Source organism: Streptomyces sp. NBC_01520 (genome assembly GCF_045040375.1).
Taxonomy (GTDB): Bacteria; Actinomycetota; Actinomycetes; order Streptomycetales; family Streptomycetaceae; genus Streptomyces.
This window is the reverse complement of the sequence record NZ_CP109404.1, coordinates 1,143,907-1,201,577: the sequence shown is the minus strand read 5'-3', so window position 1 is coordinate 1,201,577 and position 57,671 is coordinate 1,143,907. Positions and strand designations below refer to the sequence as shown.

Annotated in this window: 38 protein-coding genes, 3 rRNA genes and 1 riboswitch (1 of these 42 running past the window's edge); of the genes, 32 read left to right on the top strand and 9 right to left on the bottom strand. The window is 69.9% G+C overall.

All coding sequences use genetic code 11. From position 1 onward, the window contains the following. The 7 genes from OG524_RS05505 to OG524_RS05475 form a co-directional block, all read left to right on the top strand. Positions 1 to 612, top strand: the 3' portion of a protein-coding gene (locus OG524_RS05505; RefSeq protein ID WP_405392065.1) for a glycosyltransferase family 4 protein. Its footprint begins 552 nt before the window's first position; 612 of the gene's 1,164 nt are visible here — the last part of the coding sequence; the start codon falls outside the window, past its left edge; the stop codon is at positions 610 to 612. After that, positions 609 to 1,799 (top strand): glycosyltransferase, encoded by a 1,191-nt coding sequence (locus OG524_RS05500; protein WP_405392066.1) that lies wholly within the window; start codon positions 609 to 611, stop codon positions 1,797 to 1,799. The genes OG524_RS05505 and OG524_RS05500 overlap by 4 nt, the downstream gene beginning before the upstream one ends. A gap of 71 nt (positions 1,800 to 1,870) precedes the next feature. After that, positions 1,871 to 2,740, top strand: coding sequence for an SGNH/GDSL hydrolase family protein (locus OG524_RS05495; RefSeq protein WP_405812429.1), 870 nt, complete (start codon positions 1,871 to 1,873; stop codon positions 2,738 to 2,740). After that, a complete protein-coding gene (locus tag OG524_RS05490) occupies positions 2,737 to 6,348 on the top strand; it encodes a hydantoinase B/oxoprolinase family protein (protein ID WP_405809312.1) in 3,612 nt (1,203 codons plus the stop codon). Before OG524_RS05495 ends, OG524_RS05490 begins: the two co-directional genes overlap by 4 nt. A gap of 57 nt (positions 6,349 to 6,405) precedes the next feature. Then, complete coding sequence (locus OG524_RS05485; protein ID WP_405392068.1) at positions 6,406 to 7,932, top strand: hypothetical protein; 1,527 nt, start codon at positions 6,406 to 6,408, stop codon at positions 7,930 to 7,932. Positions 7,933 to 8,065: 133 nt separating this feature from the next. Then, on the top strand, positions 8,066 to 8,968 hold the full coding sequence (locus tag OG524_RS05480) for a hypothetical protein (RefSeq protein ID WP_405809310.1): 903 nt from the start codon (positions 8,066 to 8,068) through the stop codon (positions 8,966 to 8,968). Between the two features lie 63 nt (positions 8,969 to 9,031). After that, positions 9,032 to 13,741 (top strand): hypothetical protein, encoded by a 4,710-nt coding sequence (locus OG524_RS05475; protein ID WP_405809308.1) that lies wholly within the window; start codon positions 9,032 to 9,034, stop codon positions 13,739 to 13,741. Between the two features lie 153 nt (positions 13,742 to 13,894). Here OG524_RS05475 and OG524_RS05470 read toward each other — a convergent pair whose 3' ends face one another. Then, entirely contained in the window at positions 13,895 to 14,326 is a 432-nt protein-coding gene (locus OG524_RS05470; RefSeq protein WP_405393313.1) for a hypothetical protein, read from the bottom strand. Between the two features lie 501 nt (positions 14,327 to 14,827). Between OG524_RS05470 and OG524_RS05465 the strand changes: the two genes are divergently transcribed. From OG524_RS05465 to OG524_RS05450, 4 genes are read left to right on the top strand one after another with little or no spacing between them, the layout of a single operon-like run. Further along, positions 14,828 to 17,653: a nitrate- and nitrite sensing domain-containing protein gene (locus OG524_RS05465; protein WP_405392071.1), complete on the top strand. Its 2,826-nt coding sequence runs from the start codon at positions 14,828 to 14,830 to the stop codon at positions 17,651 to 17,653. Then, positions 17,650 to 18,093 carry a roadblock/LC7 domain-containing protein gene (locus tag OG524_RS05460; protein WP_405392072.1) on the top strand — a complete coding sequence of 148 codons (444 nt, stop codon included), beginning with the start codon at positions 17,650 to 17,652 and terminating at the stop codon, positions 18,091 to 18,093. The genes OG524_RS05465 and OG524_RS05460 overlap by 4 nt, the downstream gene beginning before the upstream one ends. Before the next feature lie 9 nt (positions 18,094 to 18,102). Further along, positions 18,103 to 18,540: a DUF742 domain-containing protein gene (locus OG524_RS05455; RefSeq protein WP_405392073.1), complete on the top strand. Its 438-nt coding sequence runs from the start codon at positions 18,103 to 18,105 to the stop codon at positions 18,538 to 18,540. Then, positions 18,521 to 19,126 carry a GTP-binding protein gene (locus OG524_RS05450; RefSeq protein ID WP_405392074.1) on the top strand — a complete coding sequence of 202 codons (606 nt, stop codon included), beginning with the start codon at positions 18,521 to 18,523 and terminating at the stop codon, positions 19,124 to 19,126. Before OG524_RS05455 ends, OG524_RS05450 begins: the two co-directional genes overlap by 20 nt. Positions 19,127 to 19,264: 138 nt before the next feature. Here OG524_RS05450 and OG524_RS05445 read toward each other — a convergent pair whose 3' ends face one another. Continuing rightward, positions 19,265 to 19,615, bottom strand: a complete 351-nt coding sequence (locus OG524_RS05445) for an Mpo1-like protein (protein ID WP_405392075.1) — start codon at positions 19,613 to 19,615, stop codon at positions 19,265 to 19,267. Positions 19,616 to 19,736: 121 nt separating this feature from the next. Next, entirely contained in the window at positions 19,737 to 20,543 is an 807-nt protein-coding gene (locus OG524_RS05440; protein ID WP_405392076.1) for a M15 family metallopeptidase, read from the bottom strand. A gap of 60 nt (positions 20,544 to 20,603) precedes the next feature. Between OG524_RS05440 and OG524_RS05435 the strand changes: the two genes are divergently transcribed. Continuing rightward, complete coding sequence (locus OG524_RS05435) at positions 20,604 to 21,116, top strand: NUDIX domain-containing protein (RefSeq protein WP_405392077.1); 513 nt, start codon at positions 20,604 to 20,606, stop codon at positions 21,114 to 21,116. On the opposite strand, the gene OG524_RS05430 is transcribed toward OG524_RS05435, so the two are convergent. Beyond that, on the bottom strand, positions 21,107 to 23,470 hold the full coding sequence (locus tag OG524_RS05430) for a glycoside hydrolase family 31 protein (RefSeq protein WP_405809304.1): 2,364 nt from the start codon (positions 23,468 to 23,470) through the stop codon (positions 21,107 to 21,109). The two genes, OG524_RS05435 and OG524_RS05430, sit on opposite strands and share 10 nt — an antisense overlap. A gap of 218 nt (positions 23,471 to 23,688) precedes the next feature. On the opposite strand from OG524_RS05430, the gene OG524_RS05425 reads away from it, so the two are divergent. Both OG524_RS05425 and OG524_RS05420 read left to right on the top strand, forming a co-directional pair. Beyond that, positions 23,689 to 25,665 carry an acetoacetate--CoA ligase gene (locus OG524_RS05425; protein ID WP_405392079.1) on the top strand — a complete coding sequence of 659 codons (1,977 nt, stop codon included), beginning with the start codon at positions 23,689 to 23,691 and terminating at the stop codon, positions 25,663 to 25,665. 91 nt (positions 25,666 to 25,756) lie between these two features. Continuing rightward, positions 25,757 to 26,671, top strand: coding sequence for a hypothetical protein (locus OG524_RS05420; RefSeq protein ID WP_405392080.1), 915 nt, complete (start codon positions 25,757 to 25,759; stop codon positions 26,669 to 26,671). 104 nt (positions 26,672 to 26,775) lie between these two features. On the opposite strand, the gene ptsP is transcribed toward OG524_RS05420, so the two are convergent. Both ptsP and OG524_RS05410 read right to left on the bottom strand, forming a co-directional pair. After that, positions 26,776 to 28,446 (bottom strand): phosphoenolpyruvate--protein phosphotransferase, encoded by a 1,671-nt coding sequence (gene ptsP / locus OG524_RS05415; protein WP_405392081.1) that lies wholly within the window; start codon positions 28,444 to 28,446, stop codon positions 26,776 to 26,778. Between the two features lie 84 nt (positions 28,447 to 28,530). Further along, positions 28,531 to 28,980: a PTS glucose transporter subunit IIA gene (locus tag OG524_RS05410; RefSeq protein ID WP_405809302.1), complete on the bottom strand. Its 450-nt coding sequence runs from the start codon at positions 28,978 to 28,980 to the stop codon at positions 28,531 to 28,533. 701 nt (positions 28,981 to 29,681) lie between these two features. Here OG524_RS05410 and OG524_RS05405 point away from each other — a divergent pair. From OG524_RS05405 to OG524_RS05345, 13 genes are all read left to right on the top strand, one after another. Next, positions 29,682 to 31,207, top strand: a 16S ribosomal RNA gene (locus OG524_RS05405). Between the two features lie 299 nt (positions 31,208 to 31,506). Then, a 23S ribosomal RNA gene (locus tag OG524_RS05400) occupies positions 31,507 to 34,632 on the top strand. Between the two features lie 79 nt (positions 34,633 to 34,711). Further along, positions 34,712 to 34,828, top strand: a 5S ribosomal RNA gene (gene rrf, locus OG524_RS05395). Together the 16S, 23S and 5S rRNA genes form the textbook arrangement of a ribosomal RNA operon. 147 nt (positions 34,829 to 34,975) lie before the next feature. Beyond that, positions 34,976 to 35,578: a CDP-alcohol phosphatidyltransferase family protein gene (locus tag OG524_RS05390; RefSeq protein WP_384495865.1), complete on the top strand. Its 603-nt coding sequence runs from the start codon at positions 34,976 to 34,978 to the stop codon at positions 35,576 to 35,578. Positions 35,579 to 35,698: 120 nt separating this feature from the next. After that, positions 35,699 to 38,194 carry a sugar phosphate nucleotidyltransferase gene (locus tag OG524_RS05385; RefSeq protein ID WP_405392083.1) on the top strand — a complete coding sequence of 832 codons (2,496 nt, stop codon included), beginning with the start codon at positions 35,699 to 35,701 and terminating at the stop codon, positions 38,192 to 38,194. 156 nt (positions 38,195 to 38,350) lie between these two features. Beyond that, complete coding sequence (locus OG524_RS05380) at positions 38,351 to 39,211, top strand: DUF881 domain-containing protein (protein WP_405392084.1); 861 nt, start codon at positions 38,351 to 38,353, stop codon at positions 39,209 to 39,211. Beyond that, complete coding sequence (locus OG524_RS05375; RefSeq protein WP_003970459.1) at positions 39,208 to 39,540, top strand: small basic family protein; 333 nt, start codon at positions 39,208 to 39,210, stop codon at positions 39,538 to 39,540. The genes OG524_RS05380 and OG524_RS05375 overlap by 4 nt, the downstream gene beginning before the upstream one ends. Positions 39,541 to 39,545: 5 nt before the next feature. Then, positions 39,546 to 40,352: a DUF881 domain-containing protein gene (locus OG524_RS05370; RefSeq protein WP_405392085.1), complete on the top strand. Its 807-nt coding sequence runs from the start codon at positions 39,546 to 39,548 to the stop codon at positions 40,350 to 40,352. 190 nt (positions 40,353 to 40,542) lie between these two features. Beyond that, complete coding sequence (locus OG524_RS05365; RefSeq protein ID WP_405392086.1) at positions 40,543 to 41,334, top strand: FHA domain-containing protein; 792 nt, start codon at positions 40,543 to 40,545, stop codon at positions 41,332 to 41,334. A 41-nt stretch (positions 41,335 to 41,375) separates the two neighbouring features. After that, positions 41,376 to 42,119, top strand: a complete 744-nt coding sequence (locus tag OG524_RS05360; RefSeq protein WP_405392087.1) for a MerR family transcriptional regulator — start codon at positions 41,376 to 41,378, stop codon at positions 42,117 to 42,119. Positions 42,120 to 42,172: 53 nt separating this feature from the next. Further along, positions 42,173 to 42,646, top strand: a complete 474-nt coding sequence (locus OG524_RS05355; RefSeq protein ID WP_405392088.1) for a bifunctional nuclease family protein — start codon at positions 42,173 to 42,175, stop codon at positions 42,644 to 42,646. A 168-nt stretch (positions 42,647 to 42,814) separates the two neighbouring features. Next, complete coding sequence (locus OG524_RS05350; RefSeq protein WP_405392089.1) at positions 42,815 to 43,432, top strand: MerR family transcriptional regulator; 618 nt, start codon at positions 42,815 to 42,817, stop codon at positions 43,430 to 43,432. 73 nt (positions 43,433 to 43,505) lie between these two features. Then, positions 43,506 to 45,002 (top strand): DNA polymerase IV, encoded by a 1,497-nt coding sequence (locus OG524_RS05345; RefSeq protein ID WP_405809297.1) that lies wholly within the window; start codon positions 43,506 to 43,508, stop codon positions 45,000 to 45,002. Here the strand turns inward: OG524_RS05345 and OG524_RS05340 are convergent. Then, positions 44,921 to 45,295: a PRC-barrel domain-containing protein gene (locus OG524_RS05340; RefSeq protein ID WP_405809295.1), complete on the bottom strand. Its 375-nt coding sequence runs from the start codon at positions 45,293 to 45,295 to the stop codon at positions 44,921 to 44,923. The two genes, OG524_RS05345 and OG524_RS05340, sit on opposite strands and share 82 nt — an antisense overlap. A 133-nt stretch (positions 45,296 to 45,428) precedes the next feature. Further along, positions 45,429 to 45,525, top strand: a riboswitch (glycine riboswitch). A gap of 195 nt (positions 45,526 to 45,720) precedes the next feature. Here OG524_RS05340 and gcvP point away from each other — a divergent pair. Further along, positions 45,721 to 48,606 carry an aminomethyl-transferring glycine dehydrogenase gene (gene gcvP, locus OG524_RS05335; RefSeq protein WP_405392094.1) on the top strand — a complete coding sequence of 962 codons (2,886 nt, stop codon included), beginning with the start codon at positions 45,721 to 45,723 and terminating at the stop codon, positions 48,604 to 48,606. A gap of 70 nt (positions 48,607 to 48,676) precedes the next feature. Here gcvP and OG524_RS05330 read toward each other — a convergent pair whose 3' ends face one another. Then, the gene (locus OG524_RS05330) at positions 48,677 to 48,883 is read right to left on the bottom strand and encodes a DUF5999 family protein (RefSeq protein ID WP_384495849.1); all 207 of its coding nucleotides are present in this window, start codon (positions 48,881 to 48,883) and stop codon (positions 48,677 to 48,679) included. Between the two features lie 290 nt (positions 48,884 to 49,173). Then, positions 49,174 to 49,779, bottom strand: a complete 606-nt coding sequence (locus OG524_RS05325; protein ID WP_405392095.1) for a hypothetical protein — start codon at positions 49,777 to 49,779, stop codon at positions 49,174 to 49,176. A 489-nt stretch (positions 49,780 to 50,268) separates the two neighbouring features. On the opposite strand from OG524_RS05325, the gene OG524_RS05320 reads away from it, so the two are divergent. The 4 genes from OG524_RS05320 to OG524_RS05305 all read left to right on the top strand — a co-directional run bounded on the left by OG524_RS05320 (position 50,269) and on the right by OG524_RS05305 (position 57,539). After that, positions 50,269 to 51,774, top strand: coding sequence for a glutamate-cysteine ligase family protein (locus OG524_RS05320; RefSeq protein ID WP_405392096.1), 1,506 nt, complete (start codon positions 50,269 to 50,271; stop codon positions 51,772 to 51,774). A 173-nt stretch (positions 51,775 to 51,947) separates the two neighbouring features. Further along, a complete protein-coding gene (locus OG524_RS05315; protein ID WP_405392097.1) occupies positions 51,948 to 52,727 on the top strand; it encodes a CPBP family intramembrane glutamic endopeptidase in 780 nt (259 codons plus the stop codon). A 162-nt stretch (positions 52,728 to 52,889) separates the two neighbouring features. Further along, positions 52,890 to 53,918, top strand: a complete 1,029-nt coding sequence (locus tag OG524_RS05310; protein ID WP_405809292.1) for a helix-turn-helix domain-containing protein — start codon at positions 52,890 to 52,892, stop codon at positions 53,916 to 53,918. A 231-nt stretch (positions 53,919 to 54,149) separates the two neighbouring features. Beyond that, the gene (locus tag OG524_RS05305; protein ID WP_405809290.1) at positions 54,150 to 57,539 is read left to right on the top strand and encodes a S8 family peptidase; all 3,390 of its coding nucleotides are present in this window, start codon (positions 54,150 to 54,152) and stop codon (positions 57,537 to 57,539) included. The last annotated feature ends 132 nt before the right edge of the window (positions 57,540 to 57,671 follow it).

Genomic DNA, 57,671 nt, shown 5'->3' with positions numbered 1-57,671 from the left:
CTGTGGCCGCGGGGTGTCGACACCGTGCGGTTCCGTCCCGGGCTGCGCGACGAGGCCCTGCGCCGTGAGCTCGCGCCCGGCGGGGAGAGGCTCGTCGGATACGTGGGACGGCTGGCGCCGGAGAAGCACGTCGAACTCCTCGCCGGTGCCTGCGCGTTGCCCGGCGTGAAGGTCGTGGTCGTCGGCGACGGGCCCAGCGAGGCCACGCTGCGCACCGCCCTGCCGGGCGCCGTCTTCCTCGGACGGCGGACGGGGGACGAACTCGCCCGGTTCTTCGCCTCCCTGGACGTGTTCGTGCACACCGGCCCGTACGAGACCTTCTGCCAGACCGTGCAGGAGGCCATGGCCTCCGGCATCCCGGTGGTCGCCCCCGCGGCGGGCGGTCCGCTCGACCTCGTCGACCACGGGCGCACGGGGGTGCTGGTACCGCCGCACGACGCGGCGGCCGTACGGGACGCCGTCGGCGCGCTCGTCGCCGACCCGGCCAGGGCCGAGGGCTACGGCAGGACCGCCCGCGCGATGGTCGAGGGGCGCACCTGGGAAGCCGTCGGGGACCAGCTCCTCGGCCACTACGACGAGGTCCTGGGCGGCCGGACGGCGGTGGCCGCGTGAACGCGCCCGTGAACGGCCGGGCGGACGGCCTCAGGATCGTGCGGCTGGCGAACTTCGTCACCCCGGCCTCCGGCGGCCTGCGCACCGCACTGGACGAGCTCGGCCGCGGCTACGCGGCGGCCGGGCACGAGCCCGTGCTCGTCGTCCCCGGGGCCGCCGCGAGCGACGTCCGCACCCCGCAGGGCCGCGTGCTCACGCTGCCCGGTCCGGTGCTGCCGGGCAGCGGCGGCTACCGCGTCCTGACCGACCGGCGGCGACTGCGCCGCCTCCTGGAGTCGCTGCGCCCCGACCGGCTCGAGGTGTCCGACCGGACCACACTGCGATGGACGGGGGAGTGGGCGCGCCGCGCCCGGGTGCCCGCCGTCATGGTGTCCCACGAGACGGCCGACGGCGTCCTGCGTACCTGGGGAGTGCCCCCGGCGGCGGCCGGACGGGCCGCCGACCGGCTCAACGCCCGCAGTGCCCATGCCTACGCCCGGATCGTGTGCACCACGGAATGGGCGGAGCGCGAATTCGTACGCATCGGCGTGCGCAACGTGGTGCGCGCCCCGCTCGGCGTGGATCTGCGGCAGTGCCGGCCGCGGTGCCGGAGTACGGAGCTGCGCGCCCGGCACCTGCGCGGCCAGGACGTGCTGCTGCTGCTCGGCTCACGGCTCTCCGTGGAGAAGCGGCCCGGGCGCGCGCTGGACGCACTGGCGGCGCTGCGGCGGCAAGGGGTGCGTGCGGCGCTGGTCGTGGCGGGCGACGGACCGCTGAGGGCGGGGCTGGAGGCCAGGGCGAGGGCGGAACGGCTGCCCGTCGCGTTCCTGGGCCATGTGCGCGACCGTGCGCACATGGCGGCCCTCCAGGCCACGGCCGACCTCTGCCTGGCACCGGGCCCCGCGGAGACCTTCGGGCTGTCGGCGCTGGAGGCCCTCGCCTGCGGCACCCCGGTCGTGGCGAGCGGGAGCTCCGCGCTGCCGGAGGTGATCGGCGGCGCCGGACTGGCCGCCGCGGACACGGGTGAGGCGTTCGCCGCCGCGGCACGGGAGCTGCTGGCGCGACCGGAGCCGGAACGCCGGGCGGCGGCGCGGGCCCGGGCCGAACTCTTCGGCTGGGACCGCTCGGTGGCCGCCTTCCTGGCGGCCCACGACGCCCCCGGACGGCGTGGCGCCCCGGCGGCGCGGCCCCGGGCGGGGCGGTCGTGAGCGGCGCGGCGGGGGCCCGCGCGACGGCCGGCCCCACGGCGCCGGGAACCCGCCCACCGGCTCGTACTCATGTGCGGTTCGCCGCGCTCGGGGACTCGCTGACCGAGGGCATCGGAGATCCGGTCCCCGGCGGCTGGCGGGGCTGGGCAGCCCTGCTCGCCCCGGGCCTCGGCGCAGGGGAACAACAGGTGGACTTCCGCAACTTCGCCGTCGCCGGAGCGCTGTCCGGGGACGTCCGCGAGCACCAGGCGGCCGAGGCGGCGGCGTTCCGGCCCGACATCGCCTCCGTCGTCGTCGGCGTCAACGACACCCTGCGCCGGTCCTTCGACATACGGAGCCTCGCCGCGCGGCTCGACGAGGTCTGCGCACTCCTGGCCGGGGGCGGATCCGTGCTTCTGACCGCATGCCTCCCGGACCCCGGCACTGCACTGGGCCTCCCGGGTCCGCTGCGCCGGCCCCTCGCCCGGCGGCAGCGGGCGGTGAACGCCGTGGTCCACGCCCTGTCCCACCGCTACGACGCCGTCCACCTGCACGCCTCGGACCGGTCCTGGGTCGAGGACCGCTCGCTCTGGAGCGTGGACCGCCTCCATCCGGCGGAGCGGGGGCACCGGAGACTGGCCGCCGGCTTCCACCGGCTCCTCGCCGAGCGGGGACTGGCCCCGGGCTCGCCGCCCGGCCACGATCCGCAGCAGCCACCGCCGACCCGCGCCACCACCGTCCTGTGGCTGGCCACCCAGGGCACCGGCTGGCTGGCCCGCCGCAGCACCGACCTGCTGCCCCAGCTCCTGGGCCTCGCGGCGGAGGAGGTCTCCCACCGGGCACGCGGAACCACCGGCCGGCTGGATGCACGGGCCGAGCAGGGGCTCGTCGAGGCACTGGCCGACCTCACGCACACGCCCTTTCTGCGCGGGTTCGTCCCCCACGCCAGAATGGAGGGATGACCGGACGCTGGGAGTTCTGGATCGACCGCGGCGGCACCTTCACGGACGTGGTGGGACGCGACCCCGGCGGGCACCTGGTCACCCGCAAACTCCTCTCGCACGACCCGGACCGCTACCGCGACGCCGCCGTCGCCGGCATCCGGATGCTGCTCGGCCTAGGCCCCCACGACCCGGTCCCCGCCGACCGGGTCGCGGGTGTCAAGATGGGCACCACCGTCGCCACCAACGCCCTCCTGGAACGACGCGGCGAGCCGACCGTCCTCGTCATCACCGAAGGCTTCCGGGACGCCCTGCGGATCGCGTACCAGAACCGTCCGCGCCTCTTCGACCGCCGCATCCTGCTCCCCGAGGCCGTCTACGACCGGGTGATCGAGGTTCCGGAACGGATCGACGCGCAGGGCAGGACCGTGAAACCCCTCGACCGCACCGCCGTCGCACGACGGCTCGGCGAGGCCGGGGCGGAGGGGATCCGCAGCGCCGCGGTCGTCCTCATGCACGGCTACCGCCACCCCGGCCACGAGAGGACCGTCGCCGACGCGGCCCGGGAAGCGGGCTTCACCCAGGTCAGCTGCTCGCACGAGGTCAGCCCGCTGATCAAGCTCGTTCCGCGCGGCGACACCACCGTCGTCGACGCCTACCTCTCACCCATCCTGCGCCGGTACGTCGAGGAGGTGGCCGCCGAACTGAGCGGCATCCGCCTGATGTTCATGCAGTCCAACGGAGGACTCCGGGAGGCCGCACACTTCCGCGGCAAGGACGCGGTGCTCTCCGGACCCGCCGGGGGCGTCGTCGGCATGGTGCGCACGTCCGAACAGGCGGGCCACCACCGGGTCATCGGCTTCGACATGGGCGGCACCTCCACCGACGTGTCCCACTACGCGGGCGAGTTCGAGAGGGAGCTCGGCACCCAGGTGGCCGGCGTACGGATGCGCGCGCCCATGATGAGCATCCACACCGTCGCCGCCGGAGGCGGATCGGTCCTGCACTTCGACGGCCGGCGCTACCGGGTGGGCCCCGACTCGGCCGGCGCCGACCCCGGCCCCGCCTGCTACCGCCGGGGCGGCCCGCTCACCGTCACCGACGCCAACGTGATGCTGGGCCGGATCCGCCCCACCCACTTCCCGGCCGTCTTCGGGCCGGACGGCGACCTGCCGCTCGACGAGGACACCGTCCGCGCACGCTTCGAGGCACTGGCCCACGAGGTGGCCACCGCCACCGGACAGCCCCGCACCGCCGCGGAGACCGCCGCGGGCTTCCTGGAGATCGCCGTGCTCAACATGGCGAACGCCGTCAAGAAGATCTCCGTCCAGCGCGGCCACGACATCACCCGCTACGCGCTCACGAGCTTCGGCGGGGCGGGCGGCCAGCACGCCTGCGCCGTCGCCGACGCCCTGGGCATCGACACCGTCCTCGTACCACCGCTCGCCGGCGTCCTCTCCGCGTACGGCATCGGTCTCGCCGACGCCACCGCGATGCGTGAGCAGTCCGTCGAGGCCGAACTGCACGAGGAGACCAGGACCCGGGTGGGCGAGCTCTGTGACGGCCTCGCGGCGCGCACCCGGGCCGAACTCCGCGCCGACCGGATCCCCGACCCGGCCATCGGCACCCGGGCCCGCGTCCTCCTGCGCTACGCGGGCACGGACGCGAGCCTGCCCGTCGGCCTCGGCACGGTCGCCGCCATGACCGAAGCGTTCACGGCCGCCCACCGGGCCCGCTACGGATTCACCATGGACAAGCCCCTCGTGGTCGAGGCGGTCACCGTGGAGGCGACCGGGCGGGCAGGACCGCACGCGCCCCACCCGGCCGGCGAGGCGTCCGGCGACGGCACACCGCCCGAACCCCTCGGAACCGTCCGGACGTTCACCGGGGGCCGCTGGCAGGACACCGGGCTGTACCGGCGCGGGGAACTGAGCCCGGCGGACACCGTGACCGGTCCGGCCGTCGTCGCCGAGGACGACGCCACCACCGTCGTCGACCCCGGCTGGCAGGCCACCGCGGGGCCCGCCGGACACCTCGTACTGCACCGGGTGAGCCCGCGGCCCGGGAGGACCGCCGTCGGCACCCGGGTCGACCCCGTCATGCTGGAGGTGTTCAACAACCTCTTCATGTCGATCGCCGAACAGATGGGCGTACGGCTGGAGAGCACCGCCCACTCCGTCAACATCAAGGAGCGGCTGGACTTCTCCTGCGCACTGTTCGACGCGGACGGCAACCTCGTGGCCAACGCCCCGCACATCCCCGTGCACCTCGGGTCGATGGGGGAGTCCATCAAGGAGGTGCTGCGGCGCAACGCGGACTCGCTGCGCCCCGGAGACGTCTACGCCGTCAACGACCCGTACCACGGCGGCACCCACCTGCCCGACGTCACCGTCGTGACACCCGTGTTCGACGAACCGGAGGACGGGCAGGAGCCCCGGCTGCGCTTCCTGGTGGCGTCCCGCGGCCACCACGCCGAGATCGGCGGGATCACCCCCGGGTCCATGCCCGCCTTCAGCCGCACCATCCACGAGGAGGGCGTGCTGTTCGACAACTGGCCGCTGGTGCGCGACGGGGAACTCCGCGAGGCCGAGACCCGGGAACTGCTCACCACCGCCGCGTACCCCTCGCGCGACCCCGACACCAACCTGGCCGACCTGCGCGCCCAGATCGCCGCGAACGAGAAGGGCATCGCGGAACTGCGGCGCATGACCGGCCAGTTCGGGCAGGACGTCGTCGAGGCGTACATGGGCCACGTCCAGGACAACGCGGAGGAGTCCGTACGCCGGATCGTGGCCGGGCTCGACGACGGCACCTGCCGCTACGAGACCGACAACGGCGCGGTCATCGAGGTGACGGTGACCGTGGACCGCACCACGCGGAGCGCCGTCCTCGACTTCACCGGAACCTCACCGCAGCAGCCCGGCAACTTCAACGCCCCGAAGTCCGTGGTCATGGCAGCCGTCCTGTACGTCTTCAGGACACTCGTCGCCGAGGACATCCCGCTCAACAGCGGCTGCCTGAAGCCCCTGGACATCCGCGTCCCGGAAGGATCCATGCTGGCACCCGTCCACCCGGCGGCCACCGTCGCCGGCAACGTGGAGACCTCCCAGGCCGTCACCGGCGCCCTCTACGCGGCGCTCGGCGTACAGGCCGAGGGGTCGGGCACGATGAACAACCTCACCTTCGGCAACGACCGCGTCCAGTACTACGAGACGGTCGCGAGCGGATCCGGCGCCGGTGACGGGTTCGACGGCACGGACGCCGTACAGACCCATATGACCAACTCCCGGCTCACCGACCCCGAGATCCTGGAATGGCGCTACCCGGTGCTGCTGGAGAGCTTCCGCGTACGCGCGGACAGCGGCGGCACCGGCCGGTGGCACGGCGGGCGAGGGACCGAGCGCAGGATCCGCTTCCTCGAACCCGTCACCGTCGCCCTGCTCTCCGGACACCGCCGCGTGCCCCCGTACGGCATGGCGGGCGGCGGACCCGGCGCGCTGGGCGGCCAGCACGTCGAGCGGGCCGACGGGACCGTCACCCCGCTGAACGGCTGCGACACCGCCGACCTGGACACCGGGGACGTGCTGGTGCTGCGCACCCCGGGCGGGGGAGGCTACGGGGCGCCGTAGACGGTCGCTTCTGCGCCGTTTCGACCGTTGTCGGTGTGAGGACCTAATCTGTTCAGCGTGACTTCCCCTGCCGACACCGACACCGCTGCGCCCCAGCTCAGCGCGGGGCCGCGGCTCGCCCCGGGCCCCGCCGCCGACGAGGGGCTCTCGCGTCGGCTGCGCGCGCTCGCCTGCACCGCCCCGCTGCACGACCTCGACGTCCGCAAGGCGAACCTGGCCGGCGAGTACACGGTCTACGCGATGGCCGAGGTCGCCCTCGCCGCGATCGACCTGGTCACGCTCAACATGGACTTCGACACCGGCGCCGACCACGACCAGATAGTGGCCAGACTCCTCCCGCGGGTCGGCGCCCAGGCCCCCCGTCGCCCCGTCACCGAGCACGAGCGCGTCGCCCGCTGGGTGCTGGAGAACCTGATCAACGTCGGCAGCGTGGACCGCGGCTTCCGCGCCGTCTACGGCACCTTCGGCCCCGACGGCGTGTACGTCCGCAGGGACTACGACTTCAAGCTCGTCGAAGAGGTCCCCGGCCACGGCGGCACCGTCTACCTCCGCGCCACCGACGAAGCGGTCAACGTCCTCGTCGGCGCGCTGGACACGGACGTCACCAGCGCGCAGATCGCCGCCGAGGTGAAGCTGGAGGTCCTCATCAGCCGGGGCCGCCTCGCCGACGCCCAGCTCGCCGCCGAGCAGGCCCGCTACCGGACCGTGCAGTACGCGGAGACGCTCCGCAGGACGCTGGAGGCCACCCGGCGCAACGTCCGCGCCGTCGACTGGCTCAACGCCGTACCCGACATGATCACCGAGGCGCTGGACCACGTCGCCGACCGCTACCGCCACGAGAACGCCATCCTCACCAACATCCGCAAGGCCAGGGACGAGGCGGAGGACCCGGAGCACAAGCGGCGCGCCGCCGAGCTCGTCGACATCGTGAAGGACTGCATCCGCCGCCACACCCAGCTGCAGTCCAGGCTGCTGGAGGCCGGACCCCTCTTCCGCGCCGAACAGGACCGGCAGGCGTTCGCAGCCCCTGCCGCACGGGTGGGACTCGACCTGTACGGACAGCTCGTGGTGCCCGTGCTGCCGCTCCCCGTCGAGCAGGCCACCCGGGTCACCGACGCCTTCTTCGCGCACGGCACCGGGCTGCGCACCCCCACCTCGGTCCGGGTCGGCGACCTCGTCGAGATGCTGCTGACGCCGCCGGTGGAGCGAGAACACCTCGGCGCCGAGATGCCCGAACCCGACCTCATCGCCACCCCGGACGACAGCAGATTCAGCGAGGAGCAGCTCGCGAGCGCCATGGAGCTGCTCGACCTGGAGCACGACGCGCCCCGCCGGCTCTCCGGACTCCTCGCCGAGGCCCGGCTCCGCGACACCGAGCTGCCCTACCTGGTCGCACTGCTCGCGGTCCACGCGGCGAGCCCGCCGGTCGGCACCGCCTACCGGCAGGGCGAGCGCAGGCTGCTGTTCGCGGTCGACGACGGAACCACCCTGGAGGACCCCGAATTCGGCGGGGCCGACCTGATAGTGGGCACGGCCCTGCTGGACGCGGCGGGCATGGCGGCGGACCGGAAGGACGCGTCGTGAACCCCTGCGGGCCGGCACGCGAAGAACCGTCGTCGACGTCCCGGGCACCGGCCCCGCACACGTCCCCGGGCCCGTCGACCGGACACCCCCAGCCGCACCGAGAGCGCGGCACCCGCACCGAGGAGCCACCGAGTTGAGCGAGCAGCACGCCGAGCAAACCGACGCGTGGGGCGATCCGTACCCCGTCCACGTGGCCGACACCGCGCCGCCGGCCGCTCCCGCCGCCGTCACCCCGGCCGACGCGGCCCGGCTGGTCTCCTTCGGGCTGCAGCCCAAGCTGCTGCCCGCACGCGACGCCGAATACGCGGAACTGCTCCGCCGATACCGGGAGGAGCCCGCCTTCGCCCGGCTCGCCGACGCAGTCGCCACCGGGCTCGGACTCATCGTCCTGGAGGTCTCCACCCGCGCCGGCATGGCCGTGACCGCGGGCGAGGACTCGGTCTTCGCCGTGCGCATGGGCGACTACGCCCGGCGCGCCTCGTCCGACGCGGCCGACCGCTTCCTGCACGGCCTCGCCCACCTCGCCGTGGCCGCCATGGCCTTCCCCCGCCCCGAAGACCTCGCCGACGACGCCTACATCGGCCGCATCACCGTCAACGGGGTCGACGCCTTCGTACGCCACGCCTGCCACCGCCTGGAGGAGCGCGCCGAGGAACAGGGCGACAACACCGACCCCGCCACCGACGCCCCGGGACTGGAGTCCGGCTGGCGGATCTACGCCCGGCGCAGTGCCACCGGAGCGACCAAGGACGCCCGCCGGCTCGCCGGATCCACCACCGGCATCATCGGCAAGGCCGTCGCCTTCCTCACCGAATCGGGCTTCCTCCAGCGCACCGGGGACGAGGCGGGCGGCACCTACCGCACCACCGCCCGCTACCAGCTCCAGGTGCGCGACATGGCGGGCAGCGCGGCCATGGCCGAGCTGCTGGAGCTCGGCGTCGTCCCGGTCACGGACGGCTCGGCCACCCTGCTGCCCCCGCCCGACCCCGACAGCCTGGAGCTGGCCGCCGACGCGGGCCTGCCCTTCCACTCCTGACCCGCCGGGCCCACGCCCGCATCGCTGCCCCACCCGCTGCCTGAACGACGAGAGTCCGCCGCCATGTACGAGTTGTCCCGGGTCCGCCTCTACTCCATCGGGCCCGCCGGTGCGCGCTACGCCGACACCGTGCTCGACCTGCGCGGGGTCGGGGCACCCGTACCCCATCCCGCACCTGCCCAGGCGGAGTTCTTCGAGGACGAGCCGGTCGGCCCGCCACGCCGCCCGGCGCCCGCGGGCGTGCTCTTCCTGGAGAACGGCGGCGGCAAGTCCGTCCTGCTCAAGCTGATCTTCTCGGTGATGCTGCCGGGGCACCGCAACACACTGGGCGGCGCCAGCTCCGGTGTGCTGCGCAAATTCCTCCTCGCCGACGACTGCGGGCACGTCGCCCTGGAGTGGCAGCACACGCTCACCGGCGAATGCGTGGTCGTCGGCAAGGTCAGCGAATGGCGCGGTCGCCAGGTCTCCAGCGACCCCCGCAAGTTCGCCGAGGCCTGGTACTCCTTCCGTCCCGGTCCCGGGCTCGGCCTCGACAGCCTTCCGGTCGCCGAGGCCACCTCGGTGGGCCGCCCCGCGGAAGGCGTCTCGGGAGCCCGGGGCAGGCGCCGCACCATGAAGGGCTTCCGCGACGCCCTCATGGACGCGGGCAAGTTCTACCAGCACCTCGACGTGCACTGGGAAGAGATCCACGACCGGTGGAACGAACACCTCGGTGACCTCGGACTCGACCCCGAACTCTTCCGCTACCAGCGCGAGATGAACGCCGACGAGGGCGAGGCGGCCGGCCTCTTCGCGGTCAAGAAGGACTCCGACTTCACCGACCTGCTGCTGCGGGCCGTCACGGACACCCGGGACACCGACGGCCTGGCCGACCTCGTCAGCGGATTCGGCAACAAGCTGGGCCGCCGCGCCGAACTCACCGCCGAACGCGAATTCACCGCCGGATCCGTCGACCTGCTGGGCCGGATCGTCGAGGCCACCGCCACCCGGTCCCGCAGCCGCGACGTCCACGCCGGTGCCGAGCGCCGCACCCGCACCCTCGCCCGCCGGCTCTCGGCCCGCGCCGCCGAGGAACGCGGCCGCACCGCCGAGCTCGCCCAGCAGGTCACGGTGACCGCCCACACCGTCACGGAGGCCGAGGCCGCGCGCGGCCGGCGCGCCCTGATCGCGGCGGAGCTGGCCTACCGGCACGCATCGCTGGCGCTGACCGCGGCGGAGAAGGGCGCGGCGGCCCAGCGCCGCGAACTGGGCGACGCCCGGACCCTGTACGCCGCCTGGCAGGCGGCCGAAGCGGTCCTGCGCCACCGCGCCGCCGCCGACCGCTCCGCCCGGGTCGCCGTGGCGATCCGGGAGGCCGAGCGCGACGCCGCCCCCGCCCTCGCCGCCCGCGCCACGGCCGCCGCCGATCTCGTACGCGCCCTGCACACCGCCGCCGAGGCGGGCGAGCGGGTGGCCGACGAGGAGGAGGAGCGCTCCGCGACGCTCCAGTCCACCGGTGAGACCGCGCACCGTGACGCCACCATCGCCGCCACCGAGGCCCAGCGCGCCCGCAGCGAAGCCGGCCACCTGCGCCAGCGCCTGGCCGAGGTCGAGCAGGAGACCGCCGAAGCCGTACGGGCGGGCTGGCTCGACAACACCGCGCCGGACGCCGACCCGGCCCGTGCCGCCCTCGCCGCCAACGACGCCGAGAAGGCGGCGGTCGCCGCCTGGGACACCGCGCGGGAGGCCGCCCGCGCCACGGCCGACCACGCCCGCGAAGCAGCGGCTGCGGAGAGCCGCACCGAGCTCGCCGCGGCCCGCGCCGCCGACGGCGCACAGGCCGCCGAGCAGTCCTACGAGGCCGAGCGCAGGGCTGCCGAGTCGATCGCCGCCGACCACCGCCTCGCCGACCTGCTGGGGCTCCCGGCCACGTCCGGTGCAGGCGTCCCCCGCCCCCGCCCCCGCCGCGCAGCCGCCGTGACGGACGACAGCGCACACGAGGCCGCCCCCGGCGACACCCGGTCCCTCACCGCCGAGGAGTTCGACAGCAGCGCCGACGAACTGCGCGAGCTCCTCGACCAGGGCATCGCCTCCGCCGAACGCAGGCTCTTCGACCTGCGTACCGCCGCTGCCGACGACGCGCGCATCCTCGGGGCGCTCGGCGACGGGGGACTGCTGCCGCCCGGCCCCGACGTCCTCGCCACCGTCGAGTACCTCGGTGAGCACGGCATCCCGGCGCTGCCCGGCTGGCGCTATCTCGCCCAGGCCGTCGACCCCGCCGACCACGCCGCCGTCCTCGTCGCACGCCCCGAGCTCGTCGACGGTGTCGTCATCACCGACCCGGACGCCCACACCCGCGCCCGGGAGGTACTGGGCAGCGCCGCCCTGCTGCCCCGCTCCGCCGTGGCCGTCGGCACCACCGCGGCCCTCCTCGCCCCCGTCCCGGCACCCGGCGCGGGCGGCGCGGGCGAGGTCTTCCTCGTCCCGCCGAACCCGGCGATGCACGACGAACACGCCGCCGACGAGGAACGGCAGGCGCTCAGGGCCCGTGCCGCCGCGCGCGACGAGGACATCAGGACGCTCGCCGCCCGGCTCACCGGCGACCGCTCCCTCGCCGCCCGCATCGGCTCCTGGCGCACCGACTGCCCGCCCGGCATGCTCACCGAGCTCGGCGAAGCGGCCCGTACCTCCCGGGCCGCCGCCGAGACGGCCGAGGCCGCACTCGCCGAGGCCCGCACCGTCCGCGCCGACGCCGACGAGGCCGCCGCCGACGCCGCGCGCGTCCGGGACGAGCGCCAGGAAGCCGCCCAGCGCGCCCGCCGCGCGGCGGACGCCCTCGCCGGTCTCGCCCACCGGCTCAGGGACCGGGCGGCCTGGCTGGCCCGGCTGCGTGAACTGACCGACGAGGCGGCCGAGTCCGAGGCACGGGCCAAGGTCTGCCTGGAGCGCGCCCGCGCCGCGGACGAGGACCGCCGGGCCGCCCAGCGGGCCGCCGACGACGCCCACCGCACGGCCCGTGCCCTGCGCGCCGAACGCGCCGAGATCGCCGGCGCCCCGGAAAAGCTCCCGGAACCGTCCGCCGACAGCGCCCGCACCTCCCTCCCCGCCCTGCGTGAGGCCTACCGGGCCGCTTCCCAGCTGTACGAGAAGGTGGGCGTCGGCGCCGACCTGCGCGCCGAGCAGGCCCGGGCCGAGAGCGACGAGAGCGCCGCCCTGGCGGAGCTCGACCGCCTCACCAACAAGGTCCGTACGCGCGCCGCCCAGCTCCTCGAAGGCACCGACGGCTCCGACGGGCCCTCCCGGCAGGCAGCGGCGGCACGCGCCGAATCCCTCGTCCAGCTCCTGGAAACCCGCGCGTCCACGGCCAGTGAGCAGCTCGGCCGGCTGCGCGGTGAGACGGAACGGCTCGCGCCCACCGATGACGAGCCCCACCACACCGAGCTGCCCGCGGACCTGGCCCCGGCCGACGCGGAGCAGGCCCAGACCCTGCTCCGTACGGCGACGGCCGAACTGGCCTCCGCCACCGGGTCCCTGGACACCGCCCGGTCCGCGCACGCCGACCTGCTGCACGCCCACCGGTCCGCCGAGGAGTCGGTGAGCGGCTTCGAGGAGACCGCCGCGCTCCTGCGCGACCTGCTCAGGGACCAGGGGACGGACGACGAGACCGAGGCCCCCGGCCTCTACCCCGGCACCCTCGACGAGGCCCGCCGGTCCGCCGCCGAGGCCCGGCGCTCACTGCGCGGCTGCGCCACCGACCTGTCGGCGGCCGAGGGCTCCGTACGGGAAGCGAGCGACGTGCTCGTACGGCACGCCAACTCCAACCGCTACGAACAGGTCCGCACCCCGGCCCGGCAGCAGATCCGCGAACTCCCGGCGGCGGCCCTGCCCGACCACGCCGAGAAGTGGGCCACGGCGTTCGCCCCCCGGCTCCGGGTGCTCACCGACGAGCTCGCCCAGCTGGAGCGCAACCGCGACTCCATCGTCGACCGGCTCCGGGGTCTCGTGGAGTCGGCACTCACCACCCTTCGCTCCGCACAGCGGCTCTCCCAGCTCCCCGAAGGGCTCGGTGAGTGGTCAGGCCAGGAATTCCTCCGGATCCGCTTCGAGGAGCCCGACCAGGCCACCCTCACCGAACGGCTCGGCGAGGTCGTCGACCAGGCCACGCACGCGGCCCTCAAGAAGAACTCCGACCTGCGCAGGGACGGGATGTCCCTGCTGCTGCGCGGTGTGCAGGCGGCGCTGGAGCCCAAGGGCATCGCCGTGGAGATCCTCAAGCCGGACGCGGTGCTCCGCGCGGAGCGCGTCCCGGTCGGGCAGATGGGTGACGTCTTCTCCGGCGGTCAGCTGCTCACCGCCGCGATCGCGCTGTACTGCACGATGGCGGCCCTGCGCAGCAACGACCGCGGCCGGGACCGGCACCGCCACGCCGGCACGCTCTTCCTCGACAATCCCATCGGCCGTGCCAACGCCACGTACCTGCTGGAACTCCAGCGCGCCGTCTCAGACGCGCTGGGAGTCCAGCTGCTCTACACGACCGGGCTGTTCGACACGACGGCGCTCGCCGAATTCCCGCTGGTCATCCGCCTCCGCAACGATGCGGACCTGCGGGCCGGACTCAAGTACATCAGTGTGGAGGAGCACCTGAGGCCGGGGCTGCCGCAGCAGGACCCTGAGGGCGAGACCGTCCACGGAGAGATCACGGCGACCCGCATGTTCAAACGGAGCGGTCCGGCTCCCGATGCTGCGGGCGGACTGCCCGTCCCGGAGATGCGCGGGGAGACGACCCTCCGCTGATGGCCGGTGACCGGGCCGCCGGAGGCCCGGACAGCCCGGGCGGGCCGGGCCCCCGACCGCCGGCCTCCAGCCCGACGGCCGCCGAAGACCCGTGGCCGCCGTCGGGCACCCGGCCGGAGTCCAACCCCCAGGAGCACGCCGGGGCGCAGGTGATCAGGCTCGGGAGAGCCCGCCCGCACCCCGGCGCCGTATCCGGGAGTCCCTGCGGGCCTGCGCCCTGGCAGCACGGCGCGCCGAGCGCCGCTCGCGCCGCATCCGGCGCGCCGTGCTGCTCGGTACCGAGACCACGCCGTTGCGCTGGTTCCACACCTGCCGGGTCACCCACACGTCCAGCACGGACCACGTGGCGACCACCGTGCCGGCAACGCCGCTGAGCACCATCGGGAAGGCCAGCCACGAACCCGTCAGGGTGCACAGAAAAGCCACCATGGCCTGAATGACCGTCAGCGACATGATGATGACGGCACGCACGGCGGCCGTCCGCACCGGATCCGGCATCCTTCGGCGGACCGCGGGCTCCTCCACCCACAGCTGCCGAGGAATCTTCACTCCGCCCGTCGGCGCCGTCGTCGAGGCTGCCGCCACCGACGCCGTGCCCCGACGCTCATCCGTTTCCAAGGACCTTCAACTCCCCACCACTGTCCGACGCGTGGGTGGCTGCCCGGCTTGCGCCCGTTCTACGCGGGCGGAGCCTTTCGCCCTGCCGCGCACACCCCCGTCATGTTTTCTTCCCCGTACATCAGGACGAATGCCGACGCCCGAAGATTCCCGCCGAACGTCCTCAACAAGCCCCGGAAGGTCACGGAACGGGGAATTCCAGCCAACTGCCTCGTGCGGGTATACGACATGGTGCCGGGGCCGCTCTGTCGCTTTCGTGAATTTCCTCTCAGGGAATACCGGGACAACTGGTGATCAACTCTGGGAAGAGCGGCCGAAAATCGTCCGGACGCGCCTTCGAGTTGTCCGTAAGTCAGTAGTAGGCTCGCGCCGTTTGTTGACGGAACACTGACGGACCTCCGGCGGGCCGACACCGGAACAACATCGAAACAACCACCCCTGCGGTGCGGGGTCGAGCTGGGGGAGGCCATGCGCTTTCGCGGGAAGTCCATCCGCAGGAAGATCGTGGCGTTGCTCCTGGTGCCGCTCGTCTCTCTCACGGGGCTGTGGGTGTTCGCCACCTACGTCACCGGCCGTGAAGCCGGTCAGTTGCTGGACGCGAGTGCCATCATGGACACGGTCGGCCACCCGCTCGAGGACACCGTCCGCGCCGTACAGGCCGAACGGCGTCAGACACTCGTCTTCCTCGCCGACCCCCGGGCCTCGGACGCCCTGCCCATCCTGCGCCGCCGGCGCGCGGCCACCGACAGGGTCGTGGCCGACGTCAGACTCAGCGCGCAGCGCAAGGACGTCCGCGACGCGCTGGGCCAGGACTCGCAGGCGCAGCTCGACTCCATCCTCGGCGAGGTCGACGGGCTGGACGCCCTGCGCGACTCCGTCGAGAAGCGCGCCATCGACCGGACCAGGGCGCTCGACTTCTACAACGGACTCGTCGACCCCTGCTACCGCTTCCTGAACGGTCTCCACACGATGGAGAACGTGTCGATGGACAAACAGGTGCGGGCACTGGTCGGTATTTCCCGGGCCCGCGAAATGCTCTCCCGCGAGGACGCGCTCATCGCCTCCGGACTCATCGCGGGCCGGCTCGGCGCCCCCGAACTCCGGGTCGTCTCCGACCTCGCCACCCGCCGCAAGGTCCTCTACGAGGTCAACCTGGAGCTCCTTCCGGCTTCCGAGCTCAGGCGGATGGAGCAGTACTGGAACAGCCCCGACACCGAGGCGCTGCGCACGGCCGAACAACAGCTCATCGCCGCCGGGCCGTTCAGGAAGCCGGGCACCGTCGACGCGGCACGCTGGCAGGAAGTGGCGCCGCCGGTCCTGGAACATCTCGCCAACGACAGCACCGAGATGTCCAACCGCTTCCAGGACCGCGCCGAGCCCGCCGGCTACCGGGTCCTGATCCGGGCCGGAGTCGCCGGCGTCCTCGGGTTCGTCGCGCTGCTCCTGTCGGTCTTCGTGTCCGTCCGGGTGGGGCGCGATCTCGTCCGGGACCTCTCCCGGCTGCGCAAGGACGCCCATGAGGTGTCCGGGGTGCGGCTGCCCAGCGTGATGCGGCGACTGGCCGCCGGAGAACAGGTCGACGTCGAGACCGAGGCCCCGCACCTCCAGTACGAGAGGGACGAGATAGGCCAGGTCGGCCAGGCGCTCAACACCCTCCAGCGGGCCGCCGTCGAGGCCGCGGTCAAGCAGGCGGACATGCGCCGCGGCGTCTCCGAGGTCTTCGTCAACCTCGCCCGCCGCAACCAGGTGCTCCTGCACCGTCAGCTCACGCTCCTGGACACCATGGAGCGCCGCACCGAGAACAGCGACGAACTCGCCGACCTCTTCCGGCTCGACCACCTCACCACCCGCATGCGCCGCCACGCGGAAGGTCTCGTGATCCTCTCCGGGGCCGCCCCGTCCAGGCAGTGGCGCAAGCCCATCCAGCTGATGGACGTGGTGCGGGCGGCGGTCGCCGAGGTGGAGGACTACGAACGCATCGAGGTCCGCCGGCTGACCCGGATCGGTGTGGGCGGCCCCGCCGTGGCCGACCTCACCCACCTGATCGCCGAACTGCTGGAGAACGCCACGGTGTTCTCGCCCCCGCACACGGCTGTCCAGGTGCACGGCGAGCGCGTGGCCAACGGCTTCACGCTCGAAATCCACGACCGCGGGCTCGGCATGGCACCGGAGATCCTCCTGGACGCCAACCTGCGGCTCGCCGAGACGCCCGACTTCGAGCTCTCCGACACCGACCGGCTCGGCCTCTTCGTGGTCAGCCGGCTCGCCCAGCGGCAGAACGTGCGGGTGTCGCTGCAGACCTCGCCGTACGGAGGAACGACCGCGGTCGTCTTCATCCCGGCACAGCTGCTCACCGACGCGCCCGACACGCACGGCACCGGCTTCCGCCTCGACCGCCGGGCCGAGAAGGCGATCGGCAGCGGCCGGCCGGGCAGCAGCGTGCCCGGCAGCGACAAGGCCCGCAGGGACGGCATCGCCGACATACCCGGCAGACCCTCGGGGCTCTCCCCGGTGCCCACCGGACTCACCGACCCGTCCGTCCTGAACGGTCCGGTCGAACTCGAAGGCCCGGTGGGGCCGCTGGAACTCACCGACGACCCGGCGCTCGACCGGGACCTCGATCCGGCGCTCGGCCCCGTCCTCGACGGCGTGTCCGACCTGGAGGACACCGAGAGCGAGCGGGGCGGCATCTTCCGGGCCCGTGCGCTGCGCCGGGGCATCGACCACGAACAGCACCAGCAGGCCGCCGACCCGTCCGAAGGACGCACGGCGGACGTCCGCCCGATGCGCCCGGCGGGACCGGTCCCGCTGCCCCGGCGCAAGCCGCCGACGCTCGTCACCGACCGGGGCCGCAGGGTCGGCGAGGAGGGCGGCTCCCACTCCGCGCCCTCCGAGGGACCGGCCCCGGAACCCTCCGGGGACTCCGGCCCCTTCCCGGCCGGCCCGCGCGGGGACGACTTCCCCGTGTCCTCGGCGGCCGAGACCCCGACGCCCTTCCCCTCGCAGCGCAGGTCCACCTCCCGGCCGTCCACACCGGACACCGTGGGCGGCCTGCCGCGCAGGGTCCGGCAGGCCAGCCTCGCCCCACAGCTCCGGGAGGACTCCGCAGGGCGGACTCCCGGCCACGTCCCCGCGGACACCGATGACGACCTCGAACGTGACGCGGACGAAGTACGCAATCGCATGGCTTCGCTTCAACGCGGCTGGCAGCGCGGCCGTCGGCAGAACGCCGAGGACGTGACCGGCCCCGGCGAGACAGCACCAGGAACCACTCCGGGAGGGGACGGTCGATGACCGCACCGAACGCCGCAGCACGCAACGCCTCACGCCAGGGCTCCGGCGAACTCAATTGGCTCCTCGACGAACTGGTCGAGCGCGTCGCGAGCATCACCAAGGCGCTGGTGCTCTCCAGCGACGGCCTCGCCACCGGCACGTCCAAGGACCTGACCCGCGAGGACAGCGAACACCTGGCGGCCGTGGCCTCCGGCTTCCACAGCCTCGCCAAGGGCGTGGGCCGTCACTTCGACGCGGGCAAGGTCCGCCAGACCGTCGTCGAGCTCGACGAGGCCTTCCTCTTCGTCACGGCGGCCGGCGACGGCAGCTGTCTCGCCGTCCTGGCCGACTCCGACTCGGACGTCGGGCAGGTGGCGTACGAGATGACCCTCATGGTCAAGCGGGTGGGCGCCCACCTGGCCAACGCCCCCCGGACGACCGGTATGCCCGCCGGAGGGTGAGGGGATGGCATGAGCGCCGACTCCGTCCGGGACACCACCCCCGGAGACATGCACGCTCCCGCCGATGCGGGTTCCTCGCGCTGGTACGACGCCGAAGCGGGCCCTGTGGTCCGTCCCTACGCGATGACCCGGGGACGTACGAGCAGTGCGTCCCGCCACCGACTCGACCTGATCGCGATCGTCGTCCCGGAACCCGCGGCCGACGATCCCGGCCGGGACCAGACGCTCTCCCCGGAACACGTGGAGATCGTCGAACTGTGCAGCGGCATGCCCCAGTCCATCGCCGAGCTCGCCTCAGGACTTGACCTCCCCGTCGGGGTGGTCCGTGTGCTGGTCGGTGACCTCGTCGAGGACGAACTGGTGCACGTCACCCGTCCCGTTCCGCCGGCCGAGCTGCCGGACGTGAACATTCTTCGCGAGGTGATCAATGGCCTTCGGGCGCTCTAGCCGCAGCAAGCGGCCCGTTGAGCCCGTTACCCTGAAAATCCTGGTGGCGGGCGGCTTCGGCGTGGGCAAGACGACCCTGGTGGGGGCGGTCAGCGAGATCAGACCGCTGCGCACCGAGGAGAGACTGAGCGAGGCGGGCCGTCCCGTGGACGACCTCGCCGGAGTCGAGGGCAAGAACAGCACCACGGTGGCGATGGACTTCGGGCGGATCACCCTGCGCGAGGATCTGGTGCTCTACCTGTTCGGGACACCCGGCCAGGACCGCTTCTGGTTCCTCTGGGACGAGCTGGCCCAGGGCGCGCTGGGGGCGGTCGTCCTCGCGGACACCCGCAGGCTGGAGGACTGCTTCGCGGCGGTCGACTACTTCGAGCGCCGCGGGATCCCGTTCGCCGTCGCGGTCAACCTCTTCGAGGGGGCCGAGGAGTTCGCCACCGGGACGGTGCAGGCGGCGCTCGACCTCGATCCCGAGGTGCCGGTACTGCTCTGCGACGCGCGCGACCGCTCGTCCGTACGGGACGTGCTGGTCGCGGTCGTCGAGCACGCCCTGGCGCGTGCCGACCGGAGCCGGGAGCCCGCCAGGACCTGACGGCCGGGAGACAGCACCCGAACGCGGCCCGTACCCCCGCCGACCGGGGTACGGGCCGCGTTTCGTTCGGCCTGCAACGGCCGCGGGAGGAGTCTTCACCCGCCGTGACGGACCGTCAAGCCTCCGCGCGGCGCCGGGTCACCGGGGGTTCTCGGCGAGCCACTCGGCCGCCGTCCGGGCCAGCTCCCGGTCCCGTCCGGCGAGCATCATCCGGATCATCCGCACATCACCGCGCAGCGACCACGCGGGATGCCCGAACGTCGCCGGGTTGTTCTTCTCGATGAGGAAGTGCGCCGGCCACGCGGTCCCGTACCCGATCAGCGGCAGCGCCGCGGCATACCGCTTCCGGCCGCGCGCCAGACCGTACGCGGTGACCGCGAGACCCGTCAGCGTTCCGGTCAGATGGACCCACCTGGTCGCCGCCCTGGAGTGCATGGCGACGTAGTAGGGCCAGAACTCTTCGTACGAATCGAACGTCTGCTGAGACATAGAGGCACCGTAATGGCTCGACCGGCAACCGGACACGGCAGTTCGGCGTCCGATAAGGAGAACGGGCGGCCGGAGCCCACGGGGGTGGTCCCGGTCGCCCGTTCACCGCACGGGCGGGCGGTCAGTGTCCGGCGACGGAGCGCCGGGCCACCGGGAAGTCGAAGTAGGTGTCCGGGAAGACTTCGGGCTTGTAGGTGAAGTGCCACCACTCCTCGGCCAGATTCACGAAACCGAGACCGGTGAGCGTCTCCTTGAGGAACTGCCGGTTCGCCCGCTGAACCCCCTGTACCCGCGGGTCGTCCGTGTGCGACAGGGTGTCGAAACAGTCGTAACCCGTACCCATGTCCACCGAATTGTCCGGGAAGCGCTGGTCCTTCGCCGCGTAGCACGCCGCCAGCTCCTCACCCGGCACGTACGGCCTGGTCGGCAGGGCCGGCAACTTCACCAGCGTCAGGTCGACCGTGCTTCCCCGGCTGTGACCGGACTTCTCCGCGATGTAACCGTCCTCGAACAGACGCGTCTTGTCGACGAGCGGATAGAACTCGCCCTTCATGCTCTGGTCGTCGAGATCCTTCGCCCACCGCACGAAGTGGTCCACCGCCCGCTGCGGCCGGTAGCAGTCGTAGACCTTGAGCGAGTAGCCCTGGCGCAGGAGACCCCGCTGCGCCGTACGCAGCGCGAGGGCCGCGGGACGGGTCAGTATGCAGACGGGCTGCCGGTATCCGTCCACCGCCTCACCCATGAAGGTGTGTGCGGTGGTGTACCGCATCTCCGTGATGATCGTCGGATCGACGGAGCGGAGGTCGACGAACTGCGGGGGAGCCTTCGGTTCGGGCCGGGCCTGCGCCGCCGGGGAGGCGGCGGTCACCAGGAGCAGGGCTGCGGCGGCGGAGGCCAGGGTGCGGAGCGCGAGAGCGATTCCTGTCATGGGCACATCGTCTATCAGCTCCAGGGCTGCAGGAGAAGAGTGATCGGATACAGTCCGCCCGTGAAGGACTCCCACTGCGGCAACTGCGGAGCCCCGTACTCCGCCGGCCCGTCCGCGCCCGCAACCTGGCCACGCACCTGCGCCTCCTGCGGGCACACCGCCTACCGCAACCCCCTGCCCGTCGCCGTCGCCCTGCTGCCCGTCACCGGCCGGGACGGCACCGGACTCGTCGTCATCACCCGCACCGTCCCTCCGCGGACGGGTGGCATCGCCCTGCCCGGCGGGTACGTCGACCACACCGAGGACTGGCGCCACGCGGTCGTCCGCGAACTGCGCGAGGAGACCGGCATCGGGGCCGAGGAGACGGACGTACGGCTTGCCGATGCCCTCAGCTCCCCGGACGGCCACCTCCTCCTCTTCGGCCTGCTCCCGCCGCGCCCCGCCGAAGACCTCCCGCCCTCCGCACCCACCGACGAGACCTCCGGATACGACGTACTGCGCGCCCCCGGCGAACTGGCCTTCCCCCTGCACACACAGGCCGTACGCGCATGGTTCGCCGGCCGTTACCGCTGACCCGGCAGCCCCCGCACCCGTACCGGATACGTCACCCGGTCCTCCTCACCGTCCCGCTCGACCACCACACGCCCGTCCGCGATCCGCGACGTGTACCGCTCGACCTCCGCCGTCGCCCACCCGTCGCCCGCGTCCCGGACGACGAGCCCGCCCCCGCTGCGGCCCACCGCCGGAGCCCACACCTCCAGTTCGACACCCCCGTCCGCACCCCGCACCGGAAGCACGGCGCCCGCCCGCGCCAGCACCGGAATCCGGGACAGCGGCGCGTCCACCAGCACCTGCCCCGGACCCTCGTACGCCTCCCCGGTCGCCGTGTCGTACCAGCGCCCCCGCGGCAGCCGCACCGCTCTCCGGTCCGCCCCGTGCTCCATCACCGGAGCCACCAGCAGCGAGTCACCCAGCAGGAACGCGTCCTCGCACTCCCGCAGCGCCCGGTCCGCGGAATCGCCCCACCACATCGGACGGACATACGGCGCACCCGTCAGCCGGGCGAGCTGCGCCAAGGTCACGAAGTACGGACGCATTCGCTCCCGCTCCTCCAGTGCCGCCTTCGCGTGCGCGAGCACCTCGGGCCCGAACTCCCACGGCTCCCGCCGCCCCGCGTCGATGGCCGCATGGGTACGGAACAACGGCAGATACGCCCCCAGCTGGAACCAGCGCAGATACAGCTCGGGCGACGGGGACCCGTCGAAACCCCCCACGTCCGGACCCGAGTACGGCACCCCGCAGAGCCCGAGCCCCAGCACCAGTGCGAGCGAGGCCCTCAGCCCGGGCCACCCCGTGGCCACGTCACCGGACCAGGTACCCCCGTACCGCTGCATCCCCGCCCAGCCGGAACGGGAGAACAGGAACGGCCGCTCCTCGGGCCGCAGCCGCAGCAGCCCCTCGTAGCCGGCCCGCGCCATCGCGAGCCCGTAGACGTTATGAGCCTCGCGGTGGTCCCCGCCACGGCCCTCCAGCGCGTGCCGGGCCGAACGCGGCAGCGACGATTCCCCGAACGCCGAGAACGCCACCGGCTCGTTCATGTCGTGCCACACCCCGGAGAAGCCCTGCGCCAGCCGCTCCTCGTACAACGTCCCCCACCACTCCCGCACCTGCGGATCGGTGAAGTCCGGATAGACGCACTCGCCCGGCCACACCTCACCGAGCACCGGACGGCCCTGCGGATCCCGGACGAACGCCCCCGCCGCGCCGACCTCGCCGCCACTGTCGAACACCGCGTCGCCCGGCGACGCCGTCACCGCCGGATCGACGATCGAGACCAGACGCACCCCGTCCTCGCGCAACTCCTTCGCCAGCCCCGGCAGATCGGGGAACCGCTCGCGGTCCACGGTGAACACCCGGTGCGCGTCGAAGTGATCGATGTCCAGATGCAGCACCGACAGGGGCAGCCCCCGCTCCCGGTACCCCGCCACGACCCGCCGCACCTCCGCCTCGCTGCCGAAACCCCACCGGGCGTGCTGCGGACCCAGCGCCCACGACGGCGGCAGCGCGGGCGCACCGGTCAGCGCCGTCCAGCCCTGCAGCACCCTGGCCGGCGTACCGGCGACCACCCAGCAGCGGAGCGGACCGCCCTCCATCCGCACCTCGCAGGTACCCGGCCGGTCATGACCGGACCCCGCACCCTCCTCACCCTCCCGCAGCGTCACCCGGCCCGACCACGTGTTGTCGTGGAACGCCAGATGGGTCCCCGCGTCCGACACCACCAGCTGCACCGGCATGGTCAGGTACAGCGGATCGTCCCCGGGACCGAAACGACCGCCCGGATCCGTGTTCCACAACCGGTACGTCCCTCCGCGCAGCCGCGGACCACCGGCCCGCCCGCCCAGCCCGAAGAAACGCGCGTCGGCCGGCACCTCGGACCGCTGAACCCACCGCGCGGCCCCTCCCTCCACCGGCTCCCACCAGCGCGGCGGCAACTCCCTGCGCAGCACCACCCCGCCCGGCGTACGCAGCTCCACCGCCCCGTGCCGCGACACGACCACCGTCAGCCGCTCCGACACCACCTGCCAGCCGCCGTCCTTGTCGGGCTCCAGCCCCGCCCGCGGATCCGGCTCCGGCGCGGCTCCGGCCAGCGCGTACGAGGGCAGCGGCTCCGCACCGTCCCAGGACCAGAACACCGCACCACCGACGGACACACGGATGCGCAACTCCGAACGGGCGAACTTCACGACACCACCGCCCGGCCCGGGCTCGGCACTCACCAGCAGACCGGGCACACGAGCCCGCTCCGCACCGCGCGGCGCCAGCGCCCGCGCGTCCGCACGCCGCCGCCGCCAGGCGGAGCGCACCGTGCGCATCCCCCGCACCGAACCGATCATCTTCACCGAACGCACCAGGTCACGACCATCCATGCAGGCCACCCTGCCACCCGGCCGGCCGCGAACAGGGTCCGTTCAGCTTCCGTTCACCTGTGGCCGGACCACACACCGGGACACGCAGGCATGGCAGGCCGCCCCTGGTGCGAAGGACGATCACATGGCATCGTCCCTGAATGCCGCTCACGCGCACACCCCAGCACGTGGGCGTGACGCACGCACACCCCGCGTACCCGAAAGGCCAGGGAACCTCCATGACCTCAGCAGCCGGCGAAGCCCCCCTCTGGCAGCCCGCCCCCGAACGCATCGAGGCCGCGGCCGTCACCCGCTTCCAGCGCTGGGCGGCCGACCGGTACGGAGCACCCGCCGACGGCGGATACGCGGCGCTGCACCGCTGGTCAGTCGAGGAGCTCGACACCTTCTGGCAGGCTGTCGCCGACTGGTTCGGCGTACGCTTCTCCACCCCGTACGACACCGTCCTCGGCGACCGCACCATGCCCGGCGCCCAATGGTTCCCCGGCGCCACCCTCAACTACGCCGAACACGCCCTGCGCACGGCGGAGGATCCGCTGCGTGCCGAGGCACCGGCCCTGCTGTACGTCGACGAGACACACACCCAGATCCCCATCGGCTGGTCCGAACTCCGGCGCCAGGTCGGCTCGCTGGCCGCCGAGCTCCGCGCGCTCGGCGTCGCCCCGGGGGACAGGGTCAGCGGCTACCTCCCCAACATCCCGCAGGCGGTCGTCGCCTTCCTCGCCACCGCCGCGGTCGGGGGCGTCTGGACCTCCTGCGCCCCGGACTTCGGCGCCCGCAGCGTCCTCGACCGCTTCCAGCAGGTCGAACCCGTCGTCCTGTTCACCGTCGACGGCTACCGCTACGGCGGCAAGGAGCACGACCGCACGGACACCGTGGCCGAGCTCCGCCGCGAACTCCCCACCCTGCGCGCGGTCGTCCACATCCCGCTCCTCGGCACGGACACGCCCGAGGGCGCCCTCGCCTGGTCCGAACTCACCTCCGCGGACACCGAACCCGTCTTCGAGCAGGTGCCCTTCGACCACCCCCTGTGGGTCCTCTACTCCTCCGGCACCACCGGACTCCCGAAGGCGATCGTCCAGTCCCAGGGCGGCATCCTCCTGGAACACTTCAAACAGATCGGCCTGCACTGCGACCTCGGCCCCGAGGACCGCTTCTTCTGGTACACCTCCACCGGCTGGATGATGTGGAACTTCCTCGTCTCCGGCCTGCTCACCGGCACCACGGTCGTGCTGTACGACGGCAGCCCCGGCTACCCCGACGTCAGCGCCCAGTGGCGTGTCGCCGAACAGACCGGGGCCACCCTCTTCGGCACCTCGGCGGCCTACGTGATGGCCTGCGGGAAGGCAGGCATCCACCCGGGCCGCGACCACGACCTCAGCCGCGTCCAGTGCGTCGCCACCACCGGGTCCCCGCTCCCGCCCGACGGCTTCCGCTGGCTCCACGACGAAGTCGCCGAGGACCTCTGGATCGCCTCCGTCAGCGGCGGTACGGATGTCTGCAGCTGCTTCGCCGGCGCCGTGCCGACCCTCCCGGTCCACATCGGCGAACTGCAGGCACCCTGCCTCGGCACGGACCTCCAGGCCTGGGACCCCGCGGGCGAACCCCTGACCGGCGAGGTCGGCGAGCTCGTCGTCACCAGCCCCCTGCCCTCCATGCCGATCCGCTTCTGGAACGACCCGGACGGCAGCCGCTACCACGACAGCTACTTCGGCATGTACCCCGGAGTCTGGCGCCACGGGGACTGGATCACCCTGACCGACCACGGATCGGTCATCATCCACGGCCGCTCCGACTCCACCCTCAACAGGCAGGGGGTACGGATGGGATCCGCCGACATCTACGAAGCGGTCGAGCGGCTCCCCGAGATCCGTGAGTCCCTCGTCATCGGCGTCGAGGAACCGGACGGCGGCTACTGGATGCCGCTCTTCGTCCACCTCGCCGAAGGAGCCGTGCTGGACGACGGCCTCCGCGACAGCATCAAGCGGACCATCCGCGAGCACCTCTCCCCGCGCCACGTGCCCGACGAGGTCATCGAAGTGCCCGGCATCCCGCACACTCTCACCGGCAAGCGCATCGAGGTTCCGGTCAAGCGCCTCCTCCAGGGAACAGCCCTGGCCAAGGCGGTCAACCCGGGCTCCATCGACAACCTCGAACTCCTCCACTTCTACGAGGACCTGGCCCGCAAGCGCCAGTGACCCGGTCACCGGGACACCACTGTCGGTCCCCCTGATTACTCTGAGTGAGCATCGTTCGGCAGAGCACAGCTCGACAGGCACAGGGGGACTCATGGCGTACACCGGGCAGACGAAGCACACCCGGCACCGTTCCGGGACATCCATGCGACGCGCACTGCGCCGCGAAGCACCCAGCACCGTCGGCCTCCTGGTCGACGCCGAGGACTTCGCGGCGATGCGTCACTACCGGAGCTTCGTCTTCGACGACCACTCCGTCTATCTCCAGCAGGTCGAAGGCCTGCTCAAGACGCTTGCCGCGCAGGGCATGCACACCACGGTCGCCCTCTTCGACCCGGAGGACTACGCGGAGTTCTGCACCGAATCCGGCCTCGACCCTCACGAGCGGACCAGCCGCAGCCGCTTCGTCGCCGACATCGCTTCGGCCGGCGCGACCGTGGCGTACACCGGCCAGCCACTCGACAGCCTGATCCCGCTCCTCGTCTCACGAGCGGTCCGCCGCGCCACCTGGGAGTACGCCACCATGCTCCTGGCGGACCTCGGAGACTGTGCCGAATGCGGGCAGGAGATCGGCCGCGCCGCCTTCGACCGGGCCTCCCACCTGCTGACGCGCCTGCTGGAGACGGCGGGACCAGGCGCGCACCACCTGGTCTGCAGCACACCCACGGAGAACGAACAGCTCATCGCCGTCCTCCACACCGCACGGGACGCCGAGGGCCCGGTCCGGCTCGCCTCGGCGGAAGGGGCCGAGTTCGTCACCGTGCTCGCGGTAGGCGTCGCACTCGAGACCCGGGGAGGGGTCGTCCTGCGCACCACGGCACCGGACGGCCCGGACCGCGTGCACGGCTGGCGCCTGGTGCGGGGCGGGCTCCTCCCGCTCACGGCGGGCGAGGTCTTCAGCGCCTACTGCACCGACGCCGACACGGGCGAGCCCGTCCCGCCCGAGTCCGGCGTCGAATACCGCGCGGGCTTCGACATCGGTGCGGACGAGCCGGAGGCACACCACTGACGTGCGGCTGACGTATCGCTGACAAGGCGAAGGGGCTCCCACCGGCCGGAACCGGCGGGAACCCCTTCATCCCTTCGTCACACCCGACTGTCCGCCCGAAGGCGTCACTCGCCCGACAGCACCGCCTGTGCGGCGACCCGTGCCTCTTCGGCGGAGTCCGCCGCACGCGCGGCGGATGCCGCACGCTCGCACTGAGCGAGCGTGTGCTTCGCCAGCGTCGCGCGCACATACGGAATCGACGCGGCACCCATCGATAGGGAGGTGACACCCAGACCGGTCAGCACACAGGCGAGCAGCGGATCCGCGGCGGCCTCACCGCAGACACCGCAGCTCTTCCCCTCGGCCCGCGCGGCCTCGGCCGACAGCGCGACGAGATCCAGCAGCGCGGGCTGCCACGGGTCCTGCAGCCTGGACACGGCACCCACCTGACGGTCGGCGGCGAAGGTGTACTGCGCGAGGTCGTTGGTACCCAGCGACAGGAACTCCACCTCCTGCAGGATCGAGCGCGCCCTCAGTGCGGCGGACGGAATCTCCACCATCGCACCGAACTTGGCCGGCAGCCCGGCCTCGCGGCAGGCGTCGGCGAACGCCTTGGCATCGGCACGGTCGGCGACCATCGGGGCCATGACCTCGAGGTAGACGGGCAGCCCCTCGACCGCCTTGGACAGGGCCGTCAGCTGGGTCCGCAGCACATCGGGGTGGTCCAGCAGGCTGCGCAGCCCACGGACACCGAGGGCGGGGTTCGGCTCGTCCGCCGGGGTCAGGAAGTCCAGCGGCTTGTCCGCACCCGCGTCCAGCACCCGCACGACGACGCGTCCCTCGGGGAACGCCTCCAGCACCGCGCGGTATGCCGCGACCTGCTTCTCCTCGGAGGGAGCCTGCTTGCTGTCGTCCAGGAACAGGAATTCCGTACGGAACAGCCCGACACCCTCGGCGCCGGCCTCCAGGGCCGCGGGTACGTCGGCGGGGCCGCCGACATTGGCGAGCAGCGGCACCTTGTGCCCGTCGGACGTGGCACCGGGTCCGGTGCTGGCCGACAGCGCCGCCTTGCGGGCCGCCGCGGCGCTCTCCATCTCGGCGCGCTTCTCCTCGCTCGGCTCGACGAAGATCTCACCGGTGCTGCCGTCCACCGCGATGACGGTGCCCTCGGCGATCTCACCGGCTCCCGGAAGGGCCACGACAGCGGGCACTCCGAGCGCACGCGCGAGAATCGCGCTGTGACTGGTCGGCCCGCCCTCCTCGGTGACGAACCCGAGCACCAGCGTCGGGTCGAGCAGCGCGGTGTCGGCCGGAGCCAGATCGCGCGCGATCAGTACGTACGGCTCGTCGCTGTCCGGTACGCCCGGCATGGGAACACCGAGCAGCCGCGCCACGATCCGGTTGCGTACGTCGTCGAGGTCCGCGACGCGCCCCGCCAGGTACTCCCCGGCGTTCGCCAGCAGCGCCCGGTACGAGGCGAACGCGTCGTACACGGCACGCTCCGCGGTGCTGCCGACAGCGATACGGCGATTCACATCGGCCATGAGCTCGGGGTCCTGGGCCATCATGGCCTGGGCCTCGAGGACGTGCTGAGCCTCGCCCCCCGCAAGGTTGCCGCGTGCGATCAGGTCGGCCGCAACAGCTTCCACGGCCTGGCGGGCACGCCCCTGTTCGCGCTCGGCCTCGTCCGCGGGAATCTGTTTGGCGGGCGGCTCCAGCACCGCCGTACCCATGTGCCGAACTTCGCCGATCGCCACTCCGTGGCTCACGCCGACGCCTCGCAGCGTTGTCTCCATGTGACCCGTCTCCGATTGTGCGGCGGCCGTGCCACCGCGGTGAATTCCCAACTCGCTGGTGCCCCGACTACGGAGCCGAGGGTGTCACTGCCAGCCGAACAGCACGTCGCCGACCTTCACGTCGCCGTCCTCGCGCACGTCGGAGAGGGAGTCGGCGGTGGCTTCGAGCGCCACGACCGGACAGATGGCCGACTTGCCGGCCGCCTCGACAGCCGCCGGGTTCCAGCGCACGATGCCCTGGCCGCGGACCACCGTGTCCCCCTTGTTCACGAGGAGCTCGAAGCCCTCGCCGTTGAGCTGCACGGTGTCGATCCCGAGGTGGGTCAGTACTCCGTGTCCCTGGTCGTCCACGACGACGAAGGCGTGCGGGTGGAGGGAGACGATGATGCCGTCGACCGGCGAGACGGCCTCGGACGGCTCGCGCACGGGGTCGATGGCGGTACCGGGACCCACCATCGCGCCGGAGAACACCGGGTCGGGAACCGCGGTGAGCCCGATGGCGCGGCCGGCAAGAGGGGACGTCACTGTGGTCATGGGAGCCTCCCAGGGGTGGAGATTCGTATGTCGCCGCCGCGGCTGATGGAGGGCGGCGTACTGATCAGCAGCGTAAGTCATATGAAGTCCCGGTTCCGCCCGAGACCTACCGGTTGGCGGACCTAGGGGTGCACCGGAAACGATTTGCCTCGCCTCACAGCGACCTGTACTGTCGTACTCCTGCCTGGCCCCAACGCGACTTTGAGTCGGGGGTCGGTGGCGACTCTCAAGCCCAGACTCTAACTCTGATCGGCGCATCTGCATGTCTGCAGGACGTGGTCAAGGGAATAGGAAAAGGCCTGGTAGAGTCGGACTCGCCGGAAAGGGAAACGCGAAAGCGAAGAACTGGAAAGCGAGAAAAACAATTCTCCCGCTTAGCGGGGGGCCCGCTTCGGCCGGGAATCGGACAGGAAAGAGTCTGATAGAGTCGGAAACGCAAGAACGAAGGGAAGCGCCCGGAGGACCCCGGTGAAACGGGACCGAAGGAAGCGTCCGTTCCTTGAGAACTCAACAGCGTGCCAAAAGTCAACGCCAGATATGTTGATACCCCGGCCTGCTTCGGCAGGTTGGTGGTTCCTTTGAAAAGTCCTGCCGGTCCTTCGGGTCTGGTAGGCAACAACAGCGAGGACGCTGTGAACGACCGGTCTTATTCCGACCTGGTCGTTCCGCTCTCGTGTTGTGATCCCGATTACGGGAAAACATTCACGGAGAGTTTGATCCTGGCTCAGGACGAACGCTGGCGGCGTGCTTAACACATGCAAGTCGAACGATGAAGCCTTTCGGGGTGGATTAGTGGCGAACGGGTGAGTAACACGTGGGCAATCTGCCCTTCACTCTGGGACAAGCCCTGGAAACGGGGTCTAATACCGGATAACACTCTGTCCCTCATGGGATGGAGTTAAAAGCTCCGGCGGTGAAGGATGAGCCCGCGGCCTATCAGCTTGTTGGTGGGGTAATGGCCTACCAAGGCGACGACGGGTAGCCGGCCTGAGAGGGCGACCGGCCACACTGGGACTGAGACACGGCCCAGACTCCTACGGGAGGCAGCAGTGGGGAATATTGCACAATGGGCGAAAGCCTGATGCAGCGACGCCGCGTGAGGGATGACGGCCTTCGGGTTGTAAACCTCTTTCAGCAGGGAAGAAGCGAAAGTGACGGTACCTGCAGAAGAAGCGCCGGCTAACTACGTGCCAGCAGCCGCGGTAATACGTAGGGCGCAAGCGTTGTCCGGAATTATTGGGCGTAAAGAGCTCGTAGGCGGCTTGTCACGTCGGATGTGAAAGCTCGGGGCTTAACCCCGAGTCTGCATTCGATACGGGCTAGCTAGAGTGTGGTAGGGGAGATCGGAATTCCTGGTGTAGCGGTGAAATGCGCAGATATCAGGAGGAACACCGGTGGCGAAGGCGGATCTCTGGGCCATTACTGACGCTGAGGAGCGAAAGCGTGGGGAGCGAACAGGATTAGATACCCTGGTAGTCCACGCCGTAAACGTTGGGAACTAGGTGTTGGCGACATTCCACGTCGTCGGTGCCGCAGCTAACGCATTAAGTTCCCCGCCTGGGGAGTACGGCCGCAAGGCTAAAACTCAAAGGAATTGACGGGGGCCCGCACAAGCAGCGGAGCATGTGGCTTAATTCGACGCAACGCGAAGAACCTTACCAAGGCTTGACATATACCGGAAAGCATCAGAGATGGTGCCCCCCTTGTGGTCGGTATACAGGTGGTGCATGGCTGTCGTCAGCTCGTGTCGTGAGATGTTGGGTTAAGTCCCGCAACGAGCGCAACCCTTGTTCTGTGTTGCCAGCATGCCCTTCGGGGTGATGGGGACTCACAGGAGACTGCCGGGGTCAACTCGGAGGAAGGTGGGGACGACGTCAAGTCATCATGCCCCTTATGTCTTGGGCTGCACACGTGCTACAATGGCCGGTACAATGAGCTGCGATGCCGCGAGGCGGAGCGAATCTCAAAAAGCCGGTCTCAGTTCGGATTGGGGTCTGCAACTCGACCCCATGAAGTCGGAGTTGCTAGTAATCGCAGATCAGCATTGCTGCGGTGAATACGTTCCCGGGCCTTGTACACACCGCCCGTCACGTCACGAAAGTCGGTAACACCCGAAGCCGGTGGCCCAACCCCTTGTGGGAGGGAGCTGTCGAAGGTGGGACTGGCGATTGGGACGAAGTCGTAACAAGGTAGCCGTACCGGAAGGTGCGGCTGGATCACCTCCTTTCTAAGGAGCATCTAGATTCCGCAAGGAGTCCAGAGACCATTACGTCGGCAAATGTTCGACGGTGGTTGCTCATGGGTGGAACGTTGACTATTCGGCACGACAGGTTGTTTTCGTGAGTACTGCTTCGGCGTGGAAAGTGAAGGGGATCGGTCGGGTCGGGCACGCTGTTGGGTATCTGAAGGTGCGGGCTTTTTTAGTCTGGATCTTCGGTTGCCGGCCCCAGTGCACTCACCTGTAAGGGTGGGGTGATGGGTGGCTGGTCGTTGTTTGAGAACTGCACAGTGGACGCGAGCATCTGTGGCCAAGTTTTTAAGGGCGCACGGTGGATGCCTTGGCACCAGGAACCGATGAAGGACGTGGGAGGCCACGATAGTCCCCGGGGAGCTGTCAACCAAGCTTTGATCCGGGGGTTTCCGAATGGGGAAACCCGGCAGTCGTCATGGGCTGTCACCCGCTGCTGAACACATAGGCAGTGTGGAGGGAACGCGGGGAAGTGAAACATCTCAGTACCCGCAGGAAGAGAAAACAACCGTGATTCCGGGAGTAGTGGCGAGCGAAACTGGATGAGGCCAAACCGTATGTGTGTGATACCCGGCAGGGGTTGCGCATACGGGGTTGTGGGATCTCTCTTTCATAGTCTGCCGGCTGTGAGACGAGTCAGAAACCGTTGGTGTAGGCGAAGGACATGCGAAAGGTCCGGCGTAGAGGGTAAGACCCCCGTAGCTGAAACATCAACGGCTCGTTTGAGAGACACCCAAGTAGCACGGGGCCCGAGAAATCCCGTGTGAATCTGGCGGGACCACCCGCTAAGCCTAAATATTCCCTGGTGACCGATAGCGGATAGTACCGTGAGGGAATGGTGAAAAGTACCGCGGGAGCGGAGTGAAATAGTACCTGAAACCGTGTGCCTACAAGCCGTGGGAGCGTCGCTGTATGTGCTTGCATATGCAGTCGTGACTGCGTGCCTTTTGAAGAATGAGCCTGCGAGTTAGCGGTGTGTAGCGAGGTTAACCCGTGTGGGGAAGCCGTAGCGAAAGCGAGTCCGAATAGGGCGATTGAGTTGCACGCTCTAGACCCGAAGCGGAGTGATCTAGCCATGGGCAGGTTGAAGCGGAGGTAAGACTTCGTGGAGGACCGAACCCACCAGGGTTGAAAACCTGGGGGATGACCTGTGGTTAGGGGTGAAAGGCCAATCAAACTCCGTGATAGCTGGTTCTCCCCGAAATGCATTTAGGTGCAGCGTCGTGTGTTTCTTGCCGGAGGTAGAGCACTGGATAGGCGATGGGCCCTACCGGGTTACTGACCTTAGCCAAACTCCGAATGCCGGTAAGTGAGAGCACGGCAGTGAGACTGTGGGGGATAAGCTCCATGGTCGAGAGGGAAACAGCCCAGAGCATCGACTAAGGCCCCTAAGCGTACGCTAAGTGGGAAAGGATGTGGAGTCGCAGAGACAACCAGGAGGTTGGCTTAGAAGCAGCCACCCTTGAAAGAGTGCGTAATAGCTCACTGGTCAAGTGATTCCGCGCCGACAATGTAGCGGGGCTCAAGCGTACCGCCGAAGTCGTGTCATTCATACACATATCCCCAACGGGAGTATGGATGGGTAGGGGAGCGTCGTGTGCCGGGTGAAGCAGCCGCGGAAGCGAGTTGTGGACGGTTCACGAGTGAGAATGCAGGCATGAGTAGCGATACACACGTGAGAAACGTGTGCGCCGATTGACTAAGGGTTCCTGGGTCAAGCTGATCTGCCCAGGGTAAGTCGGGACCTAAGGCGAGGCCGACAGGCGTAGTCGATGGACAACCGGTTGATATTCCGGTACCCGCTTTGAAACGCCCAATACTGAATCAGGCGATGCTAAGTCCGTGAAGCCGGCCTGATCTCTTCGGAGTTGAGGGTAGTGGTGGAGCCGATGAACCAGACTTGTATTAGGTAAGCGATGGGGTGACGCAGGAAGGTAGTCCAGCCCGGGCGGTGGTAGTTCCCGGGGTAAGGGTGTAGGCCGTGTGGTAGGTAAATCCGTCACACGTTAAGGCTGAGACCTGATGCCGAGCCGATTGTGGTGAAGTGGATGATCCTATGCTGTCGAGAAAAGCCTCTAGCGAGTTTCATGGCGGCCCGTACCCTAAACCGACTCAGGTAGTCAGGTAGAGAATACCGAGGCGTTCGGGTGAACTATGGTTAAGGAACTCGGCAAAATGCCCCCGTAACTTCGGGAGAAGGGGGGCCATCACTGGTGATTGGATTTACTCCATGAGCTGGGGGTGGCCGCAGAGACCAGCGAGAAGCGACTGTTTACTAAAAACACAGGTCCGTGCGAAGCCGTAAGGCGATGTATACGGACTGACGCCTGCCCGGTGCTGGAACGTTAAGGGGACCGGTTAGTGCACTTTCGGGTGTGCGAAGCTGAGAACTTAAGCGCCAGTAAACGGCGGTGGTAACTATAACCATCCTAAGGTAGCGAAATTCCTTGTCGGGTAAGTTCCGACCTGCACGAATGGCGTAACGACTTCTCGACTGTCTCAACCATAGGCCCGGTGAAATTGCACTACGAGTAAAGATGCTCGTTTCGCGCAGCAGGACGGAAAGACCCCGGGACCTTTACTATAGTTTGATATTGGTGTTCGGTTCGGCTTGTGTAGGATAGGTGGGAGACTTTGAAGCGGCCACGCCAGTGGTTGTGGAGTCGTCGTTGAAATACCACTCTGGTCGTGCTGGATGTCTAACCTGGGTCCGTGATCCGGATCAGGGACAGTGTCTGATGGGTAGTTTAACTGGGGCGGTTGCCTCCTAAAGAGTAACGGAGGCGCCCAAAGGTTCCCTCAGCCTGGTTGGCAATCAGGTGTTGAGTGTAAGTGCACAAGGGAGCTTGACTGTGAGACCGACGGGTCGAGCAGGGACGAAAGTCGGGACTAGTGATCCGGCAGTGGCTTGTGGAAGCGCTGTCGCTCAACGGATAAAAGGTACCCCGGGGATAACAGGCTGATCTTCCCCAAGAGTCCATATCGACGGGATGGTTTGGCACCTCGATGTCGGCTCGTCGCATCCTGGGGCTGGAGTCGGTCCCAAGGGTTGGGCTGTTCGCCCATTAAAGCGGTACGCGAGCTGGGTTTAGAACGTCGTGAGACAGTTCGGTCCCTATCCGCTGTGCGCGTAGGAATATTGAGAAGGGCTGTCCCTAGTACGAGAGGACCGGGACGGACGAACCTCTGGTGTGCCAGTTGTCCTGCCAAGGGCATGGCTGGTTGGCTACGTTCGGAAAGGATAACCGCTGAAAGCATCTAAGCGGGAAGCCTGCTTCGAGATGAGTATTCCCACCACCTTGAGTGGTTAAGGCTCCCAGTAGACGACTGGGTTGATAGGCCAGATGTGGAAGCCCGGTAACGGGTGGAGCTGACTGGTACTAATAGGCCGAGGGCTTGTCCTCAGTTGCTCGCGTCCACTGTGTTAGTTCTGAAATAACGAACGGCTGTGTTTATGTCCGGTGTTGGTTAATTTCATAGTGTTTCGGTGGTCATTGCGTTAGGGAAACGCCCGGTTACATTCCGAACCCGGAAGCTAAGCCTTTCAGCGCCGATGGTACTGCAGGGGGGACCCTGTGGGAGAGTAGGACGCCGCCGAACAATTATTCCGGGAAAGCCCCGTGCCCTTGTGGCACGGGGCTTTTCCGCGTTCACAACCCTTTCCCCGTACCCCTGTGCACCGGCTGCCGGCAGCTGAGGGTAGGGTCAAGGGGCATCATTGGCACGTTCTTCACAGGAGGCCCCCGGGTGGAGGTCCAGGAGACTCGAGTTCAGACGGACCGAGTACTCACCATCCCCAACATCCTCAGCATGGCTCGCCTCGTCGGCGTACCGCTTTTCCTGTGGCTGATTCTCCGCCCCGTGTTCGGCGGCCCCAACAGTGACGGCTGGGCGTTGCTGGTCCTGATGCTGAGCGGTGTCAGTGACTATCTCGACGGCAAGCTCGCCCGCCGATGGAATCAGATCAGCAGTCTCGGACGGCTCCTGGACCCGGCTGCCGACCGCCTCTACATCCTGTCCACCCTGGTCGGCCTCACCTGGCGGGAGATCCTTCCGCTCTGGCTGACCGCGGCGCTTCTCGCCCGTGAGCTGATGCTCCTCGTCATGGTGGGAATCCTGCGCCGGCACGGCTATCCACCACCCCAGGTGAACTTCCTCGGCAAAGCAGCTACGTTCAACCTGATGTACGCCTTCCCCTTGTTGCTGCTCAGCGACGGTAGTGGTTGGCTGGCAACGACGGGCGCCATTTTCGGATGGGCGTTCGCCGGGTGGGGTACAACCCTCTACTGGTGGGCAGGGATCCTCTACGTGGTCCAGGTCCGCCGGCTCGTCAAGGCGGATGAAAAGTAGCCGATCAGCTCGTTGACGCGTGACGTGCAGAGTCGCACGCCCGCAACGAATGCTCTGGTGTTTTGCCCCGACGGGTGAAGTCGGCTAGACCGTCGTCTCTTCAAGGAGGACGTTTCCGACATGAAGGCCGTCGTGATGGCAGGCGGTGAAGGCACCCGCCTTCGCCCCATGACCTCAAGCATGCCCAAGCCGCTCCTGCCCGTGGCCAATCGGCCGATCATGGAGCACGTGCTGCGGCTGCTCAAACGGCATGGGCTCAACGAGACCGTTGTGACCGTTCAGTTCCTCGCCTCGCTCGTCAAGAATTACTTCGGTGACGGCGAAGAACTCGGTATGGAGCTCACCTATGCCAACGAGGAGAAGCCACTCGGTACCGCGGGAAGCGTGAAGAACGCCGAGGAAGCCCTGAAGGACGACACCTTCCTGGTCATTTCCGGCGACGCCCTCACCGACTTCGACCTCACCGACCTCATCGCCTTCCACAAGGAAAAGGGCGGACTCGTCACCGTATGCCTGACGAGGGTTCCCAACCCGCTGGAATTCGGCATCACGATTGTCGACGAAGAGGGACAGGTCGAGCGCTTCCTGGAGAAACCGACCTGGGGCCAGGTCTTCTCGGACACGGTGAACACGGGCATCTACGTCATGGAACCCGAGGTCTTCGACTACGTCCAGGCCGACACCTCCGTGGACTGGTCGGGCGACGTGTTCCCGCAGCTCATGAAGGAAGGCAAGCCCATCTTCGGCTACATCGCCGAGGGCTACTGGGAGGACGTGGGCACCCACGAAAGCTACGTCAAGGCCCAGGCCGACGTGCTGGAACGCAAGGTGGACGTCGAGCTCGACGGATTCGAGATCTCTCCCGGCGTATGGGTGGCGGAAGGCGCGGAGGTCCACCCCGACGCCGTACTCCGCGGCCCCTTGTACATCGGCGACTACGCCAAGATCGAAGCCGGCGCCGAGATTCGCGAGCACACGGTCGTGGGATCGAACGTCGTCGTGAAATCCGGTGCGTTCCTGCACCGGGCCGTGGTGCACGACAACGTGTACATCGGCGACCACAGCAATCTTCGTGGCTGCGTGATCGGCAAGAACACCGACATCATGCGTGCGGCGCGCATCGAGGACGGCGCCGTCATCGGCGACGAATGCCTGGTCGGTGAGGAATCGATCATCCAGGGCAATGTGCGGGTCTACCCGTTCAAAACGATCGAGGCCGGCGCGTTCGTCAACACCTCGGTGATCTGGGAGTCGCGGGGGCAGGCCCATCTGTTCGGAGCACGTGGTGTCTCCGGGATCCTGAACGTCGAGATCACCCCGGAACTCGCGGTCCGGCTCGCCGGCGCGTACGCGACGACGCTGAAGAAGGGCGCGACGGTCACCACGGCCCGTGACCACTCCCGCGGCGCGCGTGCACTGAAGAGGGCGGTCATCTCGGCGCTGCAGGCCAGCGCCATCGACGTCCGGGACCTGGAGAACGTACCGCTGCCCGTAGCCCGCCAGCAGACGGCACGGGGCAGCGCAGGCGGCATCATGATCCGGACGTCCCCCGGGGTGCCGGACTCCGTCGACATCATGTTCTTCGACGAGCGGGGAGCCGACCTCTCCCAGGCCCGCCAGCGCAAGCTGGACCGGGTCTACGCCCGCCAGGAGTACCGAAGGGCCTTCCCCGGAGAGATCGGGGACCTCCACTTCCCGTCGAGCGTCTTCGACTCCTACACGGGATCGCTCCTGCGCAACGTCGACACGGCGGGCATCGCCGACGCCGGCCTCAAGGTGGTCGTGGACGCGTCCAACGGCAGTGCGGGGCTCGTCCTGCCCAGCCTCCTCGGACGCCTCGGTGTGGACGCGCTGACCATCAACCCGGGGCTCGACGAGTCGCGGCCCACCGAAACCGCGGAGACGCGGCGCGCCGGACTGGTGCGGCTCGGGGAGATCGTGTCGTCCGCGCGGGCAGCCTTCGGGGTGCGGTTCGACCCCGTCGGTGAGCGGCTCTCCCTGGTTGACGAGCGGGGCCGCATCATCGAGGACGACCGTGCCCTGCTGGTCATGCTGGACCTGGTGGCCGCCGAGCGGCGGAGCGGGAGGGTGGCCCTCCCGGTGACGACCACACGCGTCGCCGAACAGGTGGCGGCCTATCACGGCACGCAGGTGGAGTGGACGACCACGTCCCCGGACGATCTGACACGGGTGGGCCGGGAGGACACCACCATCTTCGGTGGTGACGGACGCGGCGGATTCATCATCCCCGAGTTCAGCAGCGTCTTCGACGGCGCGGCGGCCTTCGTCCGCCTCATCGGGCTGGTCGCCAGGACACAGCTCACGCTCAGCCAGATCGACGCACGCATCCCGCGCGCCCACGTCCTGCGCCGCGACCTCGCGACGCCGTGGGCCGTCAAGGGACTCGTCATGCGACGCGTCGTCGAGGCGGCCGGAGAGCGCAGCGTGGACACCACCGACGGTGTCCGGGTGGTCGAGACCGACGGACGCTGGGTGATGGTGCTGCCCGACCGCGCGGAGGCCGTGACCCATCTGTGGGCCGAAGGCCCCGACGACGCCTCCGCCCAGGCACTGCTCGACGAATGGTCGGCGATCGTCGACAGCGCGGGCGACTGACCCCCGACGGTGCCCCGGAAGCCGCTACGCTGCGGCTTCCGGGGCACCGGTGGGGCCATTCGGCGGCAGCCGCCATGACGTGCGACGATGTGCGGCATGTCGCAGCCGCCCCCCGATCGGAGTAGCGCACCGCCGCCTCCCCGCCCCGACGCGTCCATGTCTCTGCTGACCACGGTGATGGAACACAGCCTGGACGAGGGTTACGCCGAGGCTTCGGCACGCCGCGAGGCTGACGGCAGCGCAGGCATGCCCCGTACGCTCAAGGCGAAGCTGGGGCTCGCGGCGGGCCTGGTGCTGGCCGCTCTCGTGGTGACCCTCGGTGCCGCGGAGGCCCAGGTCGCGGCCCCCGTGGTGGCCAAGGAGCGCGAGGAACTCATCGACCGCGTCAACGCGGAGACCAGCGCGGCCGACACGCTCCAGGCGGACGTCGACGAACTGCGCAAGGACGTCGGCGAGCGGCAGCGCAAGGCACTTGAGGAGCACGGCGGGGACCAGGGCGGACTCGTCGCGCTGCTGTCCGGAGCAACCCCCGTCGAAGGGCCCGGAATCAAGCTCGTCGTCGACGACGCCAAGGACACCGACCAGGGCGGCGGCGGACCACGCGAGTCGACCGGCTTCGCCGACACCGGGCGGGTACGGGACCGCGACATGCAGCGGGTGGTCAACGGCCTGTGGCAGTCCGGCGCCGAGGCCGTCGCGATCAACGGGCAGCGGCTGACGGCGCTTTCGGCGATCCGCGCCGCGGGCGACGCCATACTGGTCGACAACAGGCCGCTCGTGCCGCCGTACACCGTGCTCGCGGTGGGGGACGGGAAGAAGCTCGCGGACGCGTTCCGTGACAGTGCGGACGGGCTGTATCTGCAGGCGCTGCACGAGAGCTTCGACATCCGCACCAGCATCTCCGAGCAGGAGAAGGTGCGTCTGCCGGCTGCGCCGAGCCTGATCGTACGAACAGCAGAGCCTCAGGCCGCAGACACGGGCAGTGGTGCGGCAGACACAGGGAAGGGCACATCGTGATCGCCGTACTGGGCCTCGTCGTCGGAGTCGTGGTCGGACTGTTGGTCCGGCCCGAAGTGCCGGCGGTGGTCGAGCCCTACCTGCCGATCGCCGTCGTCGCCGCGCTCGACGCCGTCTTCGGCGGTCTGCGGGCCATGCTCGACGGGATCTTCGTGGACAAGGTCTTCGTGGTGTCGTTCCTCTCGAACGTCGTGGTGGCCGCACTGATCGTCTTCCTCGGCGACAAACTGGGCGTCGGAGCCCAGCTCTCCACAGGTGTGGTGGTCGTCCTCGGCATCCGCATCTTCTCCAACGCCGCGGCAATCCGCCGGCACGTCTTCCGGGCTTGAGGCCGATGACCAACGAACAGAATCCGCCCGGCGGCGCGCCGCCTCCCGGGGCCCCCGAGCCCGCACCGGCGCCGGCCGCCGCGCCCGAGGAGATGTCGGGACGCCGGCGGCTGCTGGCCGGCCTCTGGCCGCCCAGGGTGAGCAGGGCCCAACTCGTCGTCGCCCTCCTCCTGTTCGTCCTCGGACTCGGCCTGGCCATCCAGGTCAGGTCGAACAGCGACAACAGCGCACTGCGAGGCGCCCGCCAGGAGGACCTGGTGCGCATCCTCGACGAGCTCGACAACCGCACCCAGCGCCTCGAGGACGAGAAGCAGCGTCTGGACGCCCAGCGCACGGAGCTGGAGAACAGCTCCGACCAGGCGGAGGAGGCGCGCAAGCAGACCCTGGAGAAGGAAAGGCAGCTCGGTATCCTCGCGGGCACGGTCGCGGCCCACGGTCCCGGCATCACCCTGACCATCAGCGACCCGACGGGCGCCGTCGAGGCGGACATGCTCCTGGACACCATCCAGGAGCTGCGCGCGGCCGGAGCTGAGGCAATCGAGGTCGACGGGGTGCGTGTGGTGGCCAACACGTACTTCTCCGGTGACGGGGGAGACCTCCGGGTCGACGGGCGAAAGATCAAGGCCCCGTACGAGTTCAAGGTCATCGGCAAGCCGCAGGACCTCGAACCGGCTCTGAACATCCCCGGCGGAGTGGTGCAGACGCTGGAGAAGGAGCAGGCCACGGCGCAGGTGACGCGCTCCGAGGACATCGTCGTGGATGCCTTGCGACCGGCGAAGCAGCCTGACTACGCTCGGTCGTCACCGCAGTGAAGGCACGGCGGGCGGGGCCGGAGGGACACGAGGACGAGGTTGCGGGGGGTCGGCGCATCGGATCGGTGGCGCGTGGTGGAAACTGTCGGGTGGATACGGACGTTGTGAGGATGTCCGGGTCGGCAGGTGTGTTCATTCAGGGTTCGTCCTGCCCCACGGGCGGGTCTATTTCGGTCAAGGGGAAACGCCCGTGAAGTTGTTTGCGAAGTTGTTCGGAAAGAGTGCCCGCGAGGACAGCAACAGTGCTGCCCGCCACCGTGCTCCGCGTCAGGGTCAGGGCGCCGAGGAGCAGGGCTCGGAGCGCCCGCTCTTCCGCGATGAAGTGCCAGGGGACGGCGCCGGTGGGTCCGGCGCGTCGTCTGTTGACCCTGGTGGTGCCGGACGCATAGGTTTCGGGGCACCATCGACCTCAAGTACGGGTGGAGGGATTCCCCCCGCCCCGGAGGGCTCGTCCATGCCGGTTTGTACGAGGTGCGGGCATCGCAACGCCGAGGCCAGCCGTTTCTGCTCCAACTGCGGCGCGCCGCTGCGGGGCGGGGTGCCCGAGCGTGCCGCGGAGACGACCTCGACCATCTCGATCTCCGGCATCGAGGCGTACGAGGCAGAGGTGACCGGTCAGACGGCCGCCCCCTCGCTCTCGCCGGAGGCCCAGGCGGCCGTGGACGCCCTGCCGGCGGGTTCCGCGCTGCTCGTGGTGCGCCGCGGCCCGAACTCGGGCAGCCGCTTCCTGCTGGACGGCGAGCTGACCACGGCCGGCCGTCACCCGCAGGGCGACATCTTCCTCGACGACGTGACCGTGTCGCGGCGTCATGTGGAGTTCCGCAGGAACGCGGACGGTAGTTTCACCGTGGGTGACGTCGGCAGCCTCAACGGCACCTATGTGAACCGTGAGCGCATCGATTCCGTCGCGCTGTCCAACGGCGACGAAGTCCAGATCGGGAAGTACCGGCTGGTCTTCTACGCGAGCCAGCGAGGCGTGTGACCCTCCCCGGACGCGGTCCGGGGGGACCCTCAGGAAGGTCCATGCTGCGAACACCGACAGGCGGTGCCGGACACGGCACCGCCGCTGCGGACGAGCGAGCCATGAGCATCGGCACGGTGCTCCTGCGACTGCGCGACGAGTTTCCCGAAGTCACCATCTCCAAGATCCGCTTCCTGGAGGCCGAGGGGCTCATCGAGCCGCAGCGGACCCCCTCCGGATACCGGAAGTTCGGTGCCGCTGACGTGGAGCGGCTGGCCCAGGTCCTGCGTATGCAGCGGGACCACTACCTGCCGCTCAAGGTCATTCGCGAGCACCTCGACGCCCTGGCCCGCGGGGAGCAGGCCGCGCTGCCGTCCGGCGGTGGCCAGGGCGAGCTGGTGGACGGCCGCTGGGAACCGGACCCCGGACGTTCCACCGCCGCCCGTATCGGCCGCTCCGAGCTCCTTGCCGCCGCGGAGGTGTCCGAGGACCAGCTCGACGAGTGGGAGTCGTACGGGCTGATCGTGCCGACGTCCGGGGGCAGCTACGAGGCCGAGGCGGTCACCGTGGCACGGCTTGTGGCGGATCTGGGGCGATTCGGTCTGGAGCCTCGGCATCTGCGGGCGGTTAAAGCGGCTGCCGAACGTGAGGCCGGGCTCGTCGAGCAGGTGGTCGCGCCCCTGCGCCTGCACCGGAATCCGCAGACCAGGGCCCATGCGGAGGCCACTGCGAGGGAGCTCGCGGAGCTCTCCGTCCGGCTCCACGCCGCACTCGTCCAGACCGCTCTGAAGGTCCGCTTCCACTGACCGCGGAGGAGCCCGACTATCCAAACATGGCGGGCACGTCCTAGGGTTGCTGTGTGAACGAGCTCGACGTTGTGGGTGTCCGGGTGGAAATGCCCTCCAACCAACCGATCGTTCTCCTGCGTGAAGTGGGAGGCGACCGGTACCTCCCTATTTGGATCGGCCCTGGGGAAGCGACCGCGATCGCCTTCGCCCAGCAGGGCATGGCTCCGGCCAGGCCGCTGACCCATGATCTCTTCAAGGATGTGCTCGAGGCCGTGGGCCAGGAGCTCACGGAGGTCCGCATCACGGACCTGCGCGAAGGGGTCTTCTACGCGGAGCTGGTCTTCGCCAGCGGGGTCGAGGTGAGCGCGCGGCCGTCCGATGCCATAGCGCTCGCCCTGCGCACCGGTACGCCGATCTACGGCAGTGACGGGGTGCTCGCCGACGCCGGAATCGCCATCCCGGACGAGCAGGAGGACGAAGTGGAGAAGTTCCGCGAGTTCCTCGACCAGATCTCGCCGGAGGACTTCGGTACGAACAGTCAGTGACCGTCCCACAGGGCCTCCGTCAGCGCATCCGAGAAGCCGTTCCCCGGAATCGGTCACGGGAAACCACCCTCAGGGTGATTATCACTCGGCGTGCCGAGTGTGGCGATCGTTGACGCACCCCTGGTGACTGCCTACCTTCGAGTGGGCAGGTCAAGGACGGAGGTCGGCGTGAGAAGCAGCGGCGACGGTACGGCTGCGGGTGGGCCGTATCGGCAGCACGGCAGTGCGGCCGACCACACCATCAGACAGCCGGTTCAGCCGGCGATGATGGCAGCGGACGGTGTGGCAGTGGCAGGTGACATCGGCTATCGGGGGCCGACAGCATGCGCAGCGGCCGGGATCACCTACCGGCAGCTCGACTACTGGGCGCGGACGGGGCTCGTGGAGCCGAGTGTGCGCCCGGCCTACGGGTCCGGGACACAGCGTCTCTACAGTTTCCGGGACGTGGTACTCCTCAAGATCGTCAAGCGGTTCCTGGACACGGGTGTCGCTCTCCAGAACATCCGCACCACGGTCCAGCACCTGAGGGCCCGGGGATTCACGGATCTTGAGCGGATGACCCTCATGAGCGACGGGGCGACGGTCTACGAGTGCTCCTCGCCCGACGAGGTCGTGAAACTGCTCCAGGGGGGCCAGGGGGTCTTCGGGATCGCCGTGGGTGTTGTCTGGCGGGACGTGGAGGCCGCGTTGTCCCAGCTGCACGGCGAGCGTGTCGACACCGGCGAGACGCTGGTCGGCAACAATCCCACCGACGAGCTGGCCCGGCGGCGCAACCGCGCGGGCTGAGTACCGGGACCGCCCCGCGCCGCGCGTGCGCCGGGCAGTCCCGTTGTCAGTGGCGTAGGGCAGCATCGGTGGCGTGAGAGCCGCACCCACCATCCTGCATCTGGACATGGATGCCTTCTACGCCTCCGCGGAGCAGGCGTCGAAGCCCAGCCTGCGCGGCAAACCGGTCGTCGTGGGCGGTCTGGGCATGCGCGGTGTGGTCGCCACCGCCTCGTACGAGGCCCGGCGGCTCGGTGTCCACTCGGCGATGCCGATGGCGCAGGCCAGGCGGCTGGCGCCCAACGCGGCCTATCTGGTGCCCCGCTTCTCGCTCTACCGCACGGTGAGCGACCAGGTGATGGAGCTGCTCGGGCGACTGTCCCCGCTCGTCGAGCCGCTCAGCCTGGACGAGGCCTTCGTCGACCTGGAGGCGGGCGGGGTCGCCGACGACTCCGTGTCCGCCCGCAGGGTCGGTGAGCAGCTGCGCGCGGTCATCAGGGGAGTCACGGGACTCAGCGGTTCCGTAGGTCTGGCGGGCTCCAAGATGCTGGCCAAGATCGCCTCCGAGGAGGCGAAGCCGAACGGGCTGCTGCTGATCGAGCCGGGTACCGAGCGTGAACTCCTGGCCCCCATGTCCGTGCGGACCCTCCCGGGAGTGGGGCCGGCCACCGGTGACCACCTCCGTCGCGCGGGCATGACCGTGGTCCACGACCTGGCGGAGGCGGGCGAGGCGGAGCTCGTGCGGCTGCTGGGCAAGGCACACGGCGTCGGGCTGTACCGCATGGCGCTGGGGTACGACGACCGCCCCGTAGTCGCGGAGCGGGACGCGAAGTCCGTATCGGTCGAGGACACCTTCGATGTGGACCTGCACGACCGGGTGCGCGTCCGGACGGAGGTGGAGCGGCTGGCGGACCGGTGCGTCCAAAGGCTCAGGGGTGCCGGACGGTCCGGCCGGACCGTCGTGCTCAAGGTGCGTCGCTACGACTTCTCGACGCTGACCAGGTCCGAGACCCTCCGCGGCCCCACGGACGACCCCACCGTCGTCAGGGAGGCCGCGGCCCGGCTCCTGGAGGCCGTCGACACCACAGGTGGCGTACGGCTGCTGGGGGTGGGGGTCACGGGGCTCGCCGACTTCACGCAGGAGGACCTTTTCGCGCAGGCCGCCGACGCACGGCAGGCCGCGCACGAGAAGGAGGCCGCGCACGAGCAGCAGGCGGCGGGGGAGCCGGGGGCCGAGGGCGCCACCGTGCCGGACGGGCGGGCCTCCGCGGCGGAGGAGGAGACCGAGGGCGGGAGCACCGTGCCGCTGTCCGCCCGGCGCTGGCAGGCCGGGCACGACGTACGGCATGAGGTCCACGGCCATGGCTGGGTGCAGGGCAGTGGGGTCGGCCGCGTCACGGTGCGGTTCGAGGAGCCGGGGATGCCGCCCGGCCGGGTGCGCACGTTCCGTATCGATGATCCGGAGCTCCGGCCGGCCGACCCGCTGCCCCTGGTGCGGGACCCGGTGGACTACTCCTCGTGGCCGGCCAGCCTGCCGAAGTCCTTGTCCGGACCGGTGGTTCCGTCGGAGGGGGCGGAGTCCAGCCCGTAGTGGCGGTAGAGCTGGAGCTCCTGCTCGGGAGACAGATGGCGGCCCACGCCGAAGTCGGGCGCGTCCTTGATCAGGGCGCGGTCGAAGGGGATCACCAGCGTGCCGTCGACGAATTCGCTCGGTTCCAGCGGGACGAACGCGTCCCGGGTGAAGAGCCCGGTCCGTACGGCGGCCCACTCGGGTACGCCGGTGGCGTCGTCGAGATAGACCTCGTCCACCGTTCCGATCTTGGCGCCCTTGCGGTCGAAGGCCTTCCGGCCGATCAGGCTGCGCGGATCGATGTCGGTCTGCACGGTGCCTCCCACTGGTCGCAACTGCATCAGGGTGGTCGCAACTGCTCCACAGGCACTACGAAAGGCCAGATCCGGGGCTTCGGCCACTCGAGACGGCCGGTGCCGGCCCGCTGGTAGTCTGGAACACGGCTGCCGACCCCGCGCGGGAGAGTCCTCCGGAGAAGTTGCGGAGGCGCCGAAGGAGCAACTCCTCCCCGGAATCTCTCAGGCCCCCGTACCGCGCGGACGAGGTCACTCTGGAAAGCAGGGCGGGATCCGTACGGCATGTGCCGCGGCGGGCCCCCGTCCTCACCGACGGTGAAAGCCGGTGCGCCCTCGGGCCGTGCCGGTGAAGCTCTCAGGTCGAGATGACAGATGGGGAGGCCGTTCGGGCAGCCACGCCGTGGTGCCCCTCGCAGGTCGTGACAGACCAGGAGGCCTCCATCATGACCCCCCGTCGCACTCCGCTCTCCCAGCTGGAGCAGGGCATTCCGTTCGAGCAGCGCCACATCGGGCCCGATGCCGAGGCCCAGGCGAAGATGCTCGCCCAGGTCGGCTACGGCTCCCTCGACGAGCTCACCGCCGCCGCGGTGCCCGACGTGATCAAGAGCGCCGAGGCGCTGAACCTTCCGGCTGCCCGTACCGAAGCCGAGGTCCTGGCCGAGCTGCGACGTCTCGCCGACCGCAACCAGGTGCTCGCCCCGATGATCGGGCTCGGCTACTACGGCACGTTCACCCCGCCGGTGATCCTGCGCAACGTCATGGAGAACCCTGCCTGGTACACGGCATACACGCCGTATCAGCCGGAGATCTCCCAGGGGCGGCTCGAAGCCCTGCTGAACTTCCAGACGATGGTGGCCGATCTCACAGGCCTGCCGACCTCCGGGGCCTCGCTCCTCGACGAGGGCACGGCGGCGGCCGAGGCCATGGCCCTGGCGCGGCGCGTCGGCAAGGTCAAGGAGGGCGTCTTCCTGGTCGACGCCGACACCCTGCCGCAGACCGTCGCCGTGATCGAGACCCGCGCCGAGCCGACGGGCGTCGAGGTGGTCGTCACCGATCTCTCCGGCGGAATTCCGGCGGACGTCGCCGAGCGGGGCGTCTTCGGCGTACTGCTGCAGTACCCGGGTGCCTCCGGAGCCGTACGGGACATCAAGCCCGTCATCGAGCAGGCCCACGAGCTCGGGGCGATCGTCACCGTCGCCGCCGACCTGCTGGCCCTGACCCTGCTGACCTCGCCCGGCGAACTGGGCGCGGACATCGCCGTCGGCACCACGCAGCGCTTCGGTGTCCCGATGGGCTTCGGGGGACCGCACGCCGGCTTCATGGCCGTGCGCGAGAAGTTCGCCCGCAGCCTGCCGGGCCGCCTCGTCGGGGTCTCCGTCGACGCCGACGGCGACAAGGCCTACCGCCTGGCCCTGCAGACCCGCGAGCAGCACATCCGCCGCGAGAAGGCCACCAGTAACATCTGTACCGCACAGGTGCTGCTCGCCGTCATGGCCGGGATGTACGCGGTCTACCACGGCCCCGAGGGCCTGCGCACGATCGCCCGGCGTACGCACCGGTTCGCCACGATCCTCGCAGAGGGGCTGCGGGCCGCCGGCGTCGACGTCGTGCACGACGCGTACTTCGACACCCTGACCGCCCGCGTCCCGGGTGGAGCGGCGGGCGTGGTCGCCGGCGCCCGCGAGCGCGGGGTCAACCTGCGGCTCGTCGACGCCGACCGGATCTCCGTCGCCTGCGACGAGACCACCACCCGTACCCAGATCGCCGCCGTCTGGGCGGCCTTCGGTGCCGGTGGCGACATCGAGGCCCTCGACGCCGAGGCCGCCGACGCGCTGCCCGGGAACCTGCTGCGCACCGACTCCTTCCTCACCCACCCGGTCTTCCACCAGCACCGTTCCGAGACGGCGATGCTGCGCTACCTGCGCAAGCTCGCCGACCGTGACTACGCGCTGGACCGCGGCATGATCCCGCTCGGCTCCTGCACGATGAAGCTCAACGCGACCGCCGAGATGGAGTCGATCACCTGGCCCGAATTCGGCGCGCTGCACCCCTTCGCGCCGGCCGAACAGGCCCAGGGCTTCCTCACCCTCATCCGCGAGCTGGAGGAGCGTCTCGCCGAGGTCACCGGCTACGACGCCGTCTCCCTCCAGCCCAACGCCGGCTCACAGGGTGAGTTCGCCGGTCTCCTGGCCGTGCGCGCCTACCACCGGGCCAACGGCGAGGAGCAGCGGACCGTCTGCCTCATCCCGTCCTCCGCGCACGGCACCAACGCCGCGAGCGCCGTGATGGCCGGCATGAAGGTCGTCGTGGTGAAGACCGCCGACGACGGTGAGGTCGACATCGAGGATCTCCGTGCCAAGATCGAGAAGCACCGCGACGAACTCGCCGTCCTGATGATCACCTACCCTTCCACGCACGGTGTCTTCGAGGAGCACGTGGCCGCCATCTGCGGCGAGGTGCACGACGCGGGCGGCCAGGTTTACGTGGACGGCGCCAACCTCAACGCGCTCGTCGGCCTGGCCAAGCCCGGCAAGTTCGGCGGCGACGTCTCCCACCTGAACCTGCACAAGACCTTCTGCATCCCGCACGGCGGCGGTGGCCCCGGCGTCGGCCCCGTCGGTGTGCGCGCGCACCTGGCGCCGTACCTCCCGAACCACCCGCTCCAGCCCGCCGCGGGCCCGGAGACCGGTGTCGGGCCGATCTCGGCCGCCCCCTGGGGCTCGGCCGGCATCCTGCCCATCTCGTGGGCGTACGTACGGCTGATGGGCGGCGAAGGGCTGAAGCGGGCGACGCAGGTCGCCGTGCTCGCGGCCAACTACATCGCCAAGCGTCTGGAGCCGCACTTCCCGATCCTGTACAACGGCCCGGCCGGTCTGGTCGCGCACGAGTGCATCGTGGACCTGCGCCCGATCTCCAAGGCGACCGGAGTCAGCATCGACGACATCGCCAAGCGGCTGATCGACTACGGCTTCCACTCGCCGACGATGTCGTTCCCGGTGGCCGGGACGCTGATGATCGAGCCGACCGAGAGTGAGGACCTCGCCGAGCTCGACCGGTTCTGCGACACGATGATCGCCATTCGCGGTGAGATCGAGAAGGTCGCCGCCGGTACGTGGCCCGCGGACGACAACCCGCTCCGCAACGCACCGCACACCGCGGCCGCGCTGGGCGGCGAGTGGACGCATGCCTACAGCCGCGAGGTGGCCGTCTTCCCGGCCGGTGTCACGCCGGCCGACAAGTACTGGCCGCCGGTGCGCCGGATCGACGGGGCGTTCGGCGACCGCAACCTGGTCTGCTCCTGCCCGCCCCTGGACGAGTACGACCAGTAGGGCGCCCGGACACGCCTCGGGGCCGGTGCGGAGACTTCTCCGGCCGGCCCCTGTGTTTCTTCCGCCGCGGTCAGGCGGCCTTCATCACCTGGCCGCTTCTCAGCGTCCGGTGCGGGGCGATGATCTGCCCGTCCGGGAGCAGCTCACCGGTGTCCTCGAAGAGCAGGACGCCGTTGCACAGCAGGCTCCAGCCCTGTTCCGGGTGGTGTGCCGTCAGGCGGGCGGCTTCCCGGTCGGCGGAGTCTGCGGTCGGGCAGGGTGGCTGGTGCTGGCACATGGAGGGGTTCTTTCGCTGCGTTGAGTCGAGTGTCCTGCGGCTTGACGATGTGTTCATGGCCCGCCCCCGTATCAAATCGGTCCGGTCCCAGTGTTGCCCTACGAGCGCCGTTCCGCAGGGATTTCGCCGCAGCACCTGTTCTCCTTCCATGACGCATCACCCGGCCGGACGGTTCAACGCAACTGCACTGTCCCTTCGGGTGGTTCGGGGTGACCTGACCGGGCTAGTCCGGACGGGCAGACGGATGCGCCCCCGCCGTTCGCACGGCGGGGGCGCACGAGTCCGGGAGGTCAGGCCGGCGACCCGAGGAGGCCGGGGAGCTCCGGAACCGGAGCCGGGGTGACACGCAGGGTCATGACCGGGAGCAGATCGGCGACCCGGTGCGGGCGATGGGCGGTGATCCCGGGAGGCGCGGGCGCCAGGGGTACCAGCACATCGGTCGGGGCGAGCACCCCGGCCGCGGCGTCGGCCCCGGTGTCGTCGTGCAGCCACAGCGTGAGCATGTACAGCTCAGGGATGGACAGCAGGCGCGGCTGGTAGTGCGCTGCCGCCGACTCGGCCTGCCGCACGGCGAGTTCGGTCGAGGCGAGGTACGGCCCCTCGAAGAAGTGCGAGAAGGTCCAGCCGTCGGCGGTGAGCATGGTGTCCGCGGCTGCGACGGCGCGCTCACCGTTGCGGATCAGGAAGCGCCAGCCGGCGAGGCGGGTGCGCGGTGCTGCCTCGTTCGGCACGATCCGGTCCAGCACATGGACGGGGAGGGGCAGTTCGGGGCTCAGCGATCCCTGGACGGATCGGAGAGCGGGTGTATGGGCCTCGCGGACTGCGGTGGGAGAACCGAGTGCTGCGAGAACGCTGCGCAGTGCGGGCGCTGGGGCCGGAGAAACATGCAGCGGCATAGTGGGTCGCCTCTCACTTCGGAGACACGGTGATGCGTGGGCGGGTGCAGACGGCGCTGTCGGCGTGCGGGGCCAGAGGAAGGCCGGTGACGGGGCGGACGGGCCGATGCGTCAACTCTCTGCCTCGTTCGCAGAGTTTATACGACAAATGTTCACACGATGTTTCGGCTACCTGTCACGCATATTGTCCGTAAGGCGAATTTGAGCCTTTGAATTGCGGAGTTTCTGTGCCTTTGGTCCAGCTGGGGGGCCTGTGGCCAGGAAATTTCACGACGCGGCGGTAGGCTGAAACATGTCGGTGTTTCCCTGCGCTCCTGGCAACGCGAACTCCATATGCTGCATGCCGACGGAATGTGCCTCCGGCTTCCTCCAACAGACTACCGGGTGTCCGAGGAGCGTGGGGCGTTATAGATCACCTCGTCGGGGCATTATCGATCGTGACGCGAGCGGCCTGTGCCGCGGGCCGCCCACCCGAGGAGGGACCCTTCGATGGGCGAGAAGGTCGTGGCGGACACCTTTGACCTGTCCGATCGGCAGGTGTACCGCAAGAAGCTCACCCAGTGCCTGGAGGGGCTGGGGCGGCTACTGTCGGAGGAGAGGTTCGATCGGCCCAGGAATCTCATGGGGCTGGAGATCGAGTTGAATCTCGCTGGACCGGACGGCATGCCGCGTATGCGGAATGCCGAGGTCCTCCAGCGAATCGCCAGCCGGGATTTCCAGACCGAACTAGGGATGTTCAATCTGGAAGTAAATATTCTGCCGCACCGGCTGAGCGGACGGGTTTTCGATCAGCTTGCCGAGGAGTTGCGCACCGGGCTCGCCTATGCGCACCGGAAGGCCGCGGAGGTGGACGCCGGGATCGTGATGATCGGTATCCTGCCGACGCTCGGCCGGGATGACGTGGTCTCGGCCAATCTGTCGGACGTGGACCGGTACACACTGCTGAACGACCAAATGGCGGCGGCCCGCGGCGAGGATTTCGTCCTCGATATCGAAGGCGTCGAACGACTCGTCGCGTCCTCGGCGTCCATCGCCCCCGAATCGGCCTGCACCTCGGTGCAGTTGCACCTGCAGGTGACGCCGGCCCGCTTCGCCGACGTATGGAACGCGGCCCAGGCCATCGCGCCCGTCCAGATCGCCCTCGGGGCCAACGCCCCCTTCCTGTTCGGCAAGGAGCTCTGGCGGGAGTCGCGGCCGCCGCTGTTCCAGCAGGCCACGGACGTACGGCCGCCCGAACTCAGGAACCAGGGGGTGCGGCCCAGGACGTGGTTCGGGGAGCGCTGGATCGATTCCGCGTACGAGCTCTTCGAGGAGAACCTGCGGTACTTCCCGCCCCTGCTGCCCATCTGCGACGACGAGGAACCGCTGCGGGTGCTCGACGAGGGCGGTGTGCCGACCCTGGCCGAACTCGTTCTGCACAACGGCACGGTCTACCGGTGGAACCGGCCGGTGTACGGGCTGGCCGACGGTGTCCCCCATCTGAGGGTGGAGAACCGGGTCCTGCCCGCCGGGCCGACGGTCGTCGACGTGATCGCAAACGCCGCCTTCTACTACGGCCTGGTGCGCGCACTGGCCGACGAGTCGCGGCCGGTGTGGACCAAGCTGCCCTTCGAGGCCGCCGCGGAGAACTTCGACAACGCCTGCCGGTACGGGATCGACGCCGAACTGCTGTGGCCGCGCCCCGGGCGCTCGGGCGGCGTGGCGAAGGTGCCGGCCGTCAAGCTGGTCCGGGACGAACTGCTGCCGCTCGCCGCCGCCGGGCTCGACGCCTGGAACATCGAGCCCGCAGACCGCGACCTCTACCTGGGCGTGATCGAGGAGCGCTGCCGCCGCCGCGTCAACGGGGCCTCCTGGCAGGTCGACACGTACCACCGGGCCCTGGAGGCGGGTCTCGAACGGGACGGGGCGCTGGCGGCCACCACCCGGCGCTACGGCGAACTGATGCAGTCGGGCGAGCCGGTGCACACCTGGCCGGTCGGCTTCCCCGCCCCCTGAGAAGGCCACGGCGGTCCGCGCCGGCCGCCGCCCCTACCCGCCTGTCGCGTCCTGCCCGGTATCCGGCCGTTCGGTGTCCGGCTGCCCGGTGTCAGGCCGTCCGGTTGCCGTCGGGCAAGCTATGACGCAATGACGCACGGCTGAAGGCGGGTGTACGGGTGGAGGCGGGGCGCGTGGCTGAATTCACTGCTCACGAGGAGGTGTCACGGCGGACGCTGCGGTCGGAGACGCTGCTGGTGCTGGCCCTCTCGCTCGGGGCCAGCGGGGTGTCCGCCCTGATCAGTTTCGTCGGATCGCTGACGAAGCCGGGGGGCCTGAAGGACCAGGCCGCGACGCTGAACGGTTCGTACGCTCCCGGGCGGCCGTGGCTGGACCTCTCCTGGCAGCTGTTCGGCATCGCTTCGGCACTGGTACCGGTCGCGCTGGTGGCCCATCTGCTGATCCGGGAAGGATCCGGTCTGCGGACCCTCGGCTTCGACCGGACGAAGCCCTGGCCGGACCTGGGCCGCGGCACGCTGGTCGCGGCGGGGATCGGCAGCGCCGGGCTGGCCTTCTACCTGGTCGCGCGGGCCGGCGGATTCAACCTGACGGTGGTCCCTGAGTCGTTGCCCGAGGTGTGGTGGAAGTTCCCGGTACTGATCCTCTCCGCGGTGCAGAACTCGGTCGTGGAGGAAGTGATCGTCGTCGGCTACCTGCTGCGCAGGCTGGGGCAGTTGGGGTGGACCCCGATGGCGGCCCTGGTGGCCAGCTCCGTGCTGCGCGGCTCGTACCACCTGTACCAGGGAATCGGCGGCTTCATCGGGAACATGGTGATGGGCGTCGTCTTCGTCCTGCTGTACCGGCGCTGGGGGCGTGTCGGACCGCTGGTCGTCGCGCACGCCCTGCTCGACATCGGGGCGTTCGTCGGTTACGCGCTGCTCGCGGGCAAGGTGGGCTGGCTGCCCACGCCGTGACGGGTGCAGGGCCGCTGCCGGATTCGCCTCACCGGGACGCCGTACGTTCCGACCGCAAACGGTGACATCCCGACCGCGAGATAGGGTTCAGCGGAGAATGATCTGCTCCGTGCAGGCGAGCTGCGCCAGGGCCGGAGCCGTGGCCGCCCGAGGAGGAGCCGGATGTTGCAGGCGCTGGGGCTGGGACCGTCCGAAGAAGCCGTCTACACGGCGCTGTTGGCCCGCCCGACAGCCTCCGCATCGGATCTCGCCCTGCAGACAGGACTGGGAGAGTCCGAAAGCGACCGGATCCTGCTCGACCTCGTGGCTCGCGGCTTGGTGGCAGTCGCTACCGAGGCCGCGACCGGGACATCCGACTCGACCGGCTGCGACACCGGCCTCCGTTCCGCCCACTACCGGCTCACACCGCCCTCGGTGGCCCTGGCCCCGCTCCTCGTCGAACAGCGCAACGCGCTGCACCTGGCGGAGACGGCGTTCTCGAAGCTCACCGAGCAGTACCGCCAAACTGCCGCACAGACTGCGGGCGGTGTCGTGGAAGTGGTCGTCGGGGTGGAACAGGTCGCGCACCGGTTCCGCCAGCTGCAGCTCGGCGCCCAGCGGGAGCTACTGGTGTTTCTCGTCGGCGCACCCATCGCGGTGTCGCGTGAGGACACCGACATCTCGGAGAAATCCGCGCTGGACCGTGGAGTCGGCTTCCGGGTCGTGGCCGCCAAGGACTATCTCGACAGTCACGAGGTCGTGCGGGACGTGCGGGCGGCCGTCATGGCAGGCCTTGAGCTTCGCCTGGTCGACACCCTGCCACTGAAGATGGTCGTCGCGGACCGGGAACGCGCCATGGTGCCACTGGACATGACGAACTCCGGAGGTGAGCCGAGCGCAATCGTGGTGCACACCAGCGGCCTGCTGACGGCCCTGGTCCATCTCTTCGAGAAGGAATGGGCCCAGGCCCGGCCGATGTTCACCACCACCAGGCGTGTACGTGAAGAGCCGGCAACCGAACAGCAGCCGACCGCGGAGGAACTGGAGGTGCTCGCCCTGCTCCTGGTCGGGATCTCCGATCGGCGAGCAGCGTCGCAACTCGGCCTGTCCGTACGCACCGTGGAACGGCGCGTACGCCACCTGATGGACCTCGCGGGAGTGGAATCGCGCCTCCAGCTCGGATGGCACGCCTCACGCGCGGGCTGGCTCTGACCGCCTGGCATCGGCCCGTCGAAGCCGCGTACCTCCCTCGGCGGGGTCCGGGTCGCCGTCAGGTACGGAGATCCCGATCCGCAGCACCCATGGAAGCCGCCGTGGCTGCGACCGCGTGACGGGGTCCCGCCATGTGGGAAACCCGTCACACGTGGCGCCCCTGAGCGATCCGTATCCCTGCCAGGATGCAGCCGCAGCCTGGCATGTTTACGGCTTCGAATAGGGAGAGTCATGCATCCAATAGCGCGTACAGCCTTGGGCGCGGCGACCGCCGCCGTCCTGGCCGTCACTGCGGTCGCGCCTTCCGGGGCGGCGGACACGCCCCCCGGCGGTGCCTCGGGGAAGAGGCCCGTCGTCGGTAGTGGGGCCGCGGAGACCGGCAGCAAGCAGGCCACGGTCACGCTCGTCACCGGCGACAAGGTACTGGTGACCACGGAGCGGTCGGGCAGCAGCTCGGCGGCCGTTCTGCCGCGCGAGGACGGCACGCAGCCGATTGTGCAGACCTTCCAGTTGGGCAAGGACCTCTACGTCTACCCGGAGGACGCCTCCCGGGCGATCACCGAGGGCAAGGTCGACGAGGAGCTGTTCAACGTCTCCGGGCTCATCCGCCAGGGATACGACGACGAGAGCACCGACACGCTACCGCTCATCGCCACCTATGAGAACCGTGTGGACGTCCTCGACAGCACACCGGCCGCCCCTCGCGGGACGGAGCGGGGCCTGAGCCTCCCGGCCGTGAACGGTGTCGCGCTCAAGGCCGGCAAGGACACGGCCACCGCCTTCTGGCGGGACGTCACCGACACCCGCTCACGATCTGCCTCCACGCTGAAGAAGCTGTGGCTGGACGCCAAGGTCGAGGCCACGCTGGAGGAGTCCACCAAGCAGGTGCACGCACCGGAGGCGTGGGCCGAGGGATATGACGGCAAGGGCACCAAGGTCGCCGTGCTGGACACCGGCGCGGATGCCGAGCACCCGGACCTGGTCAACAGGATCGCCACTTCCAAGAACTTCACGGACTCCCGCGACACCGACGACCGGCAGGGGCACGGAACCCATACCGCGTCGACGGTCGGCGGGTCCGGGGCGGCGAGCGACGGCCGTAAGACGGGTGTCGCACCCGGGACCTCCCTGCTCGTCGGCAAGGTCCTCAACGACGCGGGTTCCGGCCAGAGCTCCTGGGTCATCGCGGGCATGCAGTGGGCCGTCGACCAGCAGGCCGATGTCGTCTCCATGAGCCTGGGCAACCCCGCGGTCGGCGACTGTTCCGACCCGGTGGCCGAGGCCGCGAAGGAGCTGTCGAAGAACACACACAGCCTCTTCGTCATCGCCGCAGGCAACGCCGGCTCGGCCATCGAGACCGTCTCCTCGCCCGGCTGCGCACCCGGCGTGCTGACCGTCGGCGCCGTCGACCGTGACGACACCACCGCGTGGTTCTCGAGTCGCGGTCCGGTGGCCGTCACCCACACGCTCAAGCCCGAGATCGCCGCCCCCGGCGTCGGCATCTCCGCGGCCAGCGCGGGTGGACGCGGCGTCTACGCCTACCAGGCGATGTCGGGCACCTCCATGGCGACCCCGCACGTCGCGGGTGCGGCGGCCGTCGTCCGCCAGGCCCACCCGGACTGGACCGCCCAGCAGATCAAGGCGTCCCTGGTCTCGTCGGCCCGCACGGGCGGCCAGGTCGCCGGCGCGGACCAGACCGGTGCCGGCGTGCTCGACGTGTCCGCGGCGGTGCATCAGAAGGTGCTCTCCGCACCCGCGGTCCAGGGCGGGGACTACACCTGGCCGCAGGACACCTCGGACCGCACCACCGTGCAGGTCCCCTTCACCAACACCGGCGCCACCGACCTCACCCTGAGTCTCGCGGTCCGCGGTGTGCGCGGCAACGACGGCAGCGACGTCACCTCCGGCATCATCAGGCCGGCGGCCGGCAAGGTGACCGTGCCCGCGGGAGCCACCGTCCAGGTGCCGCTCCGTATCGACCCCACCGCCCATCTCCAGAAGTCCCAGTACGGTGCCGTCACCGGGCGGCTCATGGCCACCGGCAGCAACGTGCATGTCTCCGTGCCGGTCGCCCTCTACGTCCAGCCGGAAACGGTCGCTCTCCGGGTCAAGGTCATCGACCGCAACGGCAAGCCCGCGACCGGCGCCTCCTCCCTGGATCTGGTCAGCCTCGACACCGACAAGGGCGAGCGCCGCAGCAACCAGGGCGCGACCGAGCAGGTGTACAACGTGCGCCCGGGCGACTACGCCCTCTCCAGCTTCGTGGCCACCTACGATGCGAACAACGCTGCCGAATCCCTCGGCTACCTCGGGCGACCGGAGCTGCACATCACCGGTGACAGCACTGTCGTCCTCGACGCCCGCAAGGCCCACCGGCTGAGCCCCCGCACCGACCGCCCCTCGAAGATCGCCAACACCACCTTCAGCTACGGCCGTACGTGGGACGACACCTGGCAGCTGAGCGGATCGCTCATGGCCGGCAGCGCCGTGCAGAAGTTCTACGCCTCCGTCGACGGGCGCGCCGACAAGGGCTTCTTCGAGTTCCGGCCCACCTGGCGCGCGACCGGTTCCCAGGACGGCTCGTCCTACGTCTACAACCTCTCGTTCCCGACCGAGGGCCCGCTGCGGTCCGACCGCGTCTACCGGCCGAGCGATTCCAAGCTGGCGCAGGTCACCGAGAAGTGGAACGCCCTCGGCAAGGAAAGCGACTACCTCGACGGGCTGTTCATCCTTCCCTCCTGGAACAGGAACACCGCCATCACGGTGAGCCTGCTCTCCCCGGTCCATGTGCCGGGCACCCGCACCGCGTACTACACGACCGGTGACGACGCCTGGTACCACGGCGCGATGACCAGCTTCCCGTTCGCCGCGTTCATGGACGACCAGTACCGCACCTACGGGCCCGGAGACCGGCGTACCGAGGAGTGGTACCGCGGTGCCCTGCGGCCTGCGGCAGCGCGCGACCCCGAAGGGAAGCCGATGCTGGCCGCAGAGCGGCAGGGCGACCTGATCGGCTTCCAGAACGCGCTCTGGCTCGACGCCTCCGGTGACCACTGGTCCTACGGCGGGTCGTTCGGCGACCTCGGCAACCTGGCGCTGAAGCGCAACGGCGAGCAGATCGCCACCAGCACCTACCCGTACGGCGTGTTCGAGGTCCCGGCCGAGGACTCCGCGTACGAGCTCACCCAGAACCTGGCCAAGATCGACACCGCGGACCGGAACTGGCTGCGCTCCACCGCTGTCACCACCACCTGGAGCTTCCGCTCCCACCTGGAGCCCGACGTCTACTCCCGCGGCCTGCCGATCCTCTTCCCGGCGTACGACCTGCCGGTGGACGGTATGAACACGCTCCCCGCCCAGAGCGGTCTCCGGGTCGGCCTCTCGGCCGAGGGCCACGGCGGGTACACCCCCGGCACCATCACCGAGGCCACGCTGTCCTACTCCTACGACGGCGGCGCCAGCTGGACCGAGGCGCCGGCCACGCAGCAGGACGGCAAGTGGACGGCGGTCCTCGACCACACCGGTGCCACCGGCAAGCAGGTCATGCTGAAGCTCGGCCTCACCGACTCCAAGGGCAACGCGGTCACCCAGACCATCACCCGCGCCTACGACGTCCGGTAACCACACAGTCCGGCCAGGCGGTCTCCCACCCGGGGGACCGCCTGGCCGGTGGGGCGACTCCAGAGCCCCTGCGCCCTCGTACGGACGCACTTCGGCATGGCCCCGGCCAGCCCTCTGACGGGCCCTCGGCCG

What these genes read in the sequence shown, in the direction of transcription:
- OG524_RS05490 (WP_405809312.1), top strand. Translation starts at nt 2,737, where the DNA reads ATGACCGGACGCTGGGAGTTCTGGATCGACCGCGGCGGCACCTTCACG.
- OG524_RS05475 (WP_405809308.1), top strand. Translation starts at nt 9,032, where the DNA reads ATGTACGAGTTGTCCCGGGTCCGCCTCTACTCCATCGGGCCCGCCGGT.
- OG524_RS05465 (WP_405392071.1), top strand. Translation starts at nt 14,828, where the DNA reads ATGCGCTTTCGCGGGAAGTCCATCCGCAGGAAGATCGTGGCGTTGCTC.
- OG524_RS05460 (WP_405392072.1), top strand. Translation starts at nt 17,650, where the DNA reads ATGACCGCACCGAACGCCGCAGCACGCAACGCCTCACGCCAGGGCTCC.
- OG524_RS05455 (WP_405392073.1), top strand. Translation starts at nt 18,103, where the DNA reads ATGAGCGCCGACTCCGTCCGGGACACCACCCCCGGAGACATGCACGCT.
- OG524_RS05450 (WP_405392074.1), top strand. Translation starts at nt 18,521, where the DNA reads ATGGCCTTCGGGCGCTCTAGCCGCAGCAAGCGGCCCGTTGAGCCCGTT.
- OG524_RS05445 (WP_405392075.1), bottom strand. Translation starts at nt 19,615, where the DNA reads ATGTCTCAGCAGACGTTCGATTCGTACGAAGAGTTCTGGCCCTACTAC.
- OG524_RS05440 (WP_405392076.1), bottom strand. Translation starts at nt 20,543, where the DNA reads ATGACAGGAATCGCTCTCGCGCTCCGCACCCTGGCCTCCGCCGCCGCA.
- OG524_RS05430 (WP_405809304.1), bottom strand. Translation starts at nt 23,470, where the DNA reads ATGGATGGTCGTGACCTGGTGCGTTCGGTGAAGATGATCGGTTCGGTG.
- OG524_RS05425 (WP_405392079.1), top strand. Translation starts at nt 23,689, where the DNA reads ATGACCTCAGCAGCCGGCGAAGCCCCCCTCTGGCAGCCCGCCCCCGAA.
- OG524_RS05420 (WP_405392080.1), top strand. Translation starts at nt 25,757, where the DNA reads ATGGCGTACACCGGGCAGACGAAGCACACCCGGCACCGTTCCGGGACA.
- ptsP (WP_405392081.1), bottom strand. Translation starts at nt 28,446, where the DNA reads ATGGAGACAACGCTGCGAGGCGTCGGCGTGAGCCACGGAGTGGCGATC.
- OG524_RS05410 (WP_405809302.1), bottom strand. Translation starts at nt 28,980, where the DNA reads ATGACCACAGTGACGTCCCCTCTTGCCGGCCGCGCCATCGGGCTCACC.
- OG524_RS05385 (WP_405392083.1), top strand. Translation starts at nt 35,699, where the DNA reads ATGAAGGCCGTCGTGATGGCAGGCGGTGAAGGCACCCGCCTTCGCCCC.
- OG524_RS05380 (WP_405392084.1), top strand. Translation starts at nt 38,351, where the DNA reads ATGTCTCTGCTGACCACGGTGATGGAACACAGCCTGGACGAGGGTTAC.
- OG524_RS05370 (WP_405392085.1), top strand. Translation starts at nt 39,546, where the DNA reads ATGACCAACGAACAGAATCCGCCCGGCGGCGCGCCGCCTCCCGGGGCC.
- OG524_RS05360 (WP_405392087.1), top strand. Translation starts at nt 41,376, where the DNA reads ATGCTGCGAACACCGACAGGCGGTGCCGGACACGGCACCGCCGCTGCG.
- gcvP (WP_405392094.1), top strand. Translation starts at nt 45,721, where the DNA reads ATGACCCCCCGTCGCACTCCGCTCTCCCAGCTGGAGCAGGGCATTCCG.
- OG524_RS05330 (WP_384495849.1), bottom strand. Translation starts at nt 48,883, where the DNA reads ATGTGCCAGCACCAGCCACCCTGCCCGACCGCAGACTCCGCCGACCGG.
- OG524_RS05325 (WP_405392095.1), bottom strand. Translation starts at nt 49,779, where the DNA reads ATGCCGCTGCATGTTTCTCCGGCCCCAGCGCCCGCACTGCGCAGCGTT.
- OG524_RS05320 (WP_405392096.1), top strand. Translation starts at nt 50,269, where the DNA reads ATGGGCGAGAAGGTCGTGGCGGACACCTTTGACCTGTCCGATCGGCAG.
- OG524_RS05310 (WP_405809292.1), top strand. Translation starts at nt 52,890, where the DNA reads ATGTTGCAGGCGCTGGGGCTGGGACCGTCCGAAGAAGCCGTCTACACG.
- OG524_RS05305 (WP_405809290.1), top strand. Translation starts at nt 54,150, where the DNA reads ATGCATCCAATAGCGCGTACAGCCTTGGGCGCGGCGACCGCCGCCGTC.